This is a genomic window from Corynebacterium sp. HMSC078H07, assembly GCF_001812805.1.
In the GTDB taxonomy this organism is placed as follows: Bacteria; Actinomycetota; Actinomycetes; order Mycobacteriales; family Mycobacteriaceae; genus Corynebacterium.
In genome coordinates this window covers 1-55,079 of the sequence record NZ_KV810437.1, presented here as the reverse complement: position 1 = coordinate 55,079, position 55,079 = coordinate 1, and the positions used below count along the sequence as shown (strand labels likewise).

55 protein-coding genes and 4 tRNA genes are annotated in these 55,079 nt (G+C 61.3%); 37 read left to right on the top strand and 22 right to left on the bottom strand.

Features of this window, described 5'->3' with window-relative positions; translation table 11 throughout:
• Positions 1-146: 146 nt before the first annotated feature.
• Entirely contained in the window at positions 147-248 is a 102-nt protein-coding gene (locus HMPREF2875_RS13130) for a 30S ribosomal protein bS22 (RefSeq protein WP_003855542.1), read from the top strand.
• A 1,617-nt stretch (positions 249-1,865) separates the two neighbouring features.
• On the top strand, positions 1,866-2,444 hold the full coding sequence (locus HMPREF2875_RS00940; RefSeq protein WP_070669597.1) for an LURP-one-related/scramblase family protein: 579 nt from the start codon (positions 1,866-1,868) through the stop codon (positions 2,442-2,444).
• Here HMPREF2875_RS00940 and HMPREF2875_RS00935 read toward each other — a convergent pair.
• Positions 2,441-3,460 carry an HAD-IB family hydrolase gene (locus tag HMPREF2875_RS00935; protein WP_070669595.1) on the bottom strand — a complete coding sequence of 340 codons (1,020 nt, stop codon included), beginning with the start codon at positions 3,458-3,460 and terminating at the stop codon, positions 2,441-2,443. The two genes, HMPREF2875_RS00940 and HMPREF2875_RS00935, sit on opposite strands and share 4 nt — an antisense overlap.
• A gap of 109 nt (positions 3,461-3,569) precedes the next feature.
• On the opposite strand from HMPREF2875_RS00935, the gene HMPREF2875_RS00930 reads away from it, so the two are divergent.
• The 9 genes from HMPREF2875_RS00930 to HMPREF2875_RS00890 all read left to right on the top strand — a co-directional run bounded on the left by HMPREF2875_RS00930 (position 3,570) and on the right by HMPREF2875_RS00890 (position 12,726).
• On the top strand, positions 3,570-3,809 hold the full coding sequence (locus HMPREF2875_RS00930) for a glutaredoxin family protein (RefSeq protein WP_070669593.1): 240 nt from the start codon (positions 3,570-3,572) through the stop codon (positions 3,807-3,809).
• Positions 3,810-3,910: 101 nt separating this feature from the next.
• Complete coding sequence (locus HMPREF2875_RS00925; RefSeq protein WP_070669591.1) at positions 3,911-5,284, top strand: glutamyl-tRNA reductase; 1,374 nt, start codon at positions 3,911-3,913, stop codon at positions 5,282-5,284.
• Positions 5,285-6,172: a hydroxymethylbilane synthase gene (hemC, locus tag HMPREF2875_RS00920; RefSeq protein ID WP_070669589.1), complete on the top strand. Its 888-nt coding sequence runs from the start codon at positions 5,285-5,287 to the stop codon at positions 6,170-6,172.
• Between the two features lie 162 nt (positions 6,173-6,334).
• Positions 6,335-8,023 carry a bifunctional uroporphyrinogen-III C-methyltransferase/uroporphyrinogen-III synthase gene (locus HMPREF2875_RS00915; RefSeq protein WP_070669587.1) on the top strand — a complete coding sequence of 563 codons (1,689 nt, stop codon included), beginning with the start codon at positions 6,335-6,337 and terminating at the stop codon, positions 8,021-8,023.
• Between the two features lie 63 nt (positions 8,024-8,086).
• The gene (gene hemB, locus HMPREF2875_RS00910) at positions 8,087-9,064 is read left to right on the top strand and encodes a porphobilinogen synthase (protein WP_070669585.1); all 978 of its coding nucleotides are present in this window, start codon (positions 8,087-8,089) and stop codon (positions 9,062-9,064) included.
• A 22-nt stretch (positions 9,065-9,086) separates the two neighbouring features.
• A complete protein-coding gene (locus HMPREF2875_RS00905; RefSeq protein WP_070669584.1) occupies positions 9,087-9,785 on the top strand; it encodes a hypothetical protein in 699 nt (232 codons plus the stop codon).
• Entirely contained in the window at positions 9,782-10,279 is a 498-nt protein-coding gene (locus HMPREF2875_RS00900) for a tellurium resistance protein TerC (protein WP_070669582.1), read from the top strand. The genes HMPREF2875_RS00905 and HMPREF2875_RS00900 overlap by 4 nt, the downstream gene beginning before the upstream one ends.
• A 38-nt stretch (positions 10,280-10,317) precedes the next feature.
• Positions 10,318-11,358, top strand: coding sequence for a uroporphyrinogen decarboxylase (gene hemE / locus HMPREF2875_RS00895; protein ID WP_070669579.1), 1,041 nt, complete (start codon positions 10,318-10,320; stop codon positions 11,356-11,358).
• Entirely contained in the window at positions 11,359-12,726 is a 1,368-nt protein-coding gene (locus HMPREF2875_RS00890) for a protoporphyrinogen oxidase (RefSeq protein ID WP_070669578.1), read from the top strand.
• Here HMPREF2875_RS00890 and HMPREF2875_RS00885 read toward each other — a convergent pair.
• The 4 genes from HMPREF2875_RS00885 to HMPREF2875_RS00870 all read right to left on the bottom strand — a co-directional run bounded on the left by HMPREF2875_RS00885 (position 12,723) and on the right by HMPREF2875_RS00870 (position 17,287).
• On the bottom strand, positions 12,723-14,360 hold the full coding sequence (locus tag HMPREF2875_RS00885) for an ATP-binding cassette domain-containing protein (protein ID WP_070669576.1): 1,638 nt from the start codon (positions 14,358-14,360) through the stop codon (positions 12,723-12,725). The two genes, HMPREF2875_RS00890 and HMPREF2875_RS00885, sit on opposite strands and share 4 nt — an antisense overlap.
• Positions 14,361-14,445: 85 nt before the next feature.
• Positions 14,446-15,462 carry an ABC transporter permease gene (locus HMPREF2875_RS00880; RefSeq protein ID WP_070669574.1) on the bottom strand — a complete coding sequence of 339 codons (1,017 nt, stop codon included), beginning with the start codon at positions 15,460-15,462 and terminating at the stop codon, positions 14,446-14,448.
• On the bottom strand, positions 15,462-16,040 hold the full coding sequence (locus tag HMPREF2875_RS00875; protein ID WP_070669570.1) for an ABC transporter ATP-binding protein: 579 nt from the start codon (positions 16,038-16,040) through the stop codon (positions 15,462-15,464). The genes HMPREF2875_RS00880 and HMPREF2875_RS00875 overlap by 1 nt, the downstream gene beginning before the upstream one ends.
• A gap of 407 nt (positions 16,041-16,447) precedes the next feature.
• Positions 16,448-17,287: an NAD(P)-dependent oxidoreductase gene (locus tag HMPREF2875_RS00870; RefSeq protein WP_070669569.1), complete on the bottom strand. Its 840-nt coding sequence runs from the start codon at positions 17,285-17,287 to the stop codon at positions 16,448-16,450.
• Positions 17,288-17,360: 73 nt separating this feature from the next.
• On the opposite strand from HMPREF2875_RS00870, the gene HMPREF2875_RS00865 reads away from it, so the two are divergent.
• The gene (locus HMPREF2875_RS00865) at positions 17,361-17,675 is read left to right on the top strand and encodes a DMT family transporter (RefSeq protein ID WP_070669568.1); all 315 of its coding nucleotides are present in this window, start codon (positions 17,361-17,363) and stop codon (positions 17,673-17,675) included.
• A 136-nt stretch (positions 17,676-17,811) separates the two neighbouring features.
• On the opposite strand, the gene HMPREF2875_RS00860 is transcribed toward HMPREF2875_RS00865, so the two are convergent.
• The 5 genes from HMPREF2875_RS00860 to HMPREF2875_RS00840 form a co-directional block, all read right to left on the bottom strand.
• Entirely contained in the window at positions 17,812-18,537 is a 726-nt protein-coding gene (locus HMPREF2875_RS00860; protein ID WP_246816993.1) for a hypothetical protein, read from the bottom strand.
• Positions 18,538-18,678: 141 nt separating this feature from the next.
• A complete protein-coding gene (locus tag HMPREF2875_RS00855) occupies positions 18,679-19,974 on the bottom strand; it encodes an ABC transporter permease (RefSeq protein ID WP_070669567.1) in 1,296 nt (431 codons plus the stop codon).
• Positions 19,971-20,645, bottom strand: a complete 675-nt coding sequence (locus HMPREF2875_RS00850) for an ABC transporter ATP-binding protein (protein ID WP_070669566.1) — start codon at positions 20,643-20,645, stop codon at positions 19,971-19,973. The genes HMPREF2875_RS00855 and HMPREF2875_RS00850 overlap by 4 nt, the downstream gene beginning before the upstream one ends.
• A complete protein-coding gene (locus HMPREF2875_RS00845) occupies positions 20,642-22,249 on the bottom strand; it encodes a permuted SH3 domain-containing protein (RefSeq protein WP_070669565.1) in 1,608 nt (535 codons plus the stop codon). The genes HMPREF2875_RS00850 and HMPREF2875_RS00845 overlap by 4 nt, the downstream gene beginning before the upstream one ends.
• A 215-nt stretch (positions 22,250-22,464) precedes the next feature.
• On the bottom strand, positions 22,465-22,938 hold the full coding sequence (locus tag HMPREF2875_RS00840; protein WP_070669564.1) for a hypothetical protein: 474 nt from the start codon (positions 22,936-22,938) through the stop codon (positions 22,465-22,467).
• 201 nt (positions 22,939-23,139) lie between these two features.
• Here HMPREF2875_RS00840 and hemL point away from each other — a divergent pair, with 201 nt between their 5' ends.
• The 7 genes from hemL to HMPREF2875_RS00805 all read left to right on the top strand — a co-directional run bounded on the left by hemL (position 23,140) and on the right by HMPREF2875_RS00805 (position 29,587).
• Entirely contained in the window at positions 23,140-24,477 is a 1,338-nt protein-coding gene (gene hemL, locus HMPREF2875_RS00835) for a glutamate-1-semialdehyde 2,1-aminomutase (protein ID WP_070669563.1), read from the top strand.
• A 32-nt stretch (positions 24,478-24,509) separates the two neighbouring features.
• Complete coding sequence (locus tag HMPREF2875_RS00830; RefSeq protein ID WP_070669562.1) at positions 24,510-25,118, top strand: histidine phosphatase family protein; 609 nt, start codon at positions 24,510-24,512, stop codon at positions 25,116-25,118.
• Entirely contained in the window at positions 25,118-25,717 is a 600-nt protein-coding gene (locus HMPREF2875_RS00825) for a TlpA disulfide reductase family protein (protein ID WP_070669561.1), read from the top strand. The genes HMPREF2875_RS00830 and HMPREF2875_RS00825 overlap by 1 nt, the downstream gene beginning before the upstream one ends.
• Complete coding sequence (locus tag HMPREF2875_RS00820; RefSeq protein ID WP_070669560.1) at positions 25,714-26,532, top strand: cytochrome c biogenesis CcdA family protein; 819 nt, start codon at positions 25,714-25,716, stop codon at positions 26,530-26,532. The genes HMPREF2875_RS00825 and HMPREF2875_RS00820 overlap by 4 nt, the downstream gene beginning before the upstream one ends.
• 14 nt (positions 26,533-26,546) lie before the next feature.
• Positions 26,547-28,178: a cytochrome c biogenesis protein ResB gene (locus tag HMPREF2875_RS00815; protein ID WP_070669559.1), complete on the top strand. Its 1,632-nt coding sequence runs from the start codon at positions 26,547-26,549 to the stop codon at positions 28,176-28,178.
• 125 nt (positions 28,179-28,303) lie between these two features.
• A complete protein-coding gene (gene ccsB / locus HMPREF2875_RS00810; protein WP_070669558.1) occupies positions 28,304-29,320 on the top strand; it encodes a c-type cytochrome biogenesis protein CcsB in 1,017 nt (338 codons plus the stop codon).
• Positions 29,321-29,587 carry a helix-turn-helix domain-containing protein gene (locus HMPREF2875_RS00805; RefSeq protein WP_070537506.1) on the top strand — a complete coding sequence of 89 codons (267 nt, stop codon included), beginning with the start codon at positions 29,321-29,323 and terminating at the stop codon, positions 29,585-29,587. It abuts the gene before it with no gap.
• Here the strand turns inward: HMPREF2875_RS00805 and HMPREF2875_RS00800 are convergent.
• On the bottom strand, positions 29,584-29,874 hold the full coding sequence (locus HMPREF2875_RS00800; RefSeq protein ID WP_070669557.1) for a hypothetical protein: 291 nt from the start codon (positions 29,872-29,874) through the stop codon (positions 29,584-29,586). The genes HMPREF2875_RS00805 and HMPREF2875_RS00800 overlap by 4 nt on opposite strands.
• 43 nt (positions 29,875-29,917) lie before the next feature.
• On the opposite strand from HMPREF2875_RS00800, the gene HMPREF2875_RS00795 reads away from it, so the two are divergent.
• On the top strand, positions 29,918-30,259 hold the full coding sequence (locus tag HMPREF2875_RS00795; protein WP_070669685.1) for a DUF4229 domain-containing protein: 342 nt from the start codon (positions 29,918-29,920) through the stop codon (positions 30,257-30,259).
• 6 nt (positions 30,260-30,265) lie between these two features.
• On the opposite strand, the gene HMPREF2875_RS00790 is transcribed toward HMPREF2875_RS00795, so the two are convergent.
• The 5 genes from HMPREF2875_RS00790 to HMPREF2875_RS00770 are packed head-to-tail and all read right to left on the bottom strand — an operon-like array spanning position 30,266 to position 34,494.
• Positions 30,266-31,150 (bottom strand): 1,4-dihydroxy-2-naphthoate polyprenyltransferase, encoded by an 885-nt coding sequence (locus HMPREF2875_RS00790; RefSeq protein ID WP_070669684.1) that lies wholly within the window; start codon positions 31,148-31,150, stop codon positions 30,266-30,268.
• Positions 31,151-31,155: 5 nt separating this feature from the next.
• A complete protein-coding gene (locus HMPREF2875_RS00785) occupies positions 31,156-32,010 on the bottom strand; it encodes a metal ABC transporter permease (protein ID WP_010189755.1) in 855 nt (284 codons plus the stop codon).
• Positions 32,007-32,861 (bottom strand): metal ABC transporter permease, encoded by an 855-nt coding sequence (locus tag HMPREF2875_RS00780; RefSeq protein WP_010189752.1) that lies wholly within the window; start codon positions 32,859-32,861, stop codon positions 32,007-32,009. Before HMPREF2875_RS00780 ends, HMPREF2875_RS00785 begins: the two co-directional genes overlap by 4 nt.
• The gene (locus HMPREF2875_RS00775; RefSeq protein WP_010189751.1) at positions 32,858-33,568 is read right to left on the bottom strand and encodes a metal ABC transporter ATP-binding protein; all 711 of its coding nucleotides are present in this window, start codon (positions 33,566-33,568) and stop codon (positions 32,858-32,860) included. Before HMPREF2875_RS00775 ends, HMPREF2875_RS00780 begins: the two co-directional genes overlap by 4 nt.
• Positions 33,568-34,494 (bottom strand): metal ABC transporter substrate-binding protein, encoded by a 927-nt coding sequence (locus HMPREF2875_RS00770; protein WP_070521016.1) that lies wholly within the window; start codon positions 34,492-34,494, stop codon positions 33,568-33,570. The genes HMPREF2875_RS00775 and HMPREF2875_RS00770 overlap by 1 nt, the downstream gene beginning before the upstream one ends.
• A 107-nt stretch (positions 34,495-34,601) precedes the next feature.
• Here HMPREF2875_RS00770 and HMPREF2875_RS00765 point away from each other — a divergent pair, with 107 nt between their 5' ends.
• On the top strand, positions 34,602-35,291 hold the full coding sequence (locus HMPREF2875_RS00765; protein WP_046647781.1) for a metal-dependent transcriptional regulator: 690 nt from the start codon (positions 34,602-34,604) through the stop codon (positions 35,289-35,291).
• Here HMPREF2875_RS00765 and menE read toward each other — a convergent pair.
• From menE to dcuC, 5 genes are all read right to left on the bottom strand, one after another.
• Positions 35,288-36,436, bottom strand: a complete 1,149-nt coding sequence (menE, locus tag HMPREF2875_RS00760) for an o-succinylbenzoate--CoA ligase (RefSeq protein WP_070669556.1) — start codon at positions 36,434-36,436, stop codon at positions 35,288-35,290. The genes HMPREF2875_RS00765 and menE overlap by 4 nt on opposite strands.
• 11 nt (positions 36,437-36,447) lie before the next feature.
• Positions 36,448-36,609, bottom strand: a complete 162-nt coding sequence (locus HMPREF2875_RS13615; RefSeq protein ID WP_168165552.1) for a hypothetical protein — start codon at positions 36,607-36,609, stop codon at positions 36,448-36,450.
• 406 nt (positions 36,610-37,015) lie between these two features.
• Positions 37,016-37,996, bottom strand: coding sequence for a 1,4-dihydroxy-2-naphthoyl-CoA synthase (locus HMPREF2875_RS00750; RefSeq protein WP_070669555.1), 981 nt, complete (start codon positions 37,994-37,996; stop codon positions 37,016-37,018).
• A gap of 344 nt (positions 37,997-38,340) precedes the next feature.
• Positions 38,341-38,802 (bottom strand): DIP1984 family protein, encoded by a 462-nt coding sequence (locus HMPREF2875_RS00745; RefSeq protein ID WP_039673555.1) that lies wholly within the window; start codon positions 38,800-38,802, stop codon positions 38,341-38,343.
• A 257-nt stretch (positions 38,803-39,059) separates the two neighbouring features.
• Positions 39,060-40,469: a C4-dicarboxylate transporter DcuC gene (dcuC, locus tag HMPREF2875_RS00740; protein WP_070669554.1), complete on the bottom strand. Its 1,410-nt coding sequence runs from the start codon at positions 40,467-40,469 to the stop codon at positions 39,060-39,062.
• Between the two features lie 85 nt (positions 40,470-40,554).
• Between dcuC and HMPREF2875_RS00735 the strand changes: the two genes are divergently transcribed.
• Genes HMPREF2875_RS00735 through HMPREF2875_RS00705 form a run of 7 tightly spaced genes read left to right on the top strand, consistent with a single transcriptional unit; the run spans position 40,555 to position 48,605 of the window.
• Positions 40,555-41,574, top strand: a complete 1,020-nt coding sequence (locus HMPREF2875_RS00735) for an o-succinylbenzoate synthase (RefSeq protein ID WP_070669553.1) — start codon at positions 40,555-40,557, stop codon at positions 41,572-41,574.
• 48 nt (positions 41,575-41,622) lie between these two features.
• Positions 41,623-43,959, top strand: a complete 2,337-nt coding sequence (locus HMPREF2875_RS00730) for an ATP-binding cassette domain-containing protein (RefSeq protein ID WP_070669552.1) — start codon at positions 41,623-41,625, stop codon at positions 43,957-43,959.
• A gap of 23 nt (positions 43,960-43,982) precedes the next feature.
• Positions 43,983-44,576 carry a hypothetical protein gene (locus HMPREF2875_RS00725; RefSeq protein WP_070669551.1) on the top strand — a complete coding sequence of 198 codons (594 nt, stop codon included), beginning with the start codon at positions 43,983-43,985 and terminating at the stop codon, positions 44,574-44,576.
• Complete coding sequence (menD, locus tag HMPREF2875_RS00720; RefSeq protein ID WP_070669550.1) at positions 44,569-46,251, top strand: 2-succinyl-5-enolpyruvyl-6-hydroxy-3-cyclohexene-1-carboxylic-acid synthase; 1,683 nt, start codon at positions 44,569-44,571, stop codon at positions 46,249-46,251. The genes HMPREF2875_RS00725 and menD overlap by 8 nt, the downstream gene beginning before the upstream one ends.
• Before the next feature lies 1 nt (position 46,252).
• Complete coding sequence (locus HMPREF2875_RS00715; RefSeq protein WP_070669549.1) at positions 46,253-46,696, top strand: DUF3592 domain-containing protein; 444 nt, start codon at positions 46,253-46,255, stop codon at positions 46,694-46,696.
• Positions 46,697-46,704: 8 nt separating this feature from the next.
• Entirely contained in the window at positions 46,705-47,904 is a 1,200-nt protein-coding gene (locus tag HMPREF2875_RS00710) for a glycosyltransferase family 4 protein (RefSeq protein ID WP_070669548.1), read from the top strand.
• 11 nt (positions 47,905-47,915) lie between these two features.
• The gene (locus HMPREF2875_RS00705; RefSeq protein ID WP_070669547.1) at positions 47,916-48,605 is read left to right on the top strand and encodes a demethylmenaquinone methyltransferase; all 690 of its coding nucleotides are present in this window, start codon (positions 47,916-47,918) and stop codon (positions 48,603-48,605) included.
• Positions 48,606-48,614: 9 nt separating this feature from the next.
• On the opposite strand, the gene HMPREF2875_RS00700 is transcribed toward HMPREF2875_RS00705, so the two are convergent.
• Positions 48,615-49,853 carry a geranylgeranyl reductase family protein gene (locus tag HMPREF2875_RS00700; protein WP_070669546.1) on the bottom strand — a complete coding sequence of 413 codons (1,239 nt, stop codon included), beginning with the start codon at positions 49,851-49,853 and terminating at the stop codon, positions 48,615-48,617.
• Between the two features lie 94 nt (positions 49,854-49,947).
• Between HMPREF2875_RS00700 and HMPREF2875_RS00695 the strand changes: the two genes are divergently transcribed.
• From HMPREF2875_RS00695 to rplA, 9 genes are all read left to right on the top strand, one after another.
• Positions 49,948-50,952, top strand: a complete 1,005-nt coding sequence (locus HMPREF2875_RS00695) for a polyprenyl synthetase family protein (protein ID WP_070669545.1) — start codon at positions 49,948-49,950, stop codon at positions 50,950-50,952.
• A gap of 76 nt (positions 50,953-51,028) precedes the next feature.
• Positions 51,029-51,110, top strand: a tRNA-Tyr gene (locus HMPREF2875_RS00690).
• A gap of 243 nt (positions 51,111-51,353) precedes the next feature.
• Positions 51,354-51,429: transfer RNA gene (locus tag HMPREF2875_RS00685), tRNA-Thr, on the top strand.
• 34 nt (positions 51,430-51,463) lie between these two features.
• Positions 51,464-51,535 (top strand) — tRNA-Met (locus HMPREF2875_RS00680).
• Positions 51,536-51,664: 129 nt separating this feature from the next.
• A tRNA-Trp gene (locus HMPREF2875_RS00675) sits at positions 51,665-51,740 on the top strand.
• Between the two features lie 24 nt (positions 51,741-51,764).
• The gene (gene secE, locus HMPREF2875_RS00670) at positions 51,765-52,094 is read left to right on the top strand and encodes a preprotein translocase subunit SecE (RefSeq protein WP_070669544.1); all 330 of its coding nucleotides are present in this window, start codon (positions 51,765-51,767) and stop codon (positions 52,092-52,094) included.
• Between the two features lie 122 nt (positions 52,095-52,216).
• Positions 52,217-53,146, top strand: a complete 930-nt coding sequence (nusG, locus tag HMPREF2875_RS00665; RefSeq protein ID WP_070669543.1) for a transcription termination/antitermination protein NusG — start codon at positions 52,217-52,219, stop codon at positions 53,144-53,146.
• Between the two features lie 164 nt (positions 53,147-53,310).
• Positions 53,311-53,754: a 50S ribosomal protein L11 gene (rplK, locus tag HMPREF2875_RS00660; protein WP_070520976.1), complete on the top strand. Its 444-nt coding sequence runs from the start codon at positions 53,311-53,313 to the stop codon at positions 53,752-53,754.
• Between the two features lie 96 nt (positions 53,755-53,850).
• A complete protein-coding gene (rplA, locus tag HMPREF2875_RS00655) occupies positions 53,851-54,555 on the top strand; it encodes a 50S ribosomal protein L1 (RefSeq protein WP_070669542.1) in 705 nt (234 codons plus the stop codon).
• Positions 54,556-55,079 lie beyond the last annotated feature (524 nt).

The following is a 55,079-nucleotide window of genomic DNA, read 5'->3' as shown; positions in this document are numbered from 1 at the left end:
GGTAAGATGGTGGGCATTCGTGTCGGCAGTGGTACGCCTGTGTCTCCCCGTTTTGCGGGGCCGCATCGAGTGCACCGTGCGGTTTCATTCCAGGCGTCGCCGGCCGGTTTACGTACGTACTGATACCGAAAGTGAGGAAACCTGTTATGGGTTCTGTCATCAAGAAGCGCCGCAAGCGCATGTCCAAGAAGAAGCACCGCAAGATGCTGCGCCGCACCCGCGTTCAGCGTCGCAAGCTGGGCAAGTAAAGCTTGGCTCATAGCTCCCCGCATAGTCCTTCGTGATTGTGACGGGGAGTTTCTGCTATCTGGGCTTCTCGTCGTCCCGGACGACGGAGGGGTCATGGAATGGGGTCCTTTCTGTAGTGGGCTACCGGGTGGGCGCCGTCGAGTCAGACGACGGCGAGGTTTAGAACGGGATGTCCTCTGGGGAGTGCTGGGAGCTTGGACTTCCGCCGCAGCCTTGGCAGCTGCTTCGGCGTCTAGTTCCTTCTTCAGCGCCTGGGCTTGCTCGTGGGCGCGCTGACGGATTGCAGTGATCTTCTGGGCCACGGTTTGGGCCCAGCGCTTGGTCTTGTTGGCCAGCGGGCCGGTGGGTTCAGTCATGGCCCAGGTTCCGTCCTCGAAAAGCCATACGATATCCCCGGTGAGGGGGTCCATGATGTAATGCGCGCGGCCATCGGTCTTCATGTTGTGATGGTGCTGGCAGAGTGAGGCGAGATTGCTCGGGTGAGTGGGGCCGCCGTCGGCGTAGTTGACGCGGTGGTCCATCTGGCACAGGTGGGCCGGCCGGTTGCAGCCAAGAGCACGACACGTGCCGTCGCGCCCCTCGACGTATTTTCGGATGAGCTCCGAGGCAACATAGCTATCCGAGGCTTCCGGTTCTGCGGACAGGTCACGAGTGCGGGTCGTGGGCATCTCTTGAGACGTCCAACCATAGCCCTGCACGAGTGTTGGCGCGTTCTCAATATCGGTGGCCTGATACGTGTGCAAAATGACCGTCGACGGCGGTGTGATGCTGCCGGCGATGAGCTTCTTCAAAGCATCAGCTGTGGAGACCCCGTTCTCTTTCGCGGCCTCCTTGATGTATTTGTCCAGGATGATGCCCGTGGCGCTATCCGTGTTGAGCTCCAGGTTGGCGCGCTCACCATTGTCCGTCATGGAGTAGGAATCCTTCTTCCGCGTATCGCGGAAAGAAATCGTTTTATCGATGCTTTTGCAGATATCGCGCACTTTGCGGCCAATCTGTGGAGGCGTAGGAAAAGTCTGGTTGGGGGCGGTGGGGATGAAGTAGTCGGCCAAGGAGGCGTCGATAAGCGCGAGCGTCTCCTGGGGTATTTCACCCAGTTTGGTCAAGGTGAAGTCGATGGCGATGAGGGCGCGCATATCGAGCAGGAAGAGGTCTTCCTGCATCGCTTTGACCTGCGGAAGCCCATTAAGCCGGTGCACGGCGAGGCAACATTCGGTGATGGTGTGTGGGCCGAGCCCGAGCTTGGCGACGAGCCTCTGGCACGCCACATCGAAATCCTCATCGAGCGGGGGCATGGCAGCTTTCCAGGAGCGATAATCGGCGCGGCGCGCAGCACTGCGCTCCATAGCGAGGGCGCAGTCCGGGTTCATGTGGGAAAAGTAGGCGGTAGGAGTAGTGGTTGTCACGGTAACTTCTCCGGATTCTTGAGGATTAGAGGCTTTAAAGTGAGTAGGAACTAACGTTCTAACTGAAGCCTATAAGATGCCCCGGACATCTACGCTTACCTGCAATTATGGTAGTTTTGGAGAGTGCTATTAAGGCTATATTTTCGGAGTAGTGGGGAGTGCTATCCGTGAGTGCCCATCACCTTCCATGCATGCGTATGATGGCGAACTATGTTGCCCCGAATTTTGACGCTCGACACCCTCGTTATCTCACAGACGAAGTCTTTCCTGCAGGATCAATTCCTCATCGCGGATGAGCAGGGCGTGCCCGTCGGCACGATTGTGCAGTCCGGAAGCCTGAAGGACATGTTCTTCAACTCCTCCCGCAGCTTGGAGGTGGCCTTCACGGACGATCAGGGCAACCCGCAGCAGCCGCTTATGCTGATCAAGGATCCGCCGAACTTCGTGCGGGATACCTATGAGGTGTACTTGCCGGGTATCGAGCACCCCATGGCGGTGGTGACCAAGCGGTTCGCCATGTTTAAGACGCGCCTGACCATGGAGATGGAGGGCTTCCCGGAGATTGAGATTACGGGTGATATTTGGGATTGGAATATCACCATTAGCAGCCAGGGGCAGCCGCTGGCGCAGGTGACCAACGAGTGGGCGGGCGTCGGCAACTTCCTTTCAGGGAAGAATACCTACCGTCTCAGCATCGCGGCAGGGCTAGACCCGCAACAGCATGCAGGTCTCATCGGTGCGGTGATGTGCATGGATATGCTGCGCACGAAGGCACAGCAGAGCAGCTAGTGGCGATGGGCAATGCGCCAGCCGCCATAGGAGAACAGCGCAGTGACGAGTGCTGGGATTCCGTAGGTGCGCACGGCTTTGCGGACGGAACGGTAATCACGGATGAGCCAGCCTTTTTCTTCCGCAATATCGCGCAGCTTTGAATCGGGGTTGATAGCCACCGGCGTGCCCACCATGGAGAGCATGGGGACGTCGTTGGCGCTGTCGGAGTAAGCCGTGCAGCGTTCCAAGTCGAGATTCTCCAGCGTGGCCAAGGCGGCTACCGCATGCATCTTGCCGGGACCGTGGAGGATATCGCCCACGAGGCGTCCGGTGAAGCGGCCGTCTTCGACTTCCGCCACGGTTCCGAGGGCGCCCGTAAATCCGAAACGCTGAGCCAAAATCTGCGCCAGCTGGACTGGGGTGGCGGTGACGAGCCAGACCTGTTGGCCGGCGTCGAGATGCATCTGTGCCAGTTGCTTTGTGCCGGGATAGGCCTTTTCAGCCATCGACTGGTCGACGATTTCCTCGCACAGCGCAACCATCTCTGCCACCGAGCGGCCCTTGACAAATTCGAGGGCCTGCACGCGCCCAGCCGCTACGTCCTCGGTGTTTTCAGAGCCGGATACCCGAAATTTCAGCTGTTTCCATGCGATAGGCAGGATTTCGGAGAGTGAAAAGTAGCGTCGCCGCGCCAGGCCCAAGGCAAAGGAGACCAATGAAGAGCCTTGTACCAGCGTATTGTCTACGTCGAAGAAGGCAGCGGCGCCAAGGTCCTGGGGGATGTCGGGGTCTGGCTGCGTGAGGGAGCGCGAGCCCGCAGACTCGAAGGAGCCTTGGACAGAATCCACGCCGGAGGAAAAGGAATCTAGGTCGATGCCGAAGAGCTGTTCCACCGCCGCGGCTGCCGACGCCTCACCTGCCGCACGCTGGTGCTCTTCACCGAGCGGGGCAAAGGCCTGCTGCTCCAAGAAATTGCGGAGGTTACCCCTACTCGCGGTCCAGTTGGCAAGGAACTCGCGGGGGGAGTCGGGCATACCGGGTGGAAGGGGGAGGGGCACGCGTTCAGCTTTCAACAGGTGGGCAGGCTAACGTGTCCATAGTAAACCGCGAAAAGTTTTGAGTCTCACTAAGGAGCCCCTTTTTATGTCCCACACCGTTGAGCTCATGGTGCGCACCACGTGCGGGTCGTGTGAGCGTGTGCGCGAGCAGATCACGCCTGTGGTTCAGCAGGCGGGGGACGAGCTCATCGTGCGTGTGGTGGATGAGGACCCCGAGCTGGCCATGGAATATGGTGATCGAGTGCCCGTCGTCGTCATCGACGACGAGGAGTTTGCCTGCTGGGAAGTGGATAACGAGGAGCTCGCGCAGGCGCTGGCGGATTAAACTCCAGATTTCTGGTGAGTTTCAGAAAAGAGCTTTAGGCTAGTAGTCTTTTGGTTGATTTATGTCATCCAAAGGGATGATGAAGAACTGGAGGGTAGTGCATGAGTGTGCTCGTCGTGGGCATGTCGCATCAGTCAGCGCCGGTAGCGCTGCTGGAAAAGCTGAGCATGGACGACGCCGTGCAGAATAGTGCCTGCCAGACCCTGGTTCAGGCGGATTCGCTCTCCGAGGCGATGATCATCTCCACATGTAACCGCATGGAGGTCTATACGGTTACTAATTCCTTCCATACGGGCGTCCAGGACGTCGTTCGCACTGTGGCCGAGGTGTCCGGGGTGGACGAGGAAGAACTGCGTACTTACCTGTACGTTCGCTATGCTGATGCCGCCGCTGAGCACCTCATGACGGTGACCTCCGGGCTGGATTCGATGGTGGTAGGCGAGCAGCAGATTATCGGACAGGTTCGCGCCGCCTACCAGTCCGCCACGGAACAGGGCACCGCGGGCCCACGAATCCATGCCTTGGCGCAGTCGGCGCTGCGCACCGGTAAGCGCGTTCATTCTGAGACGGATATCGATGAGGCGGGTGCTTCCATGGTGTCCTTCGCTTTTGATCAGGCTTTAAGCCGCATGGGGCGGGAGCGGCTGGATGGTGCCCGTGTGCTCATCCTGGGGGCGGGCGCGATGGCGTCGCTCGCGGCCACCCATGCGGGTCGGCTTGGTGCGCAGCTGGTCATTGCCAACAGGACGCTCGCGCGTGCGCAGCGAGTCGCCCAGCATGCGCATGAGGCAGGTGTGTATGCGGATGTCATCGAGTTTGCCGACCGTGCTCAAGAACTCCGCAGCGTGGACATGGCCATTTCCGCCACCGGTGCACAAGATTTCACCATTACGGCTGCCGACGTTGAGCGCTACCACGTTGCCAACCGTGAACTGATGCTCGTGGACTTGTCCCTGCCACGCGATATCGATGATGCGACGGCTGAGGCCGAAGGGGTTGACCTGGTCAATATTGAGCGCCTGAGCAAATCCCTCGACGCCGCCGATACCGATATCGCTGCTGGAACCAGCCCGCACGTCCAGGCGCGGCGCATCGTTACCGAGGAGCTGGAGGCCTATGCCTCCGCCCAACGCGTGCGCGATGTCGTACCCGCGGTGTCTGCATTGCGGCAGCGAGCCGCCAACCTCGTGCAGTGTGAAATCGCACGTTTAGAGCAGAAGCACCCAGAGCTGGATGAGCGCCAACTGGGTGACGTGAACCGTGCGCTCAAGCGCGTGGCCGACAAACTCCTCCATGAGCCCACGGTCCGCGCGAAGCAGCTGGCCGCGAATTCCGGTACGGTCAGCCACGAAACCGCACTTCAGCAACTCTTCGGGTTGCACCTCGAAGGCAGCGGCGTGGCCGTGGATATGACGGAGCTACCGGATGCCACACAGATGAAAGCCGCGGAAAAGAACAAAGAAGGGGACGCATAAATGTTGAAGATCGGTACCCGAGGTTCCCTGCTCGCCACCACGCAGGCGGGTCACGTACGGGACTGGCTCAAAGAAGCTGGCTACGAGGCCGAACTGCACATTGTGACAACGCCGGGCGATGTCAACATGGCGCCCGTCGAGCGCATCGGCGTGGGCGTGTTTACGCAAGCCCTGCGTGAGGCCGTAGACCGCGGCGAGTGCGACATTGCCGTGCATTCTTTCAAGGACCTGCCGACGGCTGCCGACGACCGCTTTGACCTCGTGGTTCCGGAGCGCCAGGACACGCGCGAGGCGCTCATCGCCCGCGATGGCCTCACGCTGAAGGAGCTGCCAGAGGGTGCGCGCGTGGGAACCTCTGCTCCGCGCCGTATCAGCCAGCTCAGGGCGTTGCGCCCGGACCTGGACATTCGTCCGCTGCGCGGCAACATTGATACCCGCATGGGCAAGGTAACGAGCGGTGAGCTTGATGCCGTGCTCTTGGCCTACGCCGGTCTTGTGCGTGCGGGCTACGCCGAGCGTGCTACCGAAGTTTTCGACCCGGAGTTCTTCATGCCCGCCCCGGCGCAGGGAGCGCTCGCAATCGAGGCAGTGAAAGGTACTGAGGCTGCGCAGGCCATTGCGCTGCTTGCCGACGTCCCCGCTATCGCCGCCACCCGCGCCGAGCGCACCGTGCTGTCCGAGCTGGAGGCTGGCTGCACCGCTCCAGTCGCAGCAACGTCCCGGTGGGAAGGCGACGAGCTCGTCGTACGCGGTGGCGTCTTTGCCCTCGATGGCTCCCGCCAGCTCATTGCCCAGGCGCAAGGGAAGGCTGAGGATGCGCAGGTGTTGGGTCGCGCGGTGTCTGAGGACCTCTTCGCGCAGGGAGCTGCGGAGCTGCTTGCTAACTAATTTTTGGTTTCGGACCTTTTCCTTTAGTGTGTATCTAGCACACAATCATTGACGCCAATGATTCAGCCCCCCTTAAACCACACGTGAAGGGTGGGCTTTACTCTCCCGCCGTGGTGAGCGGCGCAGGAATCCCCCGGAATCCACAAACTAGAAAAGAACCTTATGAGCAATGCCGTGCCGGATACCCAGGCTGAAGTGGGCAAAGTTGTTTTCGTCGGCGCCGGCCCTGGCAACCCTGATCTGCTGACTGTCCGCGCCCGCGAGGTTCTGGAAACGTCTGCCATCGCTGTGACGGACGCTGAAGTTTCCTCCGGCGTGCGTGAGATGGTGGCCCTGCAGGTACCGGTGCCGCAAGAGCTTCTCGACGCCGCCGAGGAAGAGTACGAGCGCATCTGCGCTGCTGCCAAGGAGGCAGGAGCTCGTCGTAAGCCACCACGCCCAGCACCGCCGACGGCGGCGGTGTTTGAGGAACCTGAGGGGGACGTCGTCAAGCAACTGCGTGAAGCGCTTGAGCGCGCTGAGGGCCGCGACGTGATTCGCCTCGTCACGGGTAATCCGCTCAACCGTGAGTCCATTAAGGCGGAGATTTCTGCCGTGGCGAATGCCGGTATGGAGTTTCAGGTGGTGCCGGGTATGTCCCTGCCGTCGACGGTGCCGTCCTTTGCGGGTATTGCTTTGGGAGCGACGTATACCGAGGCAGATATTACGGAAGGCGCTGACTGGGACGAGCTGGCATCCGCGACGCAGCCGCTCGTTCTGCAGGCCACTGCTGATGACTTGCCGGTGATTTCTCGCGAGCTGGTGGAGCGCGGCATGCCCGCCGAGACCGAGGCATATGTCACCGTGCATGGCACGACGCGCCTGCAGCGTACCCACGAGACGACTCTGGGTACTTTGGGCAAGCTCGATGCGGAGTTGCCGGGCGTACTCGTGGTGACCTTGGGCCGTAGCTTTGATGATCGCTCGAAGTACTCGTGGTGGGAAAACCGTTCCTTGTACGGCTGGCGCGTGTTGGTGCCGCGCACGAAGGAGCAGGCGGCGGCGATGAGCGCTCGCCTGGCAGGTCACGGTGCTATCCCGCAGTCGGTGCCCACTATTTCTGTTGAGCCGCCGCGCAACCCGGCGCAGATGGATCGCGCCATCAAGGGCATTGTGGAGGGCCGCTACAAGTGGATTGTCTTCACCTCCGTCAACGCGGTAAGCGCGGTGTGGGACAAGATTGCGGAGCTCGGCCTCGATGCTCGCGACTTCGCCGGCGTGCACCTTGCTGCGGTGGGACAGAAGACCGCCGATGCCATCCGTGCGAAAGGTATGATCCCGGAGGTTATGCCGAAGCCCACGAAGCAGAATGCGGAGGGCCTCGTGGAGGTCTTCCCCACCTACGTGGAGGACATCGATGCGGTGGGCCGCGTGCTTCTGCCACGAGCCGACATCGCTGGTGATGCGCTGGTTGATGGCCTGTTGGACTTGGGCTGGGAAGTCGATGATGTCGTGGCCTATCGCACCGTACGTGCAGCCCCGCCGGCGGCGGAAATCCGTGACATGATCAAGTCCGGTGGCTTCGACGCCGTGGCCTTTACTTCGCCGTCCACGGTGCGCAACCTCGTGGGCATCGCGGGCAAGCCGCATGCGCGCACCATCATCGCGTGCATTGGCCCCTCCACCAAGGCTGCGGCTGAGGAGGTGGGCCTGCGTGTAGACGTCGTCCCGGAAATCGCCGATGTGCCGATGCTTGTCGACGCCCTCGCGGACCACGTCGCTGCCCTCCGCGCTGCCGGCAATTTGCCTGCTCCGCGCAAGAAGCGCCGCTCCCGGAAGAAGTCTGCCTCGACCACGTCTGGGCGGTCCTAGTAGGGGCGACTAGAGTCGGGGAAGGTATAGATTGTCTCGAAGCTCGAAGGAGAGTTCCTACTCATGAGCATTGTTCGCCGCCCCCGTCGTCTGCGTCAGACTCCGGCCCTCCGGAACCTGGTTGCGGAAACGTCGCTGCGTCCTTCCGACCTCATCCTTCCGATGTTCGTCGTCGACGGACTGGATGCGCCCCGCGATATCCCGTCCATGCCGGGCGTACAGCAGCACACCGTGGATTCCCTCAAGCGCGCCGCACACGAGGCTCTTGATGCGGGTGTGACCTGCGTTGACCTTTTCGGTGTGCCGCGCGAGGAAGACAAGGATGCGACCGGCTCCGTGGCCTGGGATCCGCAGGGCATCCTCAACGTTGCTATTGCGGAGCTGCGCCGGGAATTCGGCGATGACCTTATTGTCATGGCGGATACCTGCCTGGATGAATTCACCTCCCACGGGCACTGCGGTGTGCTCGATGACCAGGGTCGCGTGCTTAACGACGAAACCGTGGAACTCTACCAGGACATGGCTCGCTCCCAGGCCCGCGCCGGCGCACACATGGTCAGCCCCTCCGGAATGATGGACGGCCAGATAGCCGCCATCCGCGACGCTCTCGATGACGCTGGCCATGAAGATGTGGCCATCATGGCCTACTCGGCCAAGTACGCCTCGGCCTTCTTTGGGCCTTTCCGCGACGCTGTGGGCTCGTCCCTGGAGGGCGATCGCCGCACCTACCAGCAGGATCCGCGTAATTATCGCGAATCCATGTTGGAAGTGGACCTCGATATCGAAGAGGGCGCGGACATCGTCATGGTGAAGCCGGGCCTGCCGTACCTCGATGTGCTGGCGGGTGCCGTTGAGCGTTCCTCCGTTCCGGTTGCCGTTTACCAGGTGTCCGGTGAGTACGCGATGATTCAGGCGGCCTCCCAGAACGGGTGGATTGACGGCGAGGCCGTTATGCTGGAGTCCTTGACCGCGTTCAAGCGCGCTGGTGCGGATCAGATTCTGACGTACTTCGCCACGGACGCTGCCCGCCTGCTCGCATAATCTGACCGCTTCAAGGAGAGTCGTGACGCTCAGCCCGAATACCGCGCCGTCTGATAAGCCGCAGGACAAGGCCGCCAAGAACCCCAAGCGCACCGAAGCCGTCTCCCTCATGCTCAAGGTGTGGACCGTTGCGCTAGTACTCGAAGCAGTGCACCTCGTCCTGAGTATTACCCTGACGCTGCTCAACCGCGATGAGCTTTTCGCCCAGGCTCGCAGCACTGCGGAGTCAGCCGCGGAGCGCTCCGGACAGGAGATGACGGATTCTTTCGTCCAGATCGTGGGCTATGGCTCGCTGGTGCTGAGCTCGCTGATTTCCCTGGCCATCGTGGTGCTGTTGGGCATCATGCTGTGGATGATCAACAGCAACGCTAAGGCCGCCGGTACTGGTCGGCGCCTCTGGTTTGCCTTCTCCCTTTATTTTGGTTTCCGCGTGCTCATCGTCTTTCTCAGCAGCCCGGCTGGGGCGAACGTGCCGGATTGGCTGTTTGTGGTCGATGGCGCCGTGCAGATTCTCGTTGGTGTAGCTGCCATCATGGGCCTCATGTTCTCCACTAAGGAAGAGGTTCTGGAGTACACCGGCGAGATGGAGCAGATGCGCCAGATGCGCAAGGAGATGGAAGAACAACGCCGCTTGGACAACCAGGCGCAGCGCGACAAAGACAAAAATAAAGACAGAGATAAGAACACCGACAAGAAGAATTCAAAGGACGACCGCCCATGACCGATCGCCCAGGCCCCGCGGACTATAACCGCAGCCCTCGCCGGAAAAAGAAGAAGGGCGATCAGGACTATTCCGCATGGCCCTCGCAGCTGCGCATTGCCTACTGGATCTTCGTTGTCGGCGCGATCTTTATGCTCACCGCTGGCATGGTGGGCCTGTTTGGTTCCTATTCCCGGATCAACAACCCAGACTTGAGCATGGAGCAGGTGGACTATATCCGCTTCAATACCCGCTTTGCCGCCATCTCTCATATCGTCAGCGCGGTGGTTATCGCGGCCTGCTCTGCGCAATTGGCTAGCGGCTGGGTATGGGCTCGCCGTATCATCACGGCGGTGTCGGTCTATGCCATGTTCGTCAGCGTGGCTGCGCTCATCGCCGGTGTGGGCGGTATGGCGTTGCTGATTGTTCCTCTGGTACTCATGGTAGGGATTTACTTCCTCTTCCATCCAGAATCCACGGCCTTCATCAAAGCTCGCCGTGCTGAGCGGTCGTGATTAGCGTCGGCTCCAACTTTTGATTCATAATGGACGGTATGTCTCGTCTGTCTGCCGCGCCGCTTATTGAGGCCGCTTCCGGCCGTACCCCGTCCCGCCCGCCCGTCTGGTTCATGCGCCAGGCGGGTCGTTCCTTGCCGGAATACCGCAAGGTCCGCGAGGGGATCAGCATGTTGGATTCCTGCTTCATGCCGGAGCTGCTGGCGGAGATTACCCTGCAGCCGGTGCGCCGCCACGACGTTGATGGCGCCATCCTCTTCAGCGATATCGTCGTCCCGCTCAAGGCAGCAGGCGTGGGCGTAGAGATCGTCCCCGGACGCGGCCCCGTCATGGACGCCCCAGTGCGCACCAAGGAGGACGTGGCCAACCTACCGGTTCTCGACGTCGACGTGCCCGAGGTCCGTCAGGGAATCGAGATCATCCTGAACGAGCTCACCGACAAGCAGGCTCTTATCGGTTTCGTCGGCGCACCGTTTACCCTGGCTAGCTACCTCATCGAAGGCGGGCCCTCGAAGAATCATGAGCGCACCAAGGCGCTGATGCACTCTGACCCGGACACCTGGCACCGTCTCATGGAGCGCCTGACCCCGACGATCATCGCCTTCCTTGAGCTACAGCTGGATGCTGGCATCGACGCCATGCAGCTCTTCGATTCCTGGGCGGGCTACCTCAATGAGCGCGATTACCGCGAGTTTGTGCTGCCGTATTCGGCACAGATCCTCAAGGCCGCTGAAGGCCGCGTGCCGCGCATCCACTTCGGCGTGGGCACGGGCGAATTGCTCGGAGCGATGTCGGAGGCCGGCTCCGAGGTCATGGGCGTGGACTATCGCGTGGCCATGGACGCAGCTGCCGCCCGAGTACGTGCGAACATCCTGCAGGGCAACCTCGACCCCGCCGTGCTCTTTGCTGGCGACGACGCCGTGCGCCAAGCCGTGCGTACCATCAAAACTGAAGTCGACACCGCACGTGCTCGCGGCGACATAAAGGGACACATCTGGAACCTCGGCCACGGGGTTCTGCCGACTACCGACGCCGACGCCATCACCGGTGCCGTCGCCATCATCCACGAGGAGGGCTAAATGAAGATCGCGATCATCGGTGCTGGACTAGCAGGACTCACCGCCGCCTCGGAGCTGCGCTCCCACGAGGTATACGTTTTCGAGGCGGCCGAGCGCATCGGTGGAAAACTGCACACCGTGCCGTTTAATGGCGGGCCGACCGACATGGGCGCGGAAGCCTTCATCCGCCGCCGCCAAGATGCTGTTGATTTCTTCACCGAGCTGGGCCTGCACGAGTCCATCGTGGAGCCCAATGCCGAGCTGCGCCCGCGCGTCTATACCGGCGGCGAGCTGCACTTCCTGCCGCAGGGCGGTGTCATGGGCATTCCGTCCGAACCGCAGGACTTCTTCTCCGCGGCCACCAATGAGCGCATCACCAACGAGAAGCCGTTTGAGTGGGAAATTGGTGGGGATGTGTCCGTCGGAAAGCTCGTGCGCCAGCAGTACGGCGACGACGTCGTCGATCACGTGGTGTCCGCACTCCTTGGCGGCGTGTACTCCTGCGTTGCCGATGACCTAGGCCTGCGCGCTACCCTCCCGCACCTGGCGGCCGCATTGGACACGCTGGCCAAGGAAGGCCCGGTGACGCTGTCTGCAGCGATTAAGCAGATCGAATCGGGCCGCAGCCCCGCCGAGGGCTCCGTCTTTGGCACCTTCAAGGGTGGCTATGCCGAACTCTACGAGGCTCTGGCTGAGAAATCCGGAGCGCAGATTCACCTCGATACGTTCATTTCTGGTGTCACTCGCAAGGGCGATAACCTTGACGTTAAGGGCGCTCCGGGGGATATCGGACCCTTCGATCGCGTGCTGTTTGCCACCCCCGCCCCAACGACCGCACGCCTCATCAAAGCTGTGGCCCCTGAGGCTGCTGAGCACCTTTCCACGATTCAGCTTGCCTCTTCTGTGGTCATCGGCTTCAACTTCGCTTCCGCCACGGACCCAGAGGGCAACGCGCTTCCCGACGCCACCGGCATCCTCATCGCCTCCGACGAACCGGACCTGCGTGCTAAGGCCTTTACGCTCTCTTCTAACAAGTGGCCGCACTTGAACGAACGCGAAGGTTTCCTCGTGCGTGCTTCTTTCGGGCGCTTCGGTGACGATGCCCTCGTCCGCGCGGAAGAGGATGACCTCGTGGACTATGCCCTTGATGACCTGCAAAAGATCACCGGCTTCGACGGGCGTGCTGCCGGCGTGGAAGAGATTTACACGCAGCGTTGGTTCGGCGGTATCCCTCGCTACGACGAGAAGTACCTGGCTACGCTCGCTGCTGTCCGCACCGCGCTTGCCGACGTCTCCGGCATCGCCGCCACCGGCGCCTGGGCAGGCGGGGTGGGCGTGCCCGCCGTTATCGCTGATGCCCGAGCCGCTGCGCAAGCGCTCGTCAGCTAGCTCGCTGTCCCTCCTTGTGGCTGATGCCTTTTGTCAGATGCCTTCAGCTTGTCGATGGAGTCACGAAGACGTTGTGCATTGCGAGGGGAACGCAGAAGGTACTCCGTTTCGCAGAGCGAGTTGTAGTCATCCATGGAAACGGTCGTTGTGAGGTTTAGCCGCTCGCACACGTGCTCGTCGTGGCTGACCAAGATGAATGCCCCGCGGTAGCTCGTGAGCACCTCAATTAGCCAATCGGTGGTGGGGATATCGAGGTTGTTGGTCGGCTCATCGAGAAGCAGAAAGCGCGGTGCCGGGTCGCTGAGCAGGACGCGGGCTATTTCGACGCGGAAGCGCTCGCCACCAGAAAGCTGGCCCACGGGCTGATGGATCTTGTCGTTGATAAAGAGCATCTGGGCCAGTTGGTCGCGCAGGAACTGCGGGTCGGCGCTGGGGTTGGCATCCCGCACGATGTCGAGCACCGACTTCTCCTCGGGCAGGACGATGCGTTGGCGGATGTACCCGCAGGGCAGCGCGTATTCGACGTCGCCCTGAGTAACGCGGTTGAGGAAGGTGGTCTTGCCGCTGCCATTGGGCCCAGCGAGGCGAACGCGCTCGGGGCCAGTAATACTCAGCAGATCGCTGACGAGCACGCGGGTGCCCGCGGGAAGCTCAGTGCCGGGGAGATCGATGTGGACATGGGTGTCGTCGCGAAGCGCGCGCTGTGCCTTGTCGTGTGCTGACTGGGCGGCAGCGACTGCATCGTTGGCCTGTTGAGAACGCCCAGCGGCCGAGCGCTCAGAGCGGTTCTTGTCCAAGCCCATGGCCATGCCGGGTTTGCGCTTCGAGGCGGCGAAGTTCTTGCCGCGGCGGGCATCGCGTGCAATGCGGGTCTGCATAGCGGCGCGCTCGCGGATTTGTTTGCGGTGTTCGGCTTTGGTTTCCCTGACCTTGGCCTGCGCGGAATCCTGCTCAGCATCAATTGCTGCGCGGTACGAGGAGTAGTTTCCTTCGAACTCGCGCAGGGTTCCGTGGTAGAGCTCCGCGATGCTATTCGCGTGCTCGAGGAGTTCGCGGTCGTGTGAGACGACGAGAACCGGCATCGGCGCGGTGCGAATGAGCTCGAGCAGGCGCTGGCGCGATTCGGAGTCCAGGTTGTTGGTGGGCTCGTCGAGGATGAGGAAATCCGGCTTGCGGAAGAATGCGGCGGTCAGCGCCACTGTCACGGCTTCACCGCCAGACAATGTGCCGATAGTGTGATCCATCGGGAAGGGGATACCGGCGGCGTCGAGAGCAGCTTCGATGCGTTCTGCCAAATCCCACTGCTCACCAACAGTGGCGGCGAGCTCTTCCGAGTATTCGCCAGCCTCAATGCGGGCAATGGCGTTGAGGACTTCGGTCGCGCCAAAGACATCGGCGATGGTGCTAGACGTATGGAGGCCTAAATCCTGGTCGACATAGAGGACTGAGCCCGCGGATACCGTTCCCGAACTCGGGGCAATAAGGCCTGCAAGGACCTTGGCTAGCGTTGATTTTCCGGAGCCATTCGCTCCGACCAAGCCCGTGAAGTGGGAGGAAAACGTACCGGTGACGTCCGTGAAACAAGGGGTGCCGTCGGGCCAGGTGACGGTGAGATGAGAAAAAGAAATAGGCATGAAGAAATCCACCTTCGAGTAAGTCGCGTAAAAAGTGTGACGTCGAATTAGGAAAAAATCTTCATGCCCGAAAGACTAGCACCGGCTAATACCCCAGTGCAAGGGCCGCCACGCCAAGACCGAGGGCGCCGCGGGCAATGTAGTGCAGCACCTCGGGGGAGAAGGAGACACCGAAGCCGCCGCTGTCCAGCATGGACATGCTGTCTACCTGTGCCGGGCGGGAACGCTTAAACGACGCCCAGCTAAGACCGGCGATGATGAGCGCCACTGCGATGGCGGAGAGCTTCCACACCAAGACCAGAACACCGGCACCAAGGAGTGCCGTGCCCACAGAAGCGATAAGGGGAAGGCCCCAGTCGGGCCATGCATCGTCGCTGACGCGGCCGAAGGAGGCGGCGCGCCCGACCGCTGCGCCGATGATGCTCCACGCGGACATGAAGCCGACGATAGCCAGCGCCCCAAGCTGTGGGGCGAACCCCAACGTCAAGCCGAGGGCCGCGAGCGCACCGACGCCGATGTACCACCGTCGTCCCAGACGACGGAAGAAGAGACCCGTCAACGTGGAGGGCGCATGGGCGCGACGAGGTATCCAGGCGGACTGGCTCGCAATGGCATCGGAGGTGACCTCCGAATCAAGCAGGCCAAGGCCAGATCCACCGACCAGGCGCGTGCGCCCAGCGCTGAGAAGCGAAGCCAGCGTGAACGAGCGCCATCCCACGACGAAACGCAGGGCCGTGGCTGCCAGCGCGAACCACGGGGATAGCCCGGTGGACACGCAGATGCCGAGGCCCAAGACCCCGAATCCGAGCAGCTGCGCCCATGTGATCCAGTCGGTACCGCGGAGCCGGCCACGCGGGCGATCAACGTACACCCAGCGTTCCCGCGACAGCGCGCGCAGGGGATAGAGAGTCTCGGTGAGCACCATAAGCGCGAGCAGTCCCACGATGCCGGCAATAGGAGCGACGCTAGTTAACGCGATGCGGGCCGGGATGATAGGCAGGACTGCGCCGACTTCTTGCCAGACTGTATAACCGAAGCCGAAGACGAAGCCGGCGAGGATGAGGTACCACATGCCATCACCCAGCCGCGATAGCACGCGCATCACAGCTGCACCACCTCGTCGCAGGCCTGGGTGATGGTGTCGGAATGCGAGGCCACAACGACGCAACGATTCTCCTCGTCGGCTAGATAGCGCAATTCGCTGGCGAGGAACTCGGTCCAGGCGGCGTCGAGGTGGCGCTCGGGTTCGTCGATAAGCACTGCACGCGCCGGCTGGTACAGCTGTGCTGCCAAGAACACGCGCTGGCGCTGGCCCGAGGACAGGCGCGAGGCTGGGTGCGGAAGGAGAGGATCGAGTGCCCAGAGCTCGCAGAGCTTGGCGACGTCCACCCCTGTCGCCTTTCCTATCAAGTCCAAGTGCTCGCCCACGGTGAGGTCGGGGAGGAAAACCGGCTCGGCCACCGTAACCACAGCACCCGGCTGCTCCTTCGTGCCGACGGGATGACCGTCACACTTCACTGAACCATCTAGAGGTGCAAGCTCCCCGCCGAGCGTGGCCAGCAACGTGGATTTACCCGAACCGTTGGGGCCAGCAAGGCCATAGATGTGGCCCAGGGCGAAGTTCTTCTCAAGGTGTCCAAGGGGCGTGGAATGCCCATAATCTGCGTCGATGGAAAGCATTGCTGGGCAGCGATCTCCTTACATTGTGTGACAAGACAATAGTTAAAACTTATTGATGAAGTTTAGCAAAACGCACGCCCTGAACGTTCTTCTAGAGGTGGGAAATACCCTTGGGGTTGGTGCCATGAGCTGCTAAAATGAGAGAAAATGTAGTTGAAAACTCGGGAGGGTAGCAGTGTCGAAGCCGATTCAAGTTGAAAGCAATAGTAGCGACCGTGATCCGTTAGCGTTGAGTGATGCTGCGCTGCGTCTGGCAGGCCACGATGTGACGGATGAGCACGTTCGGCAGTTGGGCCGCGAAGTGGCCGCAGGGACACTATCTGCCGACGAAGCAATCGCTCGTGTTCGGCGGGCTTCGCTGAAGTAGGGCGAGAGTTCGTCGGAAAGCAGGGTGCCTAGCTGCTGGGCTATCCCTTGTTGCGGAAGACGAAGATGGAGGAGAAATCCTGGTCGCCGTGGCCCATAGCCTGCTGCTCCTCAAAGCGCTGAATGACGGCGGCGAGGGCCGGGAGTGGCTTGTTGGCGGTCATCTCCATGAGCTTGGCGTCCTTGCACAGGGCGTCCACGGTGAAGTCGCCCGGAGTGGTGTTGCGCTCGCCGGTGATGAATGGGCCCTTCATGTTCTTCATGAAGGCGAGGCCGGTGATGTCGAGCATCTCGAGGATGACTTCAGAATCAAGGCCTTCGGACTCGCCAAGCTGAAGAGCCTCGAGCAGACCCTCTGCAGTGACGGCGAGGGCCAGGTTGGCCAGGAGCTTGCCGATTGCCGCGGTGGCGGCGGATTCGACGCCGATGAGCTTGTTCTCGTCGGCCCAGAGCTCGGCAATGGTCATGGCGAGCTCGCGGCGGTCGTCGTCAGGCGTGCCCACATAGACGCCGAGTTTTCCCTCACGCGCCGGGTCCAGCGAGCCGACGACGGGTGCATGGACGTACGTTTCCACCGCGGCAGCGAATTCACGGGCGGCATCGGGGGAGATGGTCGTGGTGTCGATCCACGTCACACCCTCCGGGATGAGGTTGGTCTCGATGATTTGCTCGCGGATGTCATCCGGGCCGAAGAGAGAGGTGATGATGACCTCTGCGCCCTCTACGGCGGCGGAAGGGGAATCAGCAAGAGCGGAACCGGCATCAACTAGCGGTTGTGCGCGCTCGGCGGTGCGGTTCCAAACAGTGAGCTCATGGTGGTCGAGGAGGTGTCGGGCGAGCTCGGTACCCATGCGGCCAGTACCCAGGAATGCAATCTTCATGCCGCCCAGTGTGCCATCATTGTGGGCAGGTTCGCCGCGATTCCTGCGAGCCCCGGACGAGGAAGGCTGAGAAATGGCGTGGTTTGTGTTGATTTTCTCCGGGGCCTTCGAAGCTGTGTGGGCGGCGGCACTAGATAAATCGGAGGGCTTTAGCCGCCTGTGGCCGTCGGTCGTTTTCTTCGTTGCCTGCGCCATCTCCATGGGTGGTTTGGGTTGGGCCATGAAGTTCATTCCCGTGGGCACAGCCTACGCGGTGTGGGCAGGTGTGGGCGCGGTCGTTACCGTGGTTTATTCCCTCGCCACGGGGCAGGAGGCAGCCACGGTGTGGAAGGTGCTGTTCCTGGCCATGATTGTTGGCGGAATTGTGGGCCTGAAGGTGGTGCATTAGGAGGCGTCGTCGAGTGAGACGACGTAGGAGAATCGATAGATCGGTGAGTGGACACCTATGTACTTGCGTAGTAGGCTTCTGGATATCAAGCCGTAAGGCAAATAGGCTCTGGCCCCAGCGATGCTGGGGCCATCTTTTATTTCGCTGGGAATTGCTTTAGCGCTTCAGGAATCCACCGTTCCGAGCGCATCCAGACGCCCATTTTGGGATTTATGGCCTTAACTAGCTCGATAGAGAATTGATGGGTCTTCTCTAGTTTGGGGATGTCTTTAATGAGCGGGCGACGGTGCGTCGCTCGGTTGCGCATGTCCTTTACCAGCATTGCGTACTGCTGGAATTCAACTCGGTTTAGTTTGTGAACATGTGGTTCGAGAGCCTCATTCCAGAGAATCACTCGTGGGTTTTTGTTTCCAGCGTGAGGTTTAGGTAGTAGGTGAACCCATATACCGAAGGTCAAACCTGCAACATAATCATCGTGACTCGGTGGGCTGAAGGGGCTCTCACAATGCGCTAGGTCCGCAAGCCGACTGCGGCCTTCCGGTAGCACAAGTTGAGTAAGCGGTGCTTCTGGGTGTTCGAACCAGTCTGGCGAGCCATTTCTAGGAGGCGAGGAGTTCCACTCTCTAAATCTTGAATCGATAAAGTTGCGCAAGAGAACCTCAACTTCACCAGTTGTTCTGTCAACAACAGATGCCATGAAGCCATTCCAAACATAAAGATGAGCTGCGAGTATATCGATGTCGGTACCGGTGTCTCCGTGCTGTTTAGCCAAGTTGAGGTAGGTGCTTCGGCGAGGCAACGGCAATGCGCCAAGTATGGTCTCTGCTTCAGAATGACCCAGTTCCTGCTGTATGAGTTTCATGAGTGCCTCTTGATAGTGGAAGTACCGGCAAGAGGGGGGCTGGAAATGCGGAGAGCTCAGACACACACCGCTTATCCAATATGGAGTCCCCCCGAACTTTTGGGCTTCAGAATACCTGATTAGTCGGGAGGATGAGTGGAATCATTCGTAGCGCAGCGCCTCAATCGGGTCCAGCTTCGCGGCCTTGCCCGCGGGGTAGTAGCCGAAGAAGAGGCCAATAGCCAGCGAGAAGAGCAGCGAGAGGATGACTGCCCACAGCGGTGGTGCCACGAGCGCTCCGATGGCGGCTGCGCCCGCCATGCCGGCGGCGGTGCCGATGGCGATGCCGATGAGACCACCGATGAGGCAGACAACGATGGCCTCCGTGATGAACTGCATGCGGATATCGCGGCGGCGTGCGCCAAGCGCTTTGCGGATGCCGATTTCGCGGGTGCGCTCGGTGACGGTGATGAGCATAATGTTCATCACGCCGATGCCGCCGACGAGCAGCGAGATGCCGCCGATAGCCGCGAGCACCAGGCTCATCGTGGTGAAGATCTGGTTCAGGGACGCGAGGTCATCGCTGAAGTCGCTCACCTTCACCATGTAGTCCGTGTTGTCCTCGTAGTAGCTATCGAAGACGCGCTGCAGGTTGCTGGCAACCGTGGCCTTGTCCAAGTCCGGGTTGCCGCGAACGGTGACCTCGCTGAACGCGGTGCCGGCACCGGGGGAATCGGAGAACTCGGCCTCCAGCGGGTAAGGAACGAAGGCGGTTTGGCTGGGGCCGCCGCCCACCAGAGGTCCGGTCTGAGGCTCTTCAAAGACGCCGATGACGGCCAGCTCAATCGGGGAGGCCTCGTGGGTTTCGAAGCTTACGTATTGGCCAATGGCGTCTTCAGGAGCACCGAAAAGCTTGGCGGCCGTTTCCTTATCCAGCATGGTCACCGCCCGGCTGGAATCGATATCATCCTCGTTGAGGAAGCGCCCAGTCACGATGGAATAGGACGAACCTGAGACATAGTCCGGGTTGGTGGGGCGGAGGAGAAGATTGGCGGTCTCCTCTTGTTCGTCGCCTTCGACCACGAGGGTGCCGGAATAAGAGCTGTACTCGCCGATATTGATGCCGGCGATCTGATCTCCCATGACCTCCTTGGCACGGTCCAGCATGTCCGGGGTGAGCATCGAGGACTCGTCTTCGACAAAGCCGCCACCCATGAAAGGATCATCGGCCTCTTCCTCTTCGCCTTCCTCTGGGCGCTCCTTGACCTGGACGGTGAAGTTATTGGCGCCCACCTTGTCCAAGTCCTTTTGCACGGAAGACTGCAAGGAGTGGCCCAGCGTGACGATGGCGATGACCGCAGCGATGCCGATGATGACGCCCAAGAGTGTTAGCGCCGAGCGCATCTTGTTGGTGCGCAGGCTCGTCAGCGCCATCTTGGTGGATTCAGCGAAATTCATGACAGAACACCGTCCTTCATCGTGACGGTGCGGCTGCACTCATCAGCCAATTCCGGGTTGTGAGTAATGAACAAAATGGTCTTTCCATGCGTGCGGTGCAGTTCGTGGAATAAGTCCATGACCATACGTCCCGTCTGCGAATCCAGTGCGCCGGTGGGCTCGTCCGCTAGGAGAATATCCGGCTGGTTGGCCAAGGCACGGGCCACAGCCACGCGCTGCTTTTGGCCGCCGGAGAGCTCATTGGGCAGGTGGTTCATGCGGTCGCCCATGCCGACCATCTCCAAGAGGTTCTGTGCACGCTGGGTGCGCTCGTGGGCGGAAACACCTGCATAAACCATGGGCATCTCCACGTTCTTCAGCGCGGACATACGGCCGATCAGGTTGAAATTCTGGAAGATGAAACCGATTTTTTGGCCGCGGAAGGAGGCCAGTTTGTCGTCGCCAAGCGCCAGCGCATCCACGCCAGCTAGGTGGTACTCGCCGGCGGTGGGGCGGTCGAGCAGCCCGATGATGTTCATGAGCGTGGACTTACCGGAACCGGACTGGCCCACCACGGCCACGAACTCGCCTTCGTCCACTGAGAAATCTAGGCCGGGGATGACGGTCAGCTCGCTATCGAGGCCCTCGTTGAAGCGTTTGACAATGCCCCGCATCTCAATGAGGCGGCTCATGCGTTCTCATCCGCGCCGGAGACGGAGGCTGCCTGGCCGACCATGTCCTTGTACATATCGGCCTGGGTGATGACGGTATCGCCTTCCTTCACACCGGAGGCAATCGCGGCGGCGAAGGCGGACTCGGTAGCTACGGTGACCGTGCGGGCGTGGATTTCGCCATTCTCTACGACGAGAACGGACTTCTTTCCGTGGTCCTCAAAGATGGCGGACAGCGGCACGGTGATGGCGTTCTTGTTTTGTTCCGTGATGATCTTGGCCTTCGTTGTGGAACCTAGGCGCAGGCCCTCGCGGTTTCCTTCGACGCGGATATCCACGGGGAATTCGGGTTTGGAGGAGCCGCCACCGCCACCACTGCTGGAGGAGCCTGCACCGGATTCAGCGGACATGGGCTGCTCAGCGGTGGGGGAGATGAAGCTGACCTTTCCCTTGTATTCCTTGCCGGGGCTAGACGGCGTGGTGAACGTGACTTCGTCGCCGACCTTGATCTGGGCGATGTCGCCTTCCTTGACCGTGGATTTCACCAGGAGTGTGGAATCATCCGCCACGGTGAGGATGGGGCCCTCAGCAGGCATGCCGGCCTGACCGTTGACGGCGGTGATGACACCGGCCAATGGGGAGCGCAGATCAGCTTGGGAGAGCCTGTATTCAAGAGGCCCATTTTCCTTGGCGTTGCTGGCGCTTGCCGACGTCGCCGTTTCCACCGCATGATTCACCGCTTGGGATTGGGCGGCGATTTGCTGCTCAATGGCCAGGTTGCTGGCCTGGAGTGCACGTTCGGCATCCGACACCGCTTGGTAGGACGCCGAGGTGGCGCGCTGCTGCTCGCCGAGCTCGCGGTCGATGCCACGGAGGACGCGGTGGTAGGAGTCTTCGGTGTCCTTCAGTTGGCGCTCGGCTTCTGACACGGCCTCGTCAGAGTCGAGGTAGCTCAAGATAGCACTGGCGGTCTGAACGCCAGAGGGGTCTTCAGCGGCGGTGCCAATGGAGGCGAGTGCTGCCTGGAAGGACTTGGACTCGGCGTCCCGCACGCCGGTGCGTGCTTGGTCGACGGCGGCGCGGGCCTCCGCAACTTCGGGGCGGTCGCCCTTGGTGGCGAGGGCTTCATCGAGCTTTTTCTGCGCTTCGGCGTACTCGGTCTGAGCCGAATTGACGGCGGACTGGGCACTGTTAACCTCAGGGTTGAGGCCTTGGTCGAGGGAGTCTTGCAGTTGGCGCAGCTGCAGCTGGGCGTCCTCGATCTGGTGGACGGATTCCAGTTTGCTTGCCTCTTGTGCTGTGCGCTGGGCTTCGAGCTCGCGCTCGGTGTCGGTGGTGTCCATCCGTCCAAGCAGTTGCTGGGCGTCGACGCGGTCGCCGACCTTGGCGTCGAGGGACTGGATAGGTCCGGTGAGCGAGGTGGTCAGGGAAAGCTCGCGCTCAGCAGCCACCGTGCCGGTTGCGGACACGGAGCTGATGAGGTCCTCTTTGGCTGCCGTGGTGACGTCGGCGGCAGTCAACTGGATATCAGAGGAACCACTGGTGAGCGCGTAATAGCCACCACCGCCGGCGAGGAGAACCGCCGCGAGGGCTCCTGCTGTGATGCCGAGAGCTTTCTTCTTCATGAATTCCTAACCTTTACGCCGTGAATAAAACTGGATTCAGGTTAACTCTAGAAAGCGCCCCTTGTCATGCCTGGAGGGGGAATATCGGAGGTAGATCAGGGTCTACCCCTAGAGGACGTTGGGCTGGGTGGTCTGGTGACGTTTCGATCAAATAAGGGTCCGAAAATGGGTGATTTTCTGCCACTATTTGATCGAAACGTATGTGGCATCTGGTTTTAGAGGGGCACATCGATACGGATATCCTCTGCGCGCGGCAGCGGAGGAAGGGTGGGCATCTGGTCGATGCCGCGCTGAATTTCTGGTGGAAGCGGGAAGGAGGTGGGAATCTGCGGCGGTGTGGGCAGTTCTAGCTGAGGTTTGGGGCGCTGCGGCGGCACCGGGCGCGGCGCTGGTGCGGGAGTAGGAGCTGGGGCGTGGAGAGTGACGGTTTCTACTTCGATCTGAGGCGCAGGAGGCTCGGCGGTAAGCGGTGGTTCGTCTACCTGTTCCGGCTCAGCTGGGGCGGGAGCAATGGAGGTGGTGTTGCCCAAGCGGTTGACTGGTTGGGGTAGGGCATTCGGCTGCCAGGACGGTGCCTGAGTTGAGGTGGCGCGGTTGGGTTCGCTTCGTGGAGTGGTTTCTGCCTGTGTGGCGGCGCAGGCAGACAGCGGAAGGCAAGCAAGAATGATAAGAAAACGGCGCGATGCCATGGGAATCCCCCTCAAGTAGTGCCTCTCCACAGCGCACCCCAGCGCTGAAAAGGGAAGGCGAAATCAACAGTGTGCTGCCAGCATAGCGCCACGGTAGCGTGCGCGCAGCGCGAGCGCGTCGAGGGCATATGCGAAGCTCTGGATGAGCGACCGTGGGGCATGAGGCGACTCAAACTTTTGTATAGGGCTAAAACCGATACAATGTGGGCTATGCCTAACTCTAGCCAGCAGAATTCCTCCCAGAATACGACTCAGTCCGCCCAGTGGTTTGACCGCGCCACCAAGGTCACCCCGGGCGGTGTGAATTCCCCGGTCCGTGCCTTCGGCTCCGTGGGCGGCCAAGCCCGCGTTATCGCCCGCGGCGAGGGGTCCCGTTTGTGGGATATCGATGGCAACGAATACGTCGACTTGGTGAGCTCCTATGGCCCGATGATTCACGGCAATGCTCACCCCGCCATCGTGGAGGCAGTGCAGAAGGCGGCTGCCGATGGCCTTTCCTTCGGCGCGCCTACTGAAGGTGAGACGTTGTTGGCGGAGCGCATCGTGGAGCGCACTGCCGCCGAGCAGGTTCGCCTGGTGAACTCCGGTACTGAGGCAACGATGTCTGCTGTGCGCCTTGCCCGCGGGTTTACTGGCCGCGCGAAGGTCCTCAAGTTTGAAGGCTGCTACCACGGCCATGTGGATGCGCTGTTGGCGTCGGCAGGCTCCGGCGTGGCTACTTTTGCGCTGCCGGATTCCCCGGGCGTGACTGGAGCCTCGGCTGCTGACACCATCGTCGTCCCGTACAACGATCTCGATGCCGTGCGCGAAGCTTTCGCCGCGCATCCAGGGGAGATTGCCTGCATCATCGCCGAGGCTGCTGCCGGCAACATGGGCACGGTTGCTCCGCAGGAGGGTTTTAATGCGGCACTCAAGGAGATTGCGCATGCCGACGGCGCCCTGCTTATTCTCGACGAAGTCATGACCGGTTTCCGCACCTCCCACAAGGGCTGGTTCGGGGTCGATGGCGTGGCTGGTGACTTGGTGACCTTCGGCAAGGTGGTCTCCGGTGGTCTTCCGGCCGCTGCCTTCGGTGGCCGCGCTGATGTCATGGCATCGCTGGCGCCGGCGGGCCCCGTCTACCAGGCAGGAACCCTTTCCGGAAACCCGGTCGCTATGGCCTCTGGCCTGGCATCTTTGGAGTTGGCCAACGAAGAGCTCTACCCGCGCCTGCAGGCCAATGCTGACCGCCTCACCGGTCTCATCACTGAGGCACTTGATGCTGCGGGCGTGGCGCACCACATTCAGCGAGCAGAGTCGATGTTCTCCATTCGCTTTGCGGAGGGCCAAGGCCACAACTTTGCCGACATGCAGGCGGCCGATACCTGGCGTTTTGCACCTTTCTTCCACGCTCTCCTGGAGGGCGGCGTCTACGTTCCGCCGTCAGCGTTTGAGACGTGGTTTGTGTCCGATGCGCTGACGGACAATGATTTTGAGGTAATCGAGGCCGCGCTGACGCCGGCCGCCCAGGCCGCCGCGAGTGCGCAGCGCCCGCAGTAAATCAACCACTACGAGGGGATACCACCAGGCTTATGTCCACCACTATCGTCCACTTCGTCCGCCACGGCGAGGTCTACAACCCGGACAAGATCCTCTACGGACGCATCCCGGGATACCACCTATCCTCCCGCGGACATTCCATGGCGGCACGCACCGCGCAGGCCTTCGAAGGCCACGACGTCACCTACCTGGCGGCATCGCCGCTGCAGCGCGCGCAGGAAACGGCGCAACCGATTGCGAAGGTGACGGGGCTTGAGGTGGACGTCGATAAGGGCGTCATCGAATCAGGCAACCGCTTCGAGGGCCTGCGCACCAAGGGCTGGAACTCGCAGCTGTGGAACCCGCAGCGCTGGCCGCTCATGGTCAACCCGCTCAAGCCCTCCTGGGGCGAGCCTTTCGAGCAGATTGCCGCGCGCATGATGGATGCCGCCGAGCGCGCCCGCGCCAAGGCTGAGGGCCATGAGGCCATCGTGGTGTCTCACCAGCTGCCCATCGTGATGGTGCAGCGCACGGTGTTGGGCAAGCGCCTGGCACATGCGCCGTGGGACCGTGAGTGCGACTTGGCGTCGGTGACCTCGCTGGTCTACCGCGACCGCGAGATCGTGGACATCTTCTATTCTTCTCCTGCGCAGGACATCTAATGCGGGGCCTCAAGATTGGTGCCGCAGTAGTCGTGGCCGCGCTGGCCCTTGCTGGCTGCTCGCAGAACGAGGAGAATTCGCAGAACGCAGTGGCCTCCGGCGGCACCTTCCAATTCATCTCTCCCGGTGGCCAGACCACCATTCGCTACGACGAAGCTGACCGTAAACCACTGAAGGATTTCTCCGGTGAAGACCTGCGGGATGAGTCCACGACGATCAAGCTCTCGGATTTTAAGGATCAGATCGTCGTGCTCAACTCGTGGGGCCAGTGGTGTGCGCCGTGCCGCTCGGAATCAGATGACTTGCAGGCGATTCACACAGAGCTGCAGAAGCGCAACATCGGCACCGTGCTGGGTATTAACGTCAGAGACTTTAACCCGGAGATTTCCAGGGACTTCATGGCCGATAACGGCTTGGAGTACCCTTCCATCTACGACCCGCCGTTTAAGACGGCCGCAGCCCTCGGCGGTGTACCGACGTCCGTAGTGCCCACCACCATTGTGTTGGATAAGCAGCACCGCCCGGCGGCGGTCTTCCTGACTGAGATCACAGAGGACATGGTTCTCGAGGTCGTTGACGAGCTGGAGAAGGAACAGTGATCCTTGCTGCTGACGGGCTGGGGCAAAGCTTTGCCGAAGCCGCCACGGCCGGCCCACTTCTCCTCGGTATCTTGGCTGCTGCCGCAGCGGGCCTCGTGTCCTTTGCCTCGCCCTGCGTGATCCCCCTCGTGCCCGGCTACATGTCTTACCTTGCCTCCGTGGTCGGCGGTGAGGTGAGTTATGACGAGGAGTTGGGGGTGGGCGTCGGCAAGCGCAGGCAATGGGCCGTCGTCGTTGCCGCAGCACTGTTTGTGCTGGGCTTTACCGTCGTCTTCGTGCTCGCCACGGTGTCCGTCTTCGGTGCCATCTCGGCGCTGACGCTCAACGCGGACATCCTCATGCGCGCTGGCGGCATCATCACCATCCTCATGGGCGTGGTGTTCATGGGCGTGGTGCCGGTGCTTCAGAAAGATACGCGCATGGCGCCGAAGCGCTGGACCACCTGGCTCGGCGCCCCGCTGCTCGGAGGAGTGTTTGCGCTGGGCTGGACTCCCTGCCTTGGGCCCACGCTGGCTGCCATCCTCTCCGTGTCTGTAGGCACTGAGGGCACGACGGCGCTGCGCGGCACCATCCTCATAATTGGATACTGCCTGGGCCTGGGCCTGCCCTTCCTGCTCGTGGCACTTGGTTCGGCCAAAGCCATGCGCACCATTTCCTGGATGCGCAAACACTCCCGTGCCATCCAGATTATTGGTGGCATCGCCATGATCCTCGTGGGCCTAGCCTTGCTGACCGGCCTGTGGGAGAGCTTTATCAACGCCATCCGCCAGTGGACTGTGGCATGGTCTGAGTCCAACGGCACGACGCTGATTTAAGGAGAGATTTTTTCGTGAGGTACATCCGCAAGGCCTGGCACTGGCTGACCAGCATGCGCACTGCACTAGCGCTGCTCTTCCTGCTGGCCATCGCCGCGATCCCTGGATCCCTCCTGCCGCAGCGTGCCCTCAATGAGAGCAACGTCGATGACTTCATCGCAACAAACGGCAAGGTGGCGGAAATCTACGACAAGCTACAGCTTTTCGATGTTTTCTCCTCCGTCTGGTTCCAGGCCATTTACGTTCTGCTCATGATTTCTTTGGTGGGCTGCATCATCCCGCGCTCCTGGGATCACTACAAGGCGTGGAAGACCCCGCCTACGCGCGCGCCGAAGTACCTGGAAAAGATGCCGCTCAACGCCACCGGGCACTCAGAGAAGTCCCCGGAGGAGATCGCCGCGGCGACGACGACCATGCTGAAGAAGTGGCGCGTCTTGGAGGTATCTCCGGAGGAGGACCGCGCGGGTGCGCAGTCTTTCTCTGCGGAGCGCGGTTATGCCCGTGAACTGTGCAACCTCATCTTCCACATCGCTCTCGTGGCCATCCTGCTCACCATGGCGGCCGGCCGTCTGGTCACCTACGAAGGCCAGGTCATCGTGGTCACGGAGAAGAACTCTCGCGGCGAGACCCAGGAACAGACGCAGTCCACGGAGTTCTGTAATACCTCTACCTCTGTGTATGACTCCTTCCGTGCGGGCCCGCTTTTCGACGGCACTGGGCTGCACCCCTTCTGCTTCCTGGCACACGACTTCACCGCGGACTACCTGCCGAATGGCCAGGCAGAGATGTTTACCTCCAACGTGTCCTATGCTGCCGGTGACGATATCTTTACCGACCCGGAGACCTGGGAGGACTACGAACTCCAAGTCAACCATCCGCTGCGCATTGAGAAAAACCGCGTCTATCTTCAGGGCCACGGATTTGCGCCGACAATGACGGTGGAGTGGCCCAATGGCGAAAAGCGCACGCAGACCATCCAATTCCAGCCCAACGACATGACCTACTTCCTGTCCTCGGGCGCGATGCGCTTCGACCCGCCCGCGGGCATGTACCCGGACTTGTATGAGCGCCGCCAGAACCAGATTGCCATTCAGGGGCTCTTTGCCCCTACTGCTGAGTGGTCGGGCGAAAACGGAAAGCTCCTGCAGTCTTCCTTCCCGGCAATGAATGATCCGGCCGTGGCTATCGATATCTACCGCGGCGATGCCGGTTTGGACACGGGACGTCCCCAGAGCTTCTTCTCCCTTGACCCCAGCCTCCTCCAGTCGGGCCAGCTGCAGAAGATTGACCGCGTCAACCTCACCCAGGGCGAGTCAGTCACGCTCGATGATGGCACAAAGATCAGCTTCGACGGCGCCTCCGAGTTTGCGAACTACCAGATTTCCTATGACCCCTTCCAGGGATGGGTCCTGGTGTCCGCGCTCGTTATGTTGGTCTCCCTCGTTGGTTCTTTGGTGATTAAGCGCCGCCGCGTGTGGGTACGTATCCGCCCGGCAGCTGATGGTGGCACCGACATTGAGATGGGTGGCCTTGCCCGCACCGACCGCGCCGGCTGGTCCGAAGAGTTCTACGCGTTGCACCGCGAGCTTCTCGAGCTGCCGGACCCGGATGAGGTGGAGGAAGATGTGCTGTACTCCGCCGACTAAAGGTGAGCAACCTATCAGTCAAAAGTTGGATGCTGTCAGGTAAGAGGGGTAGCCTTATGAGCACTATTCATCTCTCCGTTGAGTGAGCACTTTCGTTAGCACTGTGAAGGCAAGGTTTCTCATCCATGCAGATTGATCAGAATCTGTCCAACTTCTCCGACATCGCCGTCCAGACCGCGTTCGTCATCTACGCCCTCGCGCTGGTGCTGTCCTTGGTCTACTACGGCCGCATGCAGGGCATCATTGAGGGCCTGCGCGCGCGTTCTGCCGCCGTGGCCCAGCAGCGCGAGCTGGCTACTGTCGGCGGCCCGGCAGGTGACGCGGTGCTTGACGACGCCCCCTCGGCCGGCCTTAGCGAGGACGCCGACCTTGCCAAGAAGCAGGAGAAGGCGGACAAGCTCGGCGGAATGACGCAGATGCTGCTGTGGCTGGGTATTGCCTTGCACCTAGCGGCGATTGTGCTGCGCGGGCTGGCCACCAGCCGATTCCCGTTTGGCAATCTTTACGAGTACGTGCTCATGGTGACTGCCGGCGTCATGGTGGTGGCGACCATCGCGATGCAGCGCAAGGAGTGGCGCACCTTGTGGCCATGGTTGCTGACCCCGATCCTGGCGCTCATGTTCTACGGCTCCACGAAGCTGTATGCGGAGTCCGCCCCCGTGGTGCCGGCGCTGCAGTCTCACTGGCTGCCGATCCACGTCACCGTGGTCTCGCTTGGTGCCTCCATCGGCATCGTCTCCGGTATTGCCTCTCTGCTCAGTGTGCTGCGCGTGCACCAGGGCAAGGGAAGAGAGCATGGCTTCTTCGGCGCGATTGCCCGCCCGCTGCCCTCCGCAAAGAAGTTGGATCAGCTGGCTTACCGCCTAGGAGTGGTGACCCTGCCGACTTTGGGTCTGGGTATTGTGCTGGGCGCTATTTGGGCGGAGTCCGCGTGGGGCCGCTACTGGGGTTGGGACCCGAAGGAAACTGTCTCCTTCGCCACCTGGATCCTCTACGCTGCCTACCTGCATGCCCGCGCCACCCCGGCGTTTCGCAGAGCTGCCCCGTACCTCAACATCGCGGCGATGCTGTTGATGGTCTTCAACCTGTTCTTCATCAACATGGTTGTCTCCGGCCTGCACTCCTACGCGGGGCTGAACTAAATGGCGGATACACATAAACCCCGGCACAAACAGGGTAAACCGGCCGGCGATAACCCGCAGCTCATTGCTTTAGGTGATGTCTTTGCTGAGCGACGCCGCGAGTTAGGCATCCTGCAGCAGGAGTTAGCTGAGAAAGCCGGTCTGTCGCGCTCTACCTTGCACACCATCGAGCACGGCGGCTCCGGTGTGCGCTGGGAGAAGATTGCGGCGGTGGCGGAGGCCCTCGACCTGGAGATGACGTTTACGCCTAAGACACCAAAGAACTAGTTGTCTTCCCCGGTGGCGTCAGGGTCTTCCGGCTTCTGAGGCTTGGGTGCGCGCCGGCGGCGCTCTTCTTCTTTGCGCTGTGCCTTGCGCTCTTTCGCGCGGCGCTCCTTGAAGCGCTGCTTTTCCAAGTTCCAGAGGAATTCTTCGTCATCATCGGGGCCCTTGATTGCGGGGCGCTGCGGCTGCTGTTGCTGCTGTGCCTTATTCTTCCAGCTGGATGGCCCAAATGCCTTCCACACGAGAAGTGCCGCGAGGATAAACAGGACTAGTAGTATCAAACGACCCATGCGTTGTATTCTACGGAATGCCCGCGAAGCAGAAGTGAGAATGATGAGCCAGACAGACAACATGACCAACGAGTCCCAGATCCCTGAGCCACCTCAGCCGGACCCGGCGCTCAAGCGCCGCTCACGTGTGGCTCTGTGGAAGTATGGTGCTGCCCGCCTGGTGCTCTTCATCCTGTTGACCGTGGTGATTCAGCTGCTGGCTATGGCTATTGGTGTGGCCATCCCCGTGCTGGTGTCGGCTCTGTTGGCGTTGTTCGTGGCGCTGCCGCTGTCGATGCTGATCTTCTCCTCGTGGCGCGTGGAAGCTACCCAGACTCTGGCGGAGTATTCCGCGCAGCGCAAGGCCCACAAGGAGTGGGTACAGGCGGAACTAGCCGGCCGCTAACAGCAGTTAGACAAAGGCAAGTGCTAGGGCGTTAATGACTGCCCATACCAGCATTGCACGGCCAGTCATGCCGAGCACCGGGATGAGTTTGGGCCCGCGCGCACCGCGGTTGACGGTGCGGATAGCGCCTAGTGCGAGGGGGAAGTAGAGCAGGGAGGCCAGCGCCGCCCAGGAATCGAAGGCCAAGCCCACGGTGAGCAACACCGGGAGCAGCAACAGGGTCATGAATAGCGTGCGGGACTTCTTATCACCCAGGCGCACAGCCAGGGTGATCTTGCCGGTGGCCTCATCGGAGGGGATGTCGCGGATGTTGTTGGCCAGGTTTACCGCGGCACTCATACCGCCGATGCCCACGGCCAAGGCAAGGCCCGTCCATGTGATGCGGCCGGCCTGCGTGTACTCGGTGCCGAGGACTGCGACGAGGCCGAAGAAGATGAAGATGGCAACCTCGCCCAGCCCACGGTAGCCGTAGGGGTTCTTGCCGCCGGTATAGAACCAGGCGCCAGCGATACACACGGCGCCGACGAGGATGAACCAGGCCGCGTTGGCAGCTAGGGAGAGCGAAATGCCGGCGATGGCCGCCACGCCGAAGGAGACGAAGGCGGCGAACTTGACGTGCTGTGGTTTGGCCAGCCCGCCCCCGGTAAGCCGCTGGGGGCCGGTGCGGTCATCATCGGTGCCGCGGATGCCATCGGAGTAATCGTTGGCGTAATTCACGCCGATGATAAGCGCCCAGGCCACGATGAGCGCCAGCAACGCCCGGCCCCAGTGCAGGCCGTGGGCCGCGGCAGCGGCACCGGTACCAGCGATAACGGGAGCAAAGGCATTGGCCCAGGTGTGCGGGCGAGCACCCTGGAGCCAATCGGCAGGAGTGGCGGAATAGGCAGACATGCTCACTATTGTGCCACTGGTGTGGTGTGCTGCGGCAATGAGCTGGTGCGTTGGCGAAAGCGGTAGATGATGAGCACTGCAACGAAAATAACGGCATTGGTGACTGTCATTGCGGCAGAGGTAGCCGCGTCAAGGACATAGGCAACCCAAAATCCCACGACCGCGCTGATAGCGGCAACGCCACAGGCGGTCAACACCAGCGTGGGCACGCGCTGAGTAAGCAGCCGCGCGGTCATCGTCGGGAATACCATGAGAGCGATGACCAGCATGGCACCGGCAGCGTGAAAGGCGGCGGTGGCGGTGCAGGCAACCACGGTCATAAATATGATGTGAAGAACGCGCGTGGGCACCCCGCGTGCGGCACAAAAATCGGCGTCAAAAGTCGTGGCGGATAAACGCGGCAGTGTAAGGGCGAGGAAGAGAGCATTGATACCCAGCACTGCGGCCATGATGTAGCAATAGTTGGGATTGGAGAAGGCCGCGAGGTTGAGATCACCGACGAGAACGGCGTGGACATCAAGGTGCACGTGGCTCATGTGCGTAGAAATCAGGATGACTCCGGCGGCAAACAGGGCGGGAAAGACCAATCCGAGGGCGGAATCAGCAGTCACCAGCGGGCTGCGCTGTAGTGCGTCAGTTCCCAACGCCACCACCAAGGCGCCAGCGGCCGCGGTAACGAGCAAGATGGGTGAATCTAGATCTGCGGTAAAGAGGTAGCCGACGGCAATTCCGGGAAGGACGGCATGGCCGATGCCGTCGATAAGCATGGCCTGGCCTTTGAGGACAACAAAGGTGCCGGGGATAGCACAGGCCAAGGCCGTCAGAACGGCAAGGAGACAAGCGGTCGCGGCGAGGGTCATGAGGCTAGCTTTCTACTGGTGAGGCTGATAGTGACGAGCGCCGCCTGAGCCAGGACGATGACCGGACCGGTGGGCAGCGGGCCGTGCGCAATGGAGACATAGCAGCCGAGAGCAGCGGTGGCCGCGCCGAAGAACCCGGAGAGCGCGATGAAAGGTAGCAAGCGCGTGGTCCAGGGGCGGGCAGCGGCGGCAGGGCTGATGACCACGGCGACCATGAGCACTACGCCGACGACTTTGACGCCGAGCACCGTGATGGCGGTGAGGGCGAAGAAACTAGCCGCGTTGAGGAACGAGGTGCGGATGCCGGCTACCTGGGCAAAACTTGAATCAAAAGTGACTGCGGCCTGCCGGGTGTGAATGAGGAAAAGAAAAAGCAGCACGCAGCCACCGATGATGAGTGTGGACCGTACATCCGCGCGAGTGAGCGTGGAGGCATTTCCCAGCAAATAATCCTGGATTCCGGCCTTGCCAGGCAATGGTCGGCGGGAAATATACTGCATGAGCAGCATTCCCACCGAGAAAAATGTGGTTAGCGTGGCCGCCATCGCAGTGGTTTGCCCCAGGGGAGTTAACCGCGGGATGAGGTGAATGCACCCCACCGCGAGGGTTCCGGTGAGCAGGGCGCCGCAAGAAAGAAGCCAGACATTTCGCCCGTCCCAGCCAATGGCGGTGGCCACGAGGAAGGCGGTGAGCAGTCCAGGCAGGGAAGAATGCGAGATGGCATCGGCCAGCAGGCTGGTGCGGCGAACATATACCAGTGGGCCTAGCGCGCCAGCGCAGCCACCGATGAGCACGGTGCCCAGGAGTGCCTGGGTATAGGTGTAGTTCTGAAGAAGCTCGAGTGGGTTCATGATGGCAGGGAAAACATGTCGGCAATGGCGGACTCGGTAAGTACCTGCTCGGTGGGGCCAGCAGCAATGAGCCGGCCGTGGCCGACCATGAGGACCTCATCGCAAAAGTCGGCGACCTCCGCCAGGTTGTGATGCACCAGCAGGATGGTCACGCCGTTCTCGCGCAGTTCCTTGAGTACATCCATGATGGCGCGCTGACTCGCGGCATCGACACCAGCGAAGGGCTCGTCGAGGATGATGAATTCCGGCTCGCTAACGAGCGTGCGCGCCAACAACACGCGCTGGCGCTGACCACCAGACAGGGCGGAAATCGGCAGCTGCGCGTGTGCCTGCATTCCGGTGCGGGAAAGCGCGGCGTGAGCGGCGTCTTTGTCAGCGCGGCTGGGCCACTGCCACCAGCGCAGCCCGGCGGTGCGGCCCATCAGGGCGATGTCGAAGGCGGTGGCAGGGTAATTCCAGTCGATATCCGCATGTTGTGGCATATATCCGAGACGCTGCCGAAAATGTGCCAGATCGACGCCATCGAAGGTCATCGACCCGCAGGCTAGAGGCGGAAGGAGCCCTACCAGCGTGCGGACCAGAGTAGACTTTCCCGACCCGTTCGCACCCACCAGCCCGGTGATAGTCGCGGGGGTGAGGGTGAAGGAGGCGTCGTGAAGCACCGGCGTGCGGGGATAGCCGGCGGTGAGGTTTCCTACGCTGAGCATTAGCTTAGTGCTTTCGCCACGGCGCTAGCGTTATGTTCGAAGGCTCCGAGGTAGGTATCGGTTGGGGCTTCCGGGCCGAGGGTATCGGCAAAGAGCTCTTCATCCGAGATGGTGACTGTCCAGTTGCGGGTTTCTACGGCTTCCTTGAGAGAAGTGATGGCCTGTGGGTTCGCCTGGTTATCTTGGAAGATAACGGGGACCTTCTTCTCCGCGATCGTATCCGCGAGCTCGGAGATCTCAGTGGCGGACTTGGTGGCTTCGGTGGTCACGAAGTCGGTGGCTTGGACTTCAAAGTCGAAGGTCTTGCCGAAGTAGTTGAAGGCGTCATGGCCGGTGATGAGGACGCGCGGGGAGGCGTTTTCGAGTTCCTTAGCCGCTTTGTCATGCGCGGCTGCAATCTTGTCTTCATATTCATCGGCGGCCGCGGCATAGTCTTCGGCATTGTCAGAGTCGATTTCGCCGAGTTTGGTGCCGATGTGATCGACGACCTGGCTCCACAGCTCGGGGCTATTCCAGATGTGCGGGTCGTAGAGTTTTTCGCCCTTGTCACCTTGCTCGGGCCACGGCAGAAGGTCAGCAGTATCGAGCTGTTCGCCGACAGCTAGCTGCTTCTCACCGAGGGAGGAGAGCTGGTCCACCATTTGCGCCTCGAGGTGAAGGCCATTCCAGAGGACGAGGTCGGCGTCCTGCATCTTTTCAATATCGCGCGTGGTGGGCTGGTAGGTGTGCGGATCGCCGCCGGGACCGACCATGGTGGTGATGTCGGCGTCCGGGGCGATATTGGCGGCCGCATCAGCCAAGTAACCAGTCGTGGCGAAGATCGTCAGATTGTCGTCCTGGGCTTCGGCGGAGTCGCTGCTGGTGCAGGCAGTCAGCGCGGTGGCAGCCACGAGGGAAGCGAGGGGAAGCGCAATAAGTTTCTTCACGGGAAACCTCTCTTATTAAAAGTGAATGTCGATGTTCAATAGATTGAACTTGAAAGAGCATAAGACCTGAAACCTTTGGAAGCAATAGGCTGAACTACGATGGGGGTATGCACATCAGTGAGCTGCCCGAACGCACCCAGGATTACCTCAAGATCCTCTGGACCTATGAGGAGAAAGAGGGCGCTAATACCGCGATGCCGCTGGGGGACCTAGCTAAAGCGGCGGGGCAGAAGCTGCCCACCACGTCGGAGGCGGTCAAGCGCCTGGCCGCGAAGGGGCTGGTGGAACACGAACGCTACTTCGGTGTTCGGCTTGTTGAGGAAGGCCGGCGGCTGGCTGTGGCAATGGTGCGCCGGCATCGGCTCCTGGAAACCTTCCTCGTGCGCACTCTGGGCTATACCTGGGATGAGGTGCACGATGAGGCAGAAATGCTAGAGCACGCGACGTCCGACAGGCTCGTTGAACGTCTTGATTCTTTCCTGGGCAACCCCGCCCGCGATCCGCATGGTGATCCCATACCTGCCCCGGATGGCACTGCCGAGCCGGTCTCGCGCATTACGCTTATCGACGTCCCCGCGCAGACCCCCGTCACCGTGGAGCAGGTCACTGACGCTGATGGCGAATTTTTGCGCTACCTGGATAAATATGGAGTGCGGCCGGGAGTAGAATTGACCGTCGTTGCCCCTTCGGTTGCGGGTGTGCTCGAGGTTGCCGTCGATGAAGGTTCACACTTCCCCCTCGGGGAATCCGCTGCGCGCGGCATTGCCGTACGCAGCTTTGGCGAAGCGGAGGCTTAGCTGTCCCACATGCGGGCGACGGCGAGGCGGTCAACCTTGCCGGGACCGGTGGTGGGGAGCTGGGCCAGGCGCTTGAAGTCCTTGGGGATTTGCCACCGGGGAAGGCCACTATCGTCGAGAGCCACAAGGATATCGCCGACATCCGCCCATCCGGTATAGGCAGCGACGATCATCTGTCCCAAGCGTGGGTGGGGGATGCCGACCACGCACACGCCGTCCACTCCCGGCACGCGAAGGATGTGCTGCTCGAGCTGCTCTGGGTGGAGCTTGAGCCCGCCGGTGTTCAGGATGTTGTCGAGGCGCCCGGTGACGGTGAGGTGGCCGTCGTGAAGCGCGCCGGCGTCGGAGGTAGCAAACCACGAGGTACCGGACTCATCGACCATGAAGGCATCTGAGTCCACGTTTCGATAGCCCTGCGCAATCATGGGCCCGCCAAGGTAAATGCGCCCCTCGTCGCCGATGCGAACAAGAGCGCGATCGAGGGGACGGCCGTTGTAGACGCATCCACCGGAAGTTTCTGAGGAACCGTAGGTGGTGACGATATTGATGCGCAGCTTTTTCGCAGAGTCCAATAGTTGCGGGTGGGTGGCAGCACCTCCGACGAGGATGGCATCAAAGGTGCGCAGGGCCTCGATTCCTTCTAGCGAATCCATGGCCTTGGCTAGCTGCATCGGGGTCAGGCCCGTGTATGAGCGATCCCCAGTGGCGGCCAGCTCGTGCGCGGCGCGGGCGAAACTGGGGATGGAAAAACCTTCCGACAGGTCAAGGCAGAGCGGCTCCACGCCCGCGACGAGGGAGCGCACCAATACCTGGATGCCCGCGATATGGGAGGCGGGCATGGCTAGTAGCCACTGACCGGTGCCGCCTAAAGTCCGGTGCGTGGCATCGGCACTAGACACCAAGTTGGCGGCCGTGAGTTGCGCGCCCTTCGGTGTGCCCGTGGACCCAGAGGTGGCCACGACGAGTGCGATGGAGGAGTCAATAGGTTCTCCTGCGCGCATGTGGTTGCGCAGCAGCTGCGCGCGGGTGCGGTCCTCCGCCGGAATGGGCAGGAAGGTGGCTTGTCCTGCGATGGCCGCTTCCAGATCAGGGAGGATGGCGGCGGGGTCATGTGGATTGACAGGCAGAGGAGAGAGGATGGTCACGGTTAGCCAGGTTACCGCCCGCGGTACTCATAAGGGTTGATGAGCTCATCCTCCTGATCGAAGGGGCGCTCACCGTCCCTCTGAGCCTGCTGGATGCGCCGCAACATCCACACTCGCGATGCAATGACGGCAATGAGCGCGATGGCCGCGAGGGCAATGGCGAAATACAGCACTTCAGGCTCTCCCTGGGTGAAGGTGATTGGTGGTAATTAGGATAGCTGGTAGGTCCCTACCTGCCCTCCCTACTGGCTTAAGCCTTAAGAAGTGGCCTCGTGTGTCTCGGGGGTGTCTTCTTCCGTGGAGAAGCAACCTAGGATAAAAATCAGCACCAGCATGGCGGCGATGGTTGCGCCAACGGCGACGCCCGCCCGTAGCAGCCATGACCATTCGGTAAAGTGTCGCAGGGAAACCAAAAGGATTAGGCAGAGGACAAGTCCGATTGGGCGGGTTATCTGATTGATTTTCTCCGTGGTCAAGGTTGCCTCCGTGGGAGCTATAGTTACTGGCGTTAACTGTCCCGGATATTACTCTCTTTTTATCTTTCGGGTGGAAGAGAAGGCACTAGCCCTCGATGGAGGCCTAGTAGTAGTACGGGAAGTCATCCCAGTTGGGCTCGCGCTTTTCCAGGAAGGACTCCTTGCCCTCGACGGCCTCGTCGGTCATATAGGCCAGGCGGGTGGCCTCGCCGGCGAAGACCTGCTGGCCCATGAGACCATCATCGGTGAGGTTGAACGCGAACTTGAGCATGCGCTGGGCGGTAGGGGACTTCATATTGATTTCACGTCCCATCTGGATGGCGGCATCTTCCAGATCGGCGTGGTCAACCACCTCGTTGACCGCGCCCATCTCGTACATGCGCTGGGCGTCGTAGGTGCGCCCCAAGAAGAAAATCTCGCGGGCGTACTTTTGGCCTACCATCTTGGCCAGGTAAGCCGAGCCGTAGCCGGCGTCGAAAGAGCCGACGTCGGCGTCGGTTTGCTTGAAGCGTGCTTCTTGGCGGGAGGCAATGGTCATATCGCACACCACGTGTAGGGAGTGACCGCCGCCGGCGGCCCAGCCGTTGACCACGGCGATGACCACCTTGGGCATGGTGCGGATGAGGCGCTGGACTTCTAGGATGTGCAAGCGGCCGCCTTCGACCTTTTCGCGGGCGGTGTCTACCGTGGATTCGTCTGCAGTCGCGTCATCGTGCGCGTGCTCAGTGGCGTAGCGGTACCCGGAGCGGCCGCGGATGCGCTGGTCACCGCCGGAGCAAAATGCCCAGCCGCCGTCTTTCTGGGATGGCCCGTTGCCAGTCAGCAGCACTGTGCCAACATCCGGGGTACGACGCGCATGGTCCAGCGCGCGGTAAAGCTCATCCACCGTGTGCGGGCGAAATGCATTGCGCACCTCGGGGCGGTCAAAAGCGATGCGGACGATGCCATCTTTACGCTGTGGCTTCGGACTATCACTGATGAGCCGGTGATAGGTAATATCCGTCAGGTCCTCAAAGCCCTCGACGGTCTGCCAGAGCTCCGGCTTGAAAGGATTATCGGTGCTGTAGTTCTTCTGCTCGCTCATGGCACACCAGCTTAATTGGAAAGTAGTGCGCCGGAAGTATAGTCCCCATTCCCAACCCTCACCCACACTCTCCGCCCAGCGCGGCGGTGATAAACAATAAACAATACTGCGGGATTATCCCCGTCAATGTGCACGTGTACTCCGTACCAGCGCGGTACACCATACAGTGGGACGGAATCGAACCTCCCTGCCTTCTTGCGCTACGAAGGCGCCTGAGAAGCACTGGGCTCTTCCCTGCCCAGTAAGGGTTGCGCTCGCTGCGAAAAGTGTGGGCTACCGTCGCGCGCTTGGTGCGCGCGACATGACTACGTGCCGCAAGAATGCGGCACAACTAGCGGCAGACCTTATTTAGTTATGAGTTCCGTATTCCAGTTCAGCTGCTGGATGCGGGTATCGAGCTCGCGGTACTGGCGGGCCAGGTCATCAGCGCGCTCGCGCAGCTTCGGCACGGGCACGGTGGCCACGAACTTGATCTCTGAACGAGAGAAACGATCCTGGCGTGCACCAGCCTGTTCCGCCAAACCCTGGTAGATGCGGCGCTTGCGCAAGAGGCCATCGCGAAGCGCCAAGGCCTCCATCAGCGTGATCTCTTCATCGAACTTCGTAGCCGTGTTCGTCGCGTTGATAGCGATAACGAGTTCATCAATGCGTGCAGTGACGCCCTCGAGCTCCCGGAGGAGATCTGTCGGATTCTCGTCCGGTTCATCGCCTTCCTGCACGCGAACCGTCGCCACAAGACGATCCTTCAGGGTGTTGAGGCGCTCCTGCGCCTGGGCGCGTTCGGCCAGGGCTTCAGCAAGTAGCATGGGTCCTCCTTAATGGGAATCTTTATCTGCACAATCGTACAGAAGGGATGGGGGAACGCCGTATGGTCGTGACGGTTTTAACAAATAGCGCCCCAAAACTTCGATGATCTGGGGCCTTATTTGATCGATATGTACGTCGTGGGCGGTTGGTTGGTACGTTTTCGTAGATATGCCCGAAATTTTTCGGATTTGGGGGACCTTATTTACCAAAACGTACCGCGGACTCCGTGATTAACGTTGAGCCCGCGCGAAAACCGCTACCCAATAAACATGAACGCAAACAGCGTGTTGAGCACCGTCGCCACGATCATGGGCACGGAGGTGCGCTTGACCAGTTGGATGGGGTTGACCTTGATGGCGCCGGAGACGATGAGCACCGCGGCGTTGACCGGGGAGACCTGGCGCATGAGGTTCGAGGTGCCCCAGATGGCGGTGAGCATCTGCGGAGCGTGGATGGAGGTCTGCGAAGCCAGGTTGGGTACCACCTCAGAGAAGGCGAAGTAGGGGGCGGTACCAGAGCCAGTGAGCGAGGCCATCGCGGCGGTGGCGGCAACGAAGATGAGAACGATGATGACGGCGGCGCCGGAGGAGCCTTCGGCGGCGTTAATAAGCATGTCGATAACGCCCATCTGCGTGATGCCCTCTACGAGGACGGCGGCGGCGACCAGCAGTGCGACCACGCCTGCGGCGCCCTCACCCATGCCCTTGAAGAAGGTGGCCATGGAATCCACGGCGCCGGAGACGGTGCGCTTGCGGATGGATTCAATAATCATCGCGATGAACAGGGACACCACGGTTACCGGCAGGATGCCGCCTTCAAAGGGGATGACACCCAAACGGTTGAGGATGGCGGAGACGATGATGAGTAGCAGCGGCATGAGCGGAAGCACAGCGTAGTAGCCCGGCAGGGAAGCAGCGCGGGCGATGGCTTCCTCGGTGGCGTCATCGTGCATCGAATCGGCGCTGACCTCGCCGGAGCTTTCGGCCTTGCGGGCATCCACCTTGTCGCAATGGCGCTGCCACCACATGTGGACGAAGGCGGTGATGAGCAGGGTGGGAACCGTTGCGCGGGCAACTGCGCCGTAGACGAATTCTGTTGGCGTCATGTTGGTGAGGTCAGCGCCTTGGATGAGGCCTGCTTCCAGCGGGGTGGGCACGATGGTGGAAGAGGTCACCACGATGGCGCCCACGGTCAGTGGTGTCAGGCCCGCGGCGATGAGCGCCGGCAAGAGCGTGGCCACGAGCAATAGGGATAGCGCCGCGGCCGAGGGAATCACCAGTGAGAGCAGCGTGCCCAGGATGAAGCCCACTGGAACCAGCCAGTACGAGCCTTTGAAGCGCTTGAGCGGTGAGGAGAGCACCACGACGGTCTTGGCATCCGCACCGATGTGGCGCATATAGGACACGAAGCCAAAGAGCACCATAATCGCCATACCGATGCCGGAGAAGCGCGCCTTGAACAGGGCGTCCACAACCAGCAGCTGGTCGTAGAAAGCATTGCCGGTTGCTTCAATTTCGGTGGTGCGGAAGTCGGCGCGCCCGGTGAGCGCGGCGAGCATGAGCAGGACGACGCCAACGGCGAAGATGGAAGCCGCGGCGTGAACTTTCTTATAGATGAGGTAGACAACTGCAGCGATGGCCAGCAGTGCGATGAGAAGATAGAGCATATCTGGTCCTTCTTCTGGTTATAACCAATTACCGTATTAATTTATCACTACCCATTACAGTTGTCGCATTCGGAGTCGACGTACGATGAACCCCATGCATATTGATGACGTCTTTGATCGCGCCCACGTGGTTTCCCTCCCACTCGCCGTTCAGTTCCGCGGTATCACCACGCGGGAAGCATTGCTTATCGATGGCCCCGCGGGCTGGGGTGAGTTCGCCCCCTTCCTGGAGTATGGCCCAGAAGAATCCGCGCGCTGGCTCGCCGCCGGTTTGGAAGCCGCCTACGAGGGTTTTCCGAAGCCAGTGCGTGAGTGGGTAGAAGTCAACGGCACTATCCCCGCGGTTCCTGCTGCGCAGGTGCCGGAAGTGATGGCGCGCTACCCGGGCTGCCGCACCTTCAAAATCAAGGTGGCGGAGAAAGGGCAGACGCTGGAGGACGACATTGCCCGCGTGGCCGCGGTGCGCGCCCACATCGAGTCCCAGGGCCGCGTGCCGGTTCTTCGCGTTGATGCCAACTGCGGCTGGAGTGTCGAGGAAGCCATTACCGCGGCGAAGGAGCTTATGCCGCTGGATTATATGGAGCAGCCGTGCAAGACCGTTGAGGAACTCAAGGAAGTTCGTGCTCAACTCATGCGCGCCGGGATTTTCGTCCGCGTGGCGGCTGATGAATCCATTCGCAAGGCCAGCGACCCGTACCGGGTGGCGGAATTGCAGGCTGCCGACGTCGCCGTGGTCAAACCAGCCCCATTGGGCGGTGTGCGCAAGGTCCTTGAGGTGGCGCAGCACCTGCGCGAGCGCCACATGGACATTACGGTCGCCTCCGCGCTGGATACCTCCGTGGGTATCTCGATGGGGCTGGCTGCGGTGGCTGCACTGCCGCAGATCTATGACGACGAAGATATCGACGTCACCCCAGCCGCAGCCGGCCTCGCCACAGGGTCACTCTTTAAAGAGGATGTCACCGCACCGCGTGAGCTTGTCGACGGCCACCTGCGCGCCGAGTTCCTCACCCCCGACCCGGATCGGCTCAGCGCGCTTGCCGCGCCGACTGATCGACGTGAGTGGTGGTTCGACCGCGTCCGACAGTGCTATCCGTACCTATAAAAGTACAGCTCACGGTACATGTCCTAAGGCCCGCGTAGGCTGGCTGGCATGACCATTTCAGTGAGAGACGCGCACCTACACAACCTTCGCAATGTCGACGTCGACATTCCCCGCGGCAAGCTCGTGGCGGTGACGGGCGTGTCGGGCTCCGGCAAGTCCTCTCTGGCGTTTGGCACCATTCACGGTGAGGGCCAGCGCCGCTACCTCGAGTCCGTGGCACCTTTCGCTCGCCGCCTCATTGCCTCTGCCGTGGATCCGCAGGTTGGCGGTATCGATGGCCTGCCGCCGACGGTGGCCTTGCAGCAGTCGGCATCGGCAGGTGGCGCACGTTCCACCGTGGGCACGATTTCCGCTATTTCCAACTCTGTGCGCCTTTTGTACTCGCGGTGCGGTGACAACCCTGAAGGGTTGTACTCGGATTCCTTTTCACCTAATACCCCGGAGGGCATGTGTCCGGAGTGCCAAGGCACCGGAGTAGTCCACGAGCCGACGGAAGCCTCCATGGTTCCGGACCCCTCCTTGAGCATCGAAGAGGGTGCTATCAAGGCGTGGCCCGGTGCCTGGGCGGGCAAGAACTTCCACGACATTCTGGAGGAGCTGGGCTACGACCTAGATTCGCCGTGGGAAGACCTGCCACAGAAGGACCGCGACTGGATTCTCTTCACCGAAGAGCGCCCGGTTGTCACCGTCAAACCGCACCGCGGTGCAGACCAGATCCAACGCAACTACGAAGGTACGTGGCGCTCCGTGGCGTCCTATCTGCGCAAGACCTATGCGGAGACGAAGTCGGATACGCTGCGTGCTCGCACCCTGAGCTTCATGGAATCCCATGAATGCACCACGTGCGAAGGCCGGCGACTCAACCCGCGGGCACTCAAGGTGACCTATGCGGGCCTGCCCATTGATGCTTTTAATAACCTTCCGCTTGCTAAGACCCTCGAGCTTCTTCAATCGCGTTCCCCGCAACCCAATGATGCGGAAGACCTGCTGCTCAAAACTATTCGCTCGGCCCTGGAGTCCGCGTTGGAGTTGGGGCTGGGGCACCTGAGCCTGGATCGTCCCACCGAAACTCTCTCCGCCGGCGAGGCACAGCGCCTGCGCCTAGCCGCGCAGCTGCGCTCGGGCCTTTTTGGCGTGACCTACGTCTTGGATGAGCCCTCTGCGGGACTCCACCCGGCGGAGCGTGATGCGGTACGGGATATCTGCCGCCGCTTCATCAGCGAGGGCAATTCCGTCCTCTTGGTGGAGCACGACATGACCTTGGTCAAGGACGCGGATTGGCTGGTTGACGTCGGGCCACTGGCCGGCGAGCGCGGCGGCCAGGTGGTGTACTCGGGGACCGTTGCGGACTATGACGCTGATACCCCCACCGCCCGTGCGTTGGCGCGCCCGCATCCGGAGCCCAAGTCGGAACCGCGCCAGGCTCATGGTGAGGTCGAACTGCGCGACGTTCGCTCGAATAACATCGACGGCCTCGATGTGAGCTTTGGCTTAGGTCAGTTCACCGTCCTGACCGGGCTTTCCGGTTCTGGTAAGTCCACGCTGCTCCACGTTCTGGATGAAAAACTTACGGGCGAAGACAGCCCGCAGGACGTTAAGCGCGTGGTGTCCATTACCCAAAAACCCATCGGCCGCACACCGCGCTCCACGGTGGCGACGTACACCAACCTCTTCGACAACGTGCGCAAGCTCTTCGCCGCTACTCCGGAGGCGAAGAAAAAGAAATGGACGGTCTCGCGCTTTTCCTACAACGTGAAGCAAGGGCAGTGCCCCACCTGCGGTGGTGCGGGCCAAATTGAGGTCGAGCTCGTCTTCCTCCCCGGCTCCTACACGCAGTGCCCAGACTGCCAGGGCAAGCGCTATAACGAGGACACCTTGTCCATCCGCTGGAAGGGCTACACCATCGCGGATATCTTGGACCTCACTGTAGAGGAGGCCCTCGAGGTCTTCGCCGAGGAGGAACCGATCCTCCACGCCGTCCAGACCCTTGATGCTGTGGGTTTGGGCTACCTGCGCTTGGGCCAGGGTGCCCCGGAGCTTTCCGGTGGCGAAGCCCAGCGCATCAAGCTGGCCACCGAGTTGCAGCGCTCGCGCAACTCACGCCGCGGACACACTGTCTACTTGTTGGATGAGCCCACGACGGGCCTGCACCCGGCCGATATTGACCTGCTCATTAAGGAACTGCATTCGCTGGTGGATGCGTCCCACACCGTCGTCACCGTGGACCATGATCTTCACCTCATCGCCGGCGCAGACCGCGTCATCGAGATGGGGCCTGGTTCAGGTGCTGAAGGCGGAAAAATCGTGGCAGACGGCGCGCCGGGTGACGTTGCCAAGGGCGAAACACCTACTGGCCGGGTCTTGAGCGGCGTAGGCACACGTTAAGGACGCACGATAAGGTGAATCCCATGACCAACCACAACGGCGAGAACGAGACGCGCCAATTCAACCGCGTCAACGGTGACAACGAAACCCGCCAATTCGGCGCTCCCCAGCCGGGCCTGGGCAACCAGCAGCCCCGCCAGCAACCACCGCAGCGCCCCCAGCAGTATTTCCCAGAGCCGGGTTCCCAGAACTCGTCGGGATTCGAGCAGAACTACCATCAGCCGCAGTATGACCCGGTGCCTTCGAGCTACCAGGTAGAAGAGCAGAAGAAGAGCGGAAGTGCACTGGCCTACGTCTTTGCCGCAATCGCCGCCATCGCGGTTGTGATTGCCGGCGTTCTCTTCTTCCTCTGGCGCGGCGCTGCGGCAGATGCCAACAAGCCTGCCCCGGAGCCGGTCACCGAGACCCAGACCGTGACCACGGAGGTTCCCACCACGGTGACGACCACGAAGGACGCACCGCGCGAGGAAGATTCACCGGAGCCGCCGGCGGACCTGCCGACCGAGCTCCCGCCGGAGATACAAGACCAGCTGGATGAGAGCGGATCTGACTTCGAGAGCTTGCTCAACGAGCTCCTTGGTGACCTTGAAGCGAACGGTGGCGGGGAAAATGTCTAACACTGATACCGCTGCCTCAACGGAGCAGCCGGAGTCGATGGAGTTGGCCCAGGCATTGGCAGCCCAGCTCTCGCGGCACCTCACCGATGTCGTGCTGTGCCCCGGTTCGCGCAATGCGCCGCTGGCGCTGGCGTTGCTCGCGCGCCCCGATATTCGCGTGTATACCCGCCTGGATGAGCGCTCGGCGGCTTTTACTGCCTTAGGTTTGGCGCGCGTGCAGCGTCGCCACGTGGGCGTTGTCATGACGTCCGGCACTGCGGTGGCTAATACTCTGCCCGCGATGGTGGAAGCGCACTACTCGCATACCCCGCTGGCGGTAATCAGTGCAGACCGTCCTGCGCGCATGGTGGGGACCGGCGCGTCCCAGACCATCGAGCAGCAGGGTATTTTTGGCGTCTATGCCGCGACCACGCAAGTGGAGAAGACCAGCGATGTTCCACTCATCGCTGAGCGTTTCCTCGCTGACCGCCAGGTGCATATCAACGTGGCCTTTGATGTTCCGCTGGTGGGGGAAGAGCTGCCGGGCCCGCCGAGTGATATCACGCAGCATCGCGCGCGGACCCCACGCTGGTCCAACCACGGTGAGGTCGCCGTGGACCTGAGCCGTAACACGCTCGTCGTCGCGGGCGACGAAGCCTGGGAGGTGGAGGGCCTCGAGGACGTGCCGACTATCGCCGAGCCCACCGCACCGGCTCCTTATCACCCAGTACACCCAGCCGCCGCGCACCTCTTTCGCCGCGCGCAGGTTTCCGCCAATGACTACGTGGTCAACACCAAGGTGGAGCAGGTCATTGTTGTTGGCCACCCCACCCTGCACCGCGGGGTATTGGCGCTGTTGAGTGACCCCGATATTGATCTCATCTGCCTCTCACGCACGGAGGACTTCACCAACCCCCGCGGCGAGTCAGCGCAACTGGGCACCACAGTGAAGACCAGTGGTGAGCCCACCCGCGAGTGGATGAAAATCTGCGAAGGCGCAGCCCAGATGGCCGCCGACGGCGTGCGCGAGGTGCTCGCGGAGTCCACCGGCGAAGAGGCTAAAGACTCCGACATCGGCTTTACCGGTCTGCACGTGGCCGCCGCGGTGGGAGACACCTTGTCCGTCGGAGACGTGCTGGTACTCGGTGCATCGAATCCGGTGCGGGATGCCGCCCTCATCGGCCTTCCCTTCGACGGCGTGGAGACCTACTCGCCGCGAGGTGCTGCCGGCATTGACGGCACGATTGCCCAAGCCATCGGAATCGCGCTAGCCACGCAGTCCCGCGAGGCAGACGCACCGCGCGCGCCGCGCACCGTGGCGCTCATGGGGGATGTCACGTTCCTGCATGACGCCACCTCCCTCATCCTCCCCGAGGACAACCCCCGCCCGGAGAACCTCACCATCGTCGTCTCAAACGACGACGGCGGCGGAATCTTTGAGCTGCTCGAGCAGGGCCGCGAGCCGCTGCGTGCGTCCTTCGAGAAGGCTTTTGGGACGCCACATGGGGTGGGCGTGGCCAAGCTGGCGGAAGCATGCGGCGCTGACTACCGCGAGGTGAGCTCGGCGCAGGAGCTTCTCGACGTCCTCGCGGAGCTCAAGGAATACTCCACCGGCATCACTGTGGTGGAGGCCCACACCACGCGGTCCTCGCGGCGCGCACTGCAGGAGGCGCTGGCGGCCAAGGTAGGCCAGTAAGGTGACCAGGCGGCGGGTGCGCCAGATCATCCTGGTGCTCTATGCGGCGGCGCTGGTGGGCATGGCGGGAATGGTCATTGGGCCTTTTCTCAATGACCGCGCCATTAACGCCAACCCCGGCCGTGCGCTGGCTACGGTTACCGATGTGGGCCGTTTACGCACCTTCGTGGACTTCCAAGACGGCGAGGGCATCTATCACTCCCCGCCGACCGGTCTGCTCTATCCCACTGGCCTGGGAGAGGGCCAACAGGTGTGGGTACTCTACGCTAAGAACAACCCTGACCTGGTGAAAGTGGAGGGGCGTGAGTGGACGCTCTCCATCATCCCGGGGTTGTCGTCGGCACTCGTGGCCACGCTGATCGCGGGTGTGTTGTGGTGGGGGAGTGGAAAAATTAACCGGAATTTAGCGCATCCGTTACCAACGGAGAACTCGGACAAGGAATGATAGGGCACATGCGTGTAGCTATCGTCGCGGAATCCTTCTTGCCTAACGTCAACGGAGTGACCAACTCCGTGCTGCGCGTGCTCGAATACCTCCACGAGCACGGCCATGAGGCCATTGTTGTGGCCCCCGGTGCCCGGGACGGGCAGGAGGAAATTCCTGACTACTTAGGGTTCAGCATCGTTCGCGTCCCCACCGTGCGGGTGCCGCTGGTGGATTCCCTTCCAGTGGGTGTGCCCACGAGCGCGGTGGATGAGGCACTCCGAGCCTTTAAGCCGGACATTATCCACCTGGCTAGCCCGTTCGTTCTCGGTGCGGCGGGAGCCTTCTCCGCGCGCCAGTTGCGCATACCGGCCGTGGCTTTGTATCAGACTGACGTGGCAGGATTTGCCACCAAGTACCACGCTTCCGCACTGGCTTATGGCGTGTGGGAGTGGCTGCGCACCATTCACAACGCCTGCCAGATGACCCTCGCGCCGTCGTCCCTCACCATTGCTGACTTGGAGAAGCACCACATCAAGAACGTTCGCCATTGGGGCCGCGGCGTGGATTCGGAGCGTTTCCATCCGTCGAAGCGTTCGGACGCGCTGCGCCGCGAGTGGGAGCCCACTGGCCGCAAGAAGATCGTTGGTTTCGTTGGCCGTTTGGCCGCGGAAAAAGGCGTGCACCGTTTGTCGGCGCTCAATGATCGCGAGGATATCCAGCTCGTCATCGTTGGCGATGGCCCTGAGCGCCCGTTGCTGGAAGCCCAGCTGCCGAGTGCGGTCTTTACTGGAGCACTTGGCGGCGAGGAACTCGCTGCGGCCTATGCCTCCCTCGATGTCTTCGTCCACGCCGGCGAATTTGAGACCTTCTGCCAGGCCATCCAGGAGGCGCAGGCTTCCGGAGTGCCGACCATCGGTCCTCGAGCGGGCGGCCCGGTGGACCTCATTGAGGAGGGCTATAACGGGCTGCTTCTCGACGTTTCAACGTTCGTCGAAGACCTCCCCAACGCCGTCGATGCGCTGCTTAACCCGGAGATCCACGAGGAGCTGCGTGCTAATGCTCGCGAGTCCATCTCCACGAAGACATGGCCTGCTCTGTGCGAGCAGCTGCTGGGCTACTACGAAGAGGTCTTGGAGGATGTCCGCGAGGTGCCTCTCACCATCTTGGGCCAGCGCCCAGAGCTGCCGCGTTGGGCCGCTCGCGCCCTTGGTGCACGCGTAGCCTAGACTTGGTTTTTGTGTCTAAGGCAGATCTGGAGAAAAAGCCCTTCGATGTCGCGCGCATGTTTGACGCGGTGGGCAAGAAGTACGACATCACCAACACGGTGCTGTCCTTTGGCCAGGACGCGCGCTGGCGCCGTCTGACCCGCGAGCGGCTCAACCTTAAGCCGGGGGAAAAGGTTCTTGACCTCGCCGCCGGTACCGCAGTGTCCACTGTGGAGCTAGCTAAGTCTGGCGCGTGGTGCGTGGCCTGTGACTTCTCGCGCGGCATGCTGGCGGCCGGTAAGGACCGTGACGTGCCTAAGGTCGCGGGTGACGGCATGCGCCTGCCTTTTGCCGATAACACCTTTGATGCGGTGACCATCTCCTACGGCCTGCGCAATATTCACGATTTCGAGCTCGGCTTGCGCGAGATGGCGCGCGTGACCAAACCGGGTGGGCGCTTGGCGGTGGCGGAGTTTTCCAAGCCCGTCATCCCGGTCTTCGGAACGGTCTACAAAGAGTATTTGACCCGACTTCTGCCGCCGATTGCGAAGGTAGTCTCCTCCAACCCGGAGGCCTACGTTTACCTCGCCGAGTCCATTCGCGCATGGCCGGAGCAGCATGAGCTGGCCGCAGCCATTAACCGCAATGGGTGGGAGCAGGCAGGCTGGCGCAACCTGACGTGCGGCATCGTGGCGCTGCACTCGGCGGTTAAACCTGCTTAAGGGGAGCCTTTAGGCCCAGAGAGGGGTATCGCGGCGCAGCGCGGATACCGCGCCCCCAGCTAAACTCCAAGCGCGGGCGATGAGGTCTTTGTCTTCTTCCGTAATGAGGTTGCCCATAAGGCGCGCGGCGGCAGGCATGAGCATGCGGCCGACGGGACCGCGCATGGCGATAGGCCCGGCAAGCGGCAGGAACTGCGGGTAGGTCAGAAGGCGCGCGGCCGTGCGGGCCAGCAGGAAAGCTTCTCCATACTCGGCGCGAAGGCGGTCTGGCCAGGCCAAGGTGAGATCCTTCGTGCCGAGCATCTCGACGGCGAGAGCGGCCGTTTCCAAGCCGTAGTCAATCCCTTCGCCGTTGAGCGGATTGACGCAGGCGGCGGCATCACCGATGAGCATCCAGTTAGCGCCGGCCACGCCAGAGACCGCGCCGCCCATGGGCAACATCGCCGAGGTAACGTTGCGCAGCTCGCCCAAGCCCCAGTCCGCTCGCTGTTGATCGGCGTAGAAACTCAAGGCTTTCTTCGTGTTGAGGCGAGCCGGTCGGGCAGCTGTGGAGAGCGCGCCGAGGCCAATGTTGACACCCTGGCCAAGCGGGAAAATCCAGCCGTAGCCGGGCTGGACTATGCTGTCTGAGTCCTTGAGCTCGACGTGGGAATGCATCCACTCCTCGTCATCGTGCGGGGAATCGGCATAGGCGCGTGCGGCGATGCCGTAGACCTCATCGCGGTGCCATTGGCGGCCCAGCTGCTTGCCAAAGGTGGAACGTACGCCATCGGCCACGATGACCCACCGCGCGCGAACGCGGCGCTTGCCGACGGAGAACTCCACCAACCGGTTGTCCTCGAGCTGCGGGGCCGTTGCCGTGCCGGTGAGAAGCTGCGCGCCGGCAGCCTGCGCGGCCTCAACGAGCAGCGCATCAAACTCATAGCGCGGCAGAGCCGTTCCTTCCTGCGAGGGATACGTTGCCGGCCACGGCGCGGTGACCGATCCGCCAAAGCCATGCAGCTTCAGCCCACGGTTGCGGTAGGAAGCGTTGACCTCGATGCCGAGAAGATCCAGCTGATGCATGGCGCGTGGGGTGAGGCCATCGCCGCAGGTTTTATCGCGGGGGAAGGGGGAGGCGTCGATAAGCACAGTGTCGTGGCCGGCTCGCGCGGCATGGATAGCGGCCGCGGCGCCAGCGGGGCCGGCACCGACAACAGCGACGTCTGCATGGATGGAATCGATCTGCTCCGACATGGGGACTATCATTGCACGGGATAGTGGCCTTGAGTGTGTTGAGGGCCGTGCTATGGGCTACGGTAAGTAAACACTAGGATTTTTGAGTTAATAAGGAACGCGTTTAATGTCACACGGCCAAACTCACGCCAAGCACGTGAACTTGGGGGATGCGCAGCTCACCGAGCGTATCAACGCCGGGATGACTGCCGTTGAAGATCTGCTCAGCGCGGAGCTCGACCGCGGGCAGGACTTCCTTAAGGAGAAGGTACGTCACCTCTCGATGGCTGGTGGTAAGCGTTTCCGTCCAATGATGGCGCTACTGGCCTCCGAATTCGGTGAGCGCCCGGAGTCTCCTGAGGTGATCAAGGCAGCCACGGCTGTGGAAATGGTGCACGTGGCCACGTTGTATCACGACGACGTCATGGATGAAGCTGACCGTCGTCGCGGTGTGGAATCCGCTAACTTCCGTTGGACAAATTCCGTGGCAATTTTGGCTGGTGACGCCCTTCTTGCGCATGCCTCGCGGTTGATGAGCCAGCTGGATACGCATACCGTCGAGCACTTTGCCGAGACGTTTGAAGAGCTCGTTACCGGTCAGATGCGTGAGACGATCGGCGCCGGTGAGGCCAATGCGGTGGAGCACTACACGGCGGTCATACGGGAAAAGACGGCCGTGCTTATTGCCTCCGCCGGCTACCTGGGTGCTTATCACTCGGGTGCAGGCCCTGAGCAGTGCGAGGCCCTGCGTCAGATTGGCTCTGCCGTGGGCATGATTTTCCAGATTGTGGACGACATCATCGATATCTTCTCCGACCCTGAGGAGTCTGGAAAGACGCCAGGCACCGATTTGCGCGAGGGCGTGTTTACGCTTCCGGTGCTCTATGCCTTGGAGGAAGAAGGCGAAGTTGGTGACGAGCTGCGTGGCTTGCTCACGGGCCCGCTGACTGATGACGCCTCCGTGGACCGCGCCATCGAATTGTTGTGGAAGTCCACCGGCCGCGACAAGGCCATGGCGGATGTCAACGCCTACCTGCGTGTGGTGGAGGATCAGCTCTCGCTCTTGCCCGAGTGCACGGCGAGTGAAGCGCTGCGTCAGCTCGCGGATTACACGGTCCAGCGCGTAGGCTAATTGGGGCTCCTGCCAGTTGATTTGCATGTTGGGCGGGGCTTCGTAGTAAAGTACATAACCGCACTCGCGAGTGCATGCCAGGTTGCCCGAGCGGCCAAAGGGAGCGGACTGTAAATCCGCCGGCATTGCCTTCAGAAGTTCGAATCTTCTACCTGGCACAGAATGAATCCCGCAGACACAGAAATGCGTCTGCGGGATTTTGTGTTGGGCGGGGACGCGATCGCGGACACACAGGGCTGGGTTGGGCAAGGGTGGAGTTGAGGGGTGTTTAAACGCTTCTTCTAAAGGCCTAAAAACATTCACTATGCTGGCGATTTGTGTTGTTTACGCGTTTCGGGTTAATCTTTTCAAGGCTTCAACGAGAGCACAGCGGAGATAATCCGTTACTCAAACGAGGCTGTGCCCCCTTAGCTCAGTCGGCAGAGCGTTTCCATGGTAAGGAAAAGGTCGACAGTTCGATTCTGTCAGGGGGCTCCATTCATGTTTCCAGACATTTCTGGAGGGTGAATATGGCGGTGTAGCTCAGTGGTAGAGCAAGCGACTCATAATCGCTGTGTCGCGAGTTCAATTCTCGCCATCGCTACCGGGAAGGAAAAGCGCCCGCATTCAGGGCGCTTTTTTACTACCGACTCCCAGCCTTACGCGGCGGGTGGTTTCCAACAGGGATCACCGTTCTGGTAGGGTTATGCGTTGTCCCAAAAAGGGCACGCAAAGGGGCGTGGCGCAATTGGTAGCGCAACGGTCTCCAAAACCGTAGGTTGCAGGTTCGAGTCCTGTCGCCCCTGCCACATCACTTCAAGGAGGAAATCGCCGTGAGCGATGAAAAGCAGCCGAGCACCGGGGCAGCCCGCCCAACCGGCAAGCGTCAGCTCTCTGGCGCAGCGACCACCTCTACTGAGTCCTACACCGACAAGCGCGTTGTGCGCGTCGAGGACAAGAAGGAAGAATCCGCTGGTGGCTCCGTAGCCTCCTTCCCAAGTGAGGTTGTCTCCGAGGTGAAGAAGGTCGTCTGGCCTACTGGCAAGGAGATGGTCCAGTACGTGCTCGTGACCTTTGCTTTCCTTGTCGTGCTGACCGCACTGGTCTGGGGCGTTGACACGCTGACTGGCCTCGGAGTTGAAGCGGTCCTCGCGCCCAAGTAGAATCAACCACATACTTTCATCCCGCCGAATCCCACTAGGGGAACGGCGGGATACTTTTTGCCCTAGCCACCCCGAGTACCCTGGTGGTGACTAGACGGATTAATACACAGATGGAGCAAACAATGAGCGACGAAACCACCGGCACTTCTCTGGAACAGGCCATGATCGATAACGTCCAGGACCAGGCCGCTGAGGCGGCTGAGGCAGCGGAAGCTGCCGAGGAGACCACGGACGCTGCTGCCGCCGAGGAGCAGCAGGAGGAACTCTCCGCAGAAGAGCAGGAAGCTGCCGTGAAGGAAGCCGCTGCGAAGGCCGCTGAGGCAGCGCTGGGTGGCGGTGCTGAGGAGGGGGACGAGGAGGCGTCGGAAAGCGCAGCAGCCCCTGGTGCTGACGCTGCCGCTGCGGAGGCTGAGTACAAGACTCGCCTGCGCGCCTTTACTCGTGAGCTGAAAAAGCAGCCGGGCCAGTGGTACATCATTCAGTGCTACTCCGGTTACGAGAACAAGGTGAAGACCAACCTGGACATGCGCGCCCAGACGCTTGAGGTGGAGGATTCCATTTTCGAGGTCGTCGTGCCGGTCGAGCAGGTCCTGGAGAAGAAGGACGGCAAGAAGAAGGTTGTAAAGCGCAAGTTGCTGCCGGGCTACGTGCTGGTGCGCATGGAGCTTAATGACGCCGCCTGGTCCGTCGTCCGCGATACCCCGGGTGTGACGTCCTTCGTGGGTAATGAGGGCAACGCTACTCCGGTGAAGATTCGCGACGTAGCCAAATTCCTCATGCCGAACGACGCGACCGTTACTCCGGAGAGCTCGGCTGCCGACGCTGACGGCGAGCAGGTCGTTGCCATGCCGGAGAAGGAAATGGCCAAGGCTTATGCGCACGACTTCGAGGTGGGCGAGGCTGTCACCATCCTGTCCGGCCCGCTGGCTTCTGTTTCCGCCACCATCTCCGAGATTGATCCAGAGACCGGCAAGATGCAGGGTCTGGTGTCCATCTTCGGCCGCGAGACCCCTGTGGAGCTGTCCCCGACGGAGATCGAGCGTATCTCCTAAAAGCGATTTTGAGCTGGGCGCACGGTGTTCTAAACTTGGACGCCGTGCGCTTTTGCGCATGTTAAAACGTTCATCCTCCGGTGGCCCACAACGCGTGAGCATCCGGACGGGGTGCTGTTATTCATCGTGGCGGCACCTCGGTACCACAGGAAAGAGGTAATTCGATGGCTCCCAAGAAGAAGGTTACTGGCCTGATCAAGCTCCAGATCGAGGCAGGCGCTGCTAACCCGGCTCCGCCGGTTGGTCCGGCGCTCGGTGCCCACGGCGTCAACATCATGGAGTTCTGCAAGGCTTACAACGCTGCTACCGAGTCCCAGCGCGGCAACGTCGTTCCGGTGGAAATCACCGTGTACGAGGACCGCTCCTTCGACTTCAAGCTGAAGACCCCGCCGGCTGCAAAGCTTCTGCTCAAGGCTGCTGGCATCAAGAAGGGCTCCGGCGTTCCGCACACCGACAAGGTGGGCTCCGTGACCTGGGATCAGTGCAAGGAGATTGCACAGACCAAGTTCGAGGACCTCAACGCTCGTGACATCGAGAACGGCGCCCGCATCATCGCTGGTACCGCTCGCTCCATGGGCATCACCGTTGACGGTATCCCGGCTAAGTAATAATCGAATTAATGCGCGGCACGCCTAGTGCCGCGCGTGGCAGGGCCAGCTTCGGCCCGCTATCACCACATCAATCCAAGAAAAGGAATTGCACTTATGAGCACCAAGTCCAAGGCATACAAGGCTGCCGCTGAGCTGGTAGACCGCTCCCGCCTGTACCGTCCGATCGAGGCCGCCAAGCTGGCCAAGGAGACCTCCTCCAAGAACTTCGACGCCACCGTGGACGTTGTCTTCCGCCTCGGCGTTGATCCGCGTAAGGCTGACCAGCTGGTTCGCGGTACCGTTTCCCTGCCGCACGGCACCGGTAAGGACGTCCGCGTAGCTGTCTTCGCTGAGGGCGACAACGCTGAGGCTGCTAAGGCTGCTGGCGCTGACATCGTCGGCACCGAAGAGCTGATCGCTGCCATCAACGAGGGCAACATCGACTTCGACGTTGCTATCGCTACCCCGGATCAGATGGCCAAGGTTGGCCGCGTTGCCCGCGTCCTGGGCCCGCGTGGTCTCATGCCGAACCCGAAGACCGGCACCGTGACCGCTGACGTGACCAAGGCTGTTGCCGACGTCAAGGGCGGTAAGATTTCCTTCCGCGTTGACAAGGCTTCCAACCTGCACGCCATCATCGGTAAGGCTTCCTTCGATGCTGAGAAGCTGGCCGAGAACTACGGCGCGCTGTACGACGAGATCCTGCGTCTGAAGCCGTCCTCCGCTAAGGGTGTCTACGCCAAGAAGGTCACCATCTCCACCACCTCCGGCCCGGGCATCCCGGTCGACGCTTCCGTGGAGAAGAACTACACCGACTAGTGTTGTCTGTGTAAACGAATTTTAGGCCCCGGCTCTTGGATGAGCAGGGGCCGTTTTCGCGCTTTCTCTCTTTTGTTTATGCAGGTCACGGCCGGATATCTTTCTGACAGGTAATTGGCAGCTAAGTACGATGGCCTTTCAAGGAAAGTGCTGCATACTAATTCTTGTGCGTTTGAGAGAGGCGCATGAGAGATAGAGAGAACACCCTGAGTCTTGCAGGGCGGGCGGCGTGAGAAACCGCCTGATAGACAAGACCCCTTACAACGCGGGTTCCGGATTTCACTGGGACCCGCGTTGTACTGTGTGCGGAGACTTTAGCCCCAGCTGGCTTTTGGCTTTAGCCCCCAGTGCACCTGAGGCACGTGGCTGGAGGGGCCTAAACGACAAAACGTGTTGTTTTCCGGCGTGTCGAGTTAAACGACAGATTGTGTTGGCGGGGGTTGGGGTTTAGCGTATGTGGCCTTTGCGTATTCCCATAGAGTGGTTGTAGGTGTTAGGACCACGGATTTAGTAACGCCGTGGTG

Bases quoted from the DNA above. Each gene is read 5' to 3' on its own strand.
- HMPREF2875_RS13130 (WP_003855542.1), top strand. From the start codon at position 147: ATGGGTTCTGTCATCAAGAAGCGCCGCAAGCGCATGTCCAAGAAGAAG.
- HMPREF2875_RS00940 (WP_070669597.1), top strand. From the start codon at position 1,866: ATGTTGCCCCGAATTTTGACGCTCGACACCCTCGTTATCTCACAGACG.
- HMPREF2875_RS00935 (WP_070669595.1), bottom strand. From the start codon at position 3,460: ATGCCCGACTCCCCCCGCGAGTTCCTTGCCAACTGGACCGCGAGTAGG.
- HMPREF2875_RS00930 (WP_070669593.1), top strand. From the start codon at position 3,570: ATGTCCCACACCGTTGAGCTCATGGTGCGCACCACGTGCGGGTCGTGT.
- HMPREF2875_RS00925 (WP_070669591.1), top strand. From the start codon at position 3,911: ATGAGTGTGCTCGTCGTGGGCATGTCGCATCAGTCAGCGCCGGTAGCG.
- hemC (WP_070669589.1), top strand. From the start codon at position 5,285: ATGTTGAAGATCGGTACCCGAGGTTCCCTGCTCGCCACCACGCAGGCG.
- HMPREF2875_RS00915 (WP_070669587.1), top strand. From the start codon at position 6,335: ATGAGCAATGCCGTGCCGGATACCCAGGCTGAAGTGGGCAAAGTTGTT.
- hemB (WP_070669585.1), top strand. From the start codon at position 8,087: ATGAGCATTGTTCGCCGCCCCCGTCGTCTGCGTCAGACTCCGGCCCTC.
- HMPREF2875_RS00900 (WP_070669582.1), top strand. From the start codon at position 9,782: ATGACCGATCGCCCAGGCCCCGCGGACTATAACCGCAGCCCTCGCCGG.
- hemE (WP_070669579.1), top strand. From the start codon at position 10,318: ATGTCTCGTCTGTCTGCCGCGCCGCTTATTGAGGCCGCTTCCGGCCGT.
- HMPREF2875_RS00890 (WP_070669578.1), top strand. From the start codon at position 11,359: ATGAAGATCGCGATCATCGGTGCTGGACTAGCAGGACTCACCGCCGCC.
- HMPREF2875_RS00885 (WP_070669576.1), bottom strand. From the start codon at position 14,360: ATGCCTATTTCTTTTTCTCATCTCACCGTCACCTGGCCCGACGGCACC.
- HMPREF2875_RS00880 (WP_070669574.1), bottom strand. From the start codon at position 15,462: ATGCGCGTGCTATCGCGGCTGGGTGATGGCATGTGGTACCTCATCCTC.
- HMPREF2875_RS00875 (WP_070669570.1), bottom strand. From the start codon at position 16,040: ATGCTTTCCATCGACGCAGATTATGGGCATTCCACGCCCCTTGGACAC.
- HMPREF2875_RS00870 (WP_070669569.1), bottom strand. From the start codon at position 17,287: ATGAAGATTGCATTCCTGGGTACTGGCCGCATGGGTACCGAGCTCGCC.
- HMPREF2875_RS00865 (WP_070669568.1), top strand. From the start codon at position 17,361: ATGGCGTGGTTTGTGTTGATTTTCTCCGGGGCCTTCGAAGCTGTGTGG.
- HMPREF2875_RS00860 (WP_246816993.1), bottom strand. From the start codon at position 18,537: ATGAAACTCATACAGCAGGAACTGGGTCATTCTGAAGCAGAGACCATA.
- HMPREF2875_RS00855 (WP_070669567.1), bottom strand. From the start codon at position 19,974: ATGAATTTCGCTGAATCCACCAAGATGGCGCTGACGAGCCTGCGCACC.
- HMPREF2875_RS00850 (WP_070669566.1), bottom strand. From the start codon at position 20,645: ATGAGCCGCCTCATTGAGATGCGGGGCATTGTCAAACGCTTCAACGAG.
- HMPREF2875_RS00845 (WP_070669565.1), bottom strand. From the start codon at position 22,249: ATGAAGAAGAAAGCTCTCGGCATCACAGCAGGAGCCCTCGCGGCGGTT.
- HMPREF2875_RS00840 (WP_070669564.1), bottom strand. From the start codon at position 22,938: ATGGCATCGCGCCGTTTTCTTATCATTCTTGCTTGCCTTCCGCTGTCT.
- hemL (WP_070669563.1), top strand. From the start codon at position 23,140: ATGTGGGCTATGCCTAACTCTAGCCAGCAGAATTCCTCCCAGAATACG.
- HMPREF2875_RS00830 (WP_070669562.1), top strand. From the start codon at position 24,510: ATGTCCACCACTATCGTCCACTTCGTCCGCCACGGCGAGGTCTACAAC.
- HMPREF2875_RS00825 (WP_070669561.1), top strand. From the start codon at position 25,118: ATGCGGGGCCTCAAGATTGGTGCCGCAGTAGTCGTGGCCGCGCTGGCC.
- ccsB (WP_070669558.1), top strand. From the start codon at position 28,304: ATGCAGATTGATCAGAATCTGTCCAACTTCTCCGACATCGCCGTCCAG.
- HMPREF2875_RS00805 (WP_070537506.1), top strand. From the start codon at position 29,321: ATGGCGGATACACATAAACCCCGGCACAAACAGGGTAAACCGGCCGGC.
- HMPREF2875_RS00800 (WP_070669557.1), bottom strand. From the start codon at position 29,874: ATGGGTCGTTTGATACTACTAGTCCTGTTTATCCTCGCGGCACTTCTC.
- HMPREF2875_RS00795 (WP_070669685.1), top strand. From the start codon at position 29,918: ATGAGCCAGACAGACAACATGACCAACGAGTCCCAGATCCCTGAGCCA.
- HMPREF2875_RS00790 (WP_070669684.1), bottom strand. From the start codon at position 31,150: ATGTCTGCCTATTCCGCCACTCCTGCCGATTGGCTCCAGGGTGCTCGC.
- HMPREF2875_RS00785 (WP_010189755.1), bottom strand. From the start codon at position 32,010: ATGACCCTCGCCGCGACCGCTTGTCTCCTTGCCGTTCTGACGGCCTTG.
- HMPREF2875_RS00780 (WP_010189752.1), bottom strand. From the start codon at position 32,861: ATGAACCCACTCGAGCTTCTTCAGAACTACACCTATACCCAGGCACTC.
- HMPREF2875_RS00775 (WP_010189751.1), bottom strand. From the start codon at position 33,568: ATGCTCAGCGTAGGAAACCTCACCGCCGGCTATCCCCGCACGCCGGTG.
- HMPREF2875_RS00765 (WP_046647781.1), top strand. From the start codon at position 34,602: ATGCACATCAGTGAGCTGCCCGAACGCACCCAGGATTACCTCAAGATC.
- HMPREF2875_RS00750 (WP_070669555.1), bottom strand. From the start codon at position 37,996: ATGAGCGAGCAGAAGAACTACAGCACCGATAATCCTTTCAAGCCGGAG.
- HMPREF2875_RS00745 (WP_039673555.1), bottom strand. From the start codon at position 38,802: ATGCTACTTGCTGAAGCCCTGGCCGAACGCGCCCAGGCGCAGGAGCGC.
- dcuC (WP_070669554.1), bottom strand. From the start codon at position 40,469: ATGCTCTATCTTCTCATCGCACTGCTGGCCATCGCTGCAGTTGTCTAC.
- HMPREF2875_RS00735 (WP_070669553.1), top strand. From the start codon at position 40,555: ATGAACCCCATGCATATTGATGACGTCTTTGATCGCGCCCACGTGGTT.
- HMPREF2875_RS00730 (WP_070669552.1), top strand. From the start codon at position 41,623: ATGACCATTTCAGTGAGAGACGCGCACCTACACAACCTTCGCAATGTC.
- HMPREF2875_RS00725 (WP_070669551.1), top strand. From the start codon at position 43,983: ATGACCAACCACAACGGCGAGAACGAGACGCGCCAATTCAACCGCGTC.
- menD (WP_070669550.1), top strand. From the start codon at position 44,569: ATGTCTAACACTGATACCGCTGCCTCAACGGAGCAGCCGGAGTCGATG.
- HMPREF2875_RS00710 (WP_070669548.1), top strand. From the start codon at position 46,705: ATGCGTGTAGCTATCGTCGCGGAATCCTTCTTGCCTAACGTCAACGGA.
- HMPREF2875_RS00700 (WP_070669546.1), bottom strand. From the start codon at position 49,853: ATGATAGTCCCCATGTCGGAGCAGATCGATTCCATCCATGCAGACGTC.
- HMPREF2875_RS00695 (WP_070669545.1), top strand. From the start codon at position 49,948: ATGTCACACGGCCAAACTCACGCCAAGCACGTGAACTTGGGGGATGCG.
- nusG (WP_070669543.1), top strand. From the start codon at position 52,217: ATGAGCGACGAAACCACCGGCACTTCTCTGGAACAGGCCATGATCGAT.
- rplK (WP_070520976.1), top strand. From the start codon at position 53,311: ATGGCTCCCAAGAAGAAGGTTACTGGCCTGATCAAGCTCCAGATCGAG.
- rplA (WP_070669542.1), top strand. From the start codon at position 53,851: ATGAGCACCAAGTCCAAGGCATACAAGGCTGCCGCTGAGCTGGTAGAC.